Consider the following 57,671-nt stretch of genomic DNA (forward strand, 5'->3'; position numbering starts at 1 on the left):
TTCCGCGCGCGAGCTGGTCGGACCAATGGCAGGTGAGGCAAAGGTCCGCACCGGACGCGGTAAGCGGTTCGTCAAGCATCGTCCTGGATGCGCCTCACCCGGCGCAACCGTTTCGACCGGATGCGGTCGGTCCCGGGCGTCCCCAGGACCGACCACCCCATCGGTGTGACCGGGCTGCTGTCCCCTGCTGACCGGCCACGGCACCGGAACGAGGTCCCACGACGCGGACCGCTGCCAGCGGCCGGCGTCTCATCGCTCCGGCTTTCCGCCCGTGGGGCGGCGTCTACGCGTAGTCCTGCAGGCCGCGCCTGGCTGGCGTGGCACCGGGAACAACGACCCCTCTCGGCGGCCGGTCACGCGCCGTACGGGTGAGTCGGCAACCGAACTCAGATGCGGCGGCTGCGCCCGGCGCACTCCCGTCCGGCACGCGCCGCGACCCGCCTCCCGGACGCCGTCCGCGCCCCCGCACACCGCTCGAATCCGGCCACGCCCCACGGGCGCGGCCGGTTCAGACCCGGCCGCGGGAGAGCTCCAGCAAGGTCATCGCCAGCGCGGTGCCCGGCTTGCCGAGCTGATCGCGGTAGTGGGCCAGGATCTCCATCTCGCGGGAGAGGTTCACCCGGCGCCCGCCGGAGGCGATCCGCTCGCGCTGGATGACCGCCGAGACGGCCATCCGTTCCTGTACGAGCCCGATGATCCGTCCGTCGAGATCGTCGATCCGGCTCCGCGCGTCGCTGATCACGCCGGCCGCCTCCGGGGTGTGCGCACCGGTGCCGGGAGCGGCCGGCGCGGTGGCGTTCGTGGTCTCGCTGCTCATTTTCCGTGTCTCCTGAGGTCGGGGGTGGAGAGCCCCGGGAGCTCCGGGCGGTGGGCGGTCCCGGACACGGACAGGCGCCCCGGACCGTTGCGGCCCGGGGCGCCTGGGGAAGTCGCTTGTCAGTCGATCAAGCAGCACGACCATGGCAGCCGGACGGGCCGGTGCCATAGGTAAAGACGAAGGTCAGCTGCTGGGACATGGCGCTCAGTATGAGCCCGTTAGAATCGAAAGTCCAACCCCTGCTCCACACCGCCGGAAGGCCGCCGAAGTGCCATCAGCGCCCCCTGCCGCTGCCCCGGACGTCGTCCTCGTGGTCGACTTCGGCGCACAGTACGCCCAGCTCATCGCCCGTCGGGTCCGCGAGGCCCGGGTCTACAGCGAGATCGTGCCGTCCACCATGCCGGTGGCCGAAATGCTCGCCAAGAACCCGAAGGCGATCATCCTCTCCGGCGGTCCCTCGTCGGTGTACGCCGAAGACGCTCCCAGCCTGGACCGCTCGCTCTTCGAGGCCGGCGTCCCGGTCTTCGGGATGTGCTACGGCTTCCAGCTCATGGCCACCACCCTCGGCGGCACGGTCGACAACACCGGCGCCCGTGAGTACGGCCGCACCCCGCTGACCGTCACCAAGCCCTCCTCGACCCTCTTCGAGGGCACCCCGGCCGAGCAGTCCGTCTGGATGTCGCACGGCGACGCCTGCTCCGCCGCCCCCGAGGGCTTCACGGTCACCGCGTCCACCGACGTCGTCCCGGTCGCCGCCTTCGAGAACGACGAGAAGAAGCTCTACGGCGTCCAGTACCACCCAGAGGTGCTGCACTCCACGCACGGCCAGCAGGTCCTGGAGCACTTCCTCTACCGCGGCGCGGGCATCGAGCCGAGCTGGACCACCCACAGCGTGGTCGAGGAGCAGGTCGCCGCGATCCGCGCCCAGGTCGGCACCAAGCGCGCGATCTGCGGGCTGTCCGGCGGCGTGGACTCCGCGGTGGCCGCGGCCCTCGTCCAGCGGGCCATCGGCGACCAGCTGACCTGCGTCTACGTCGACCACGGCCTGATGCGCAAGGGCGAGTCCGAGCAGGTCGAGAAGGACTTCGTGGCCGCCACCGGCGTCCAGCTGAAGGTCGTCGACGCCCAGGAGCGCTTCCTGAACGCGCTGGCCGGGGTCAGCGACCCCGAGCAGAAGCGGAAGATCATCGGCCGGGAGTTCATCCGCGTCTTCGAGCAGGCGCAGGCCGAGCTGGTCGCCGAGGCGGGCGCCGAGGGCGAGGAAGTGGCCTTCCTGGTCCAGGGCACGCTCTACCCGGACATCGTCGAGTCCGGCGGCGGCACCGGCACCGCGAACATCAAGTCGCACCACAACGTCGGCGGACTGCCCGAGGACATCGAGTTCGAGCTCGTCGAGCCGCTGCGCCAGCTGTTCAAGGACGAGGTCCGGATGGTCGGCACCGAGCTGGGCCTCCCGGACGAGATCGTCCAGCGCCAGCCGTTCCCCGGCCCGGGCCTCGGTATCCGCATCGTCGGCGAGGTCACCAAGGACCGCCTCGACCTGCTGCGCGAGGCCGACGCGATCGCCCGCGAGGAGCTGACCGCGGCCGGCCTGGACCGCGAGATCTGGCAGTGCCCGGTGGTCCTGCTCGCCGACGTCCGCTCGGTCGGCGTCCAGGGCGACGGCCGCACGTACGGCCACCCGGTCGTGCTCCGCCCGGTCTCCTCCGAGGACGCCATGACCGCGGACTGGACCCGGATGCCCTACGACGTCCTGGCCCGGATCTCGACCCGGATCACCAACGAGGTCGCGGACGTCAACCGCGTCGTCCTGGACGTCACCAGCAAGCCCCCGGGCACCATCGAGTGGGAGTGACCGTTCAAGGCTCTCCCCCGAGATGAACGAAACGCCGTCGCTCACTCGTTGAGTGGCGGCGTTGTCGTTTCCCCGTCGGTGCCGCCGTGGACCGGCTGATCGCCTCCGCGGTGGCCCGCGGCGACGCGGCCTGGACCACTCGGCGCGGCTGCGGGGCGGGCAGCTGCTGAGCGGGTACGGCCAGGGAGAGAGCGCCCGTCCCACGAGGTTCTGCCCGGCCCTGGCCTCCGCGGGAACCGGAGGGTAGCTTCCGCCCGAGCGCTGTGAGCCGTACGCGCCCAGGAGGAGAACCGCGATGCCCGAGCCGACGCCGATACCCACCGAGCAGCTGCAGTTCGCCATGCCGCCGACGCACCAGAGCGTCGAGGAGGAGCGGAGATACCGCAGGGAACGCCTGGTGGCGGCGGTGCGCCTCTTCGGGCGCCTGGGCTTCGAAGAGGGCGTCACGGGCCATATCACCGCGCGTGACCCGGAGTTCACCGACTGCTTCTGGGTCAACCCCTTCGGGATGCCGTTCTCCCTCCTGACGCTGAGCGATCTGATCCTGGTCAACCTCGACGGGCAGGTCGTCGAGGGCCGCCACCACGTCAACCAGGCGGCGTTCTCGATCCACGCGCAGATCCACCGGGCCCGCCCGGACGTCGTGGCCGCCGCGCACAGCCACTCCACGTACGGCCGGGCGCTCGCCGCCCTCGGTGAGCTGCTGGACCCGATCACCCAGGACGTCTGCGCGTTCTACGAGGCGCACGCCCTCTACGACGCGTACAGCGGCGTCGTCGTGGACGAGGAGGAGAGCCGCCGGATCGCCGCCGCGCTCGGCCCGCACAAGGCCGTGATCCTGCGCAACCGCGGGCTGTTGACGGTGGGCGACTCGGTCGACGCGGCGGCCTGGTGGTTCCTCACGATGGAGCGGTCCTGCCAGGTGCAGCTGACGGCGAAGGCGGCCGGAAAGCCGGTACTGATCGGCCATCACGACGCCGTCCGCACGCGGGAGCAGCTGGGCAGCGACCTGGTCGCCTGGATCAACTACCAGCCGCTGTACCGGCAGATGGCGCGCAGCGAGCCGGACATGTTCGCCTAGGAGCCGGAGGGCGGCGCCCCGGTGAGGCGCCGCCCCGCGCCTCACACGTGCGGGAACAGCGCGAAGAAGGGGTCGGCGGCGGTGGCGAGACCGCGGCTGAACGGCGCGTCGAAGTCCCACACCAGGAACAGCAGGAAGGCGATCAGCGCACTGAAGACGCCGGCCATCAGCAACTCCCGTGCCGAGCGCCGGATCTGGAGCGTGAACATCACGCCGATGGAGATCACGCCCCCGGCGATCAGTCCGAACCACACCACACCCGGGAGCGTCGGATCGGCCGCGTCGGCGCGGGCACTGCGCGCCCCGTCCGCCACCCCGACCTGGTCGACGACGGGCTGGTAGGACTCCCGCTCGTAGTCGTCGCGCGGGTGGTAGCCGATGACGTCGGCCCGCACCTTGTCCAGCAGGTCCGCGCCGTGCTGCGTCAGCTCGCCGCGGTCGGCCATCACCCGCCATTCCTTGTGGACGACGTGGCCGACATAGGAGTTGACGTCGGCGCGGATCCGGTCCCGTACGGGCGCCGGCCAGGCCTGCACCCGCTCGCTGACCTCGTGCAGCGCCTGGGCCTCGGTCCGCACGGTGTCCTCGGCCGAGCTCTTGGCCTCCCAGACACCGGCGATGGCGAGGCCCAGCACGATCGCGTAGACCACCCCCACCATCATCGTCATGTACTCGATGACATCGGGCGTTTCGGTCGGGTCGTCGTCCTCGCCGACCCGGCGCTCCTTGAGGACGGTGATGGCCAGGACGACGCCGCAGACCGCGGCCATGGCGATGGTCAGCACCAGCCATTGCGACATGGAGACCTCCTACGAGGAACCGCGCCCGGCGGAACGGGACGCGGCGCGCGAACGGGGACGGAGGGCGGCGGCGGCCAGCAGCGCCGGCGTGGTGACCAGCAGCGTCCTGGTCACCACGGAGTGCCCGTGGTGCGGTTGGTGGTGTACCGGCGTGTAACGGGGCGGCCGGGCGGGGGTGGAGGCCGTCAGGTGCCGGGCCGGGGTCGGCGTGGCCGGCGGCGGTTCCGTGGGGGCGGGGCGGTGGTACGGAGGTGGCGGCGCCGGCCGCGGCGTGGCCGGGGGCGCCGGAGTGCGCAGCGGGCGGGGAGCCGCGGCGCGGCTGGGCGTCGGGGACGGGGCGGGTGTGAACGTCGGGGTGGGCCGGGGCCCGGGCGTCGACTTGGTGCAGGGGATGTGCCAGCCGGGCGGCACGGGGAAATCGGTCGGAAACCGGATCGGCGGCGCGGTCCCGGCGAACGCGCAGTTGTCCCCCGGTGGTTGACGGACCGGTCCCGGACGGGCCGCGGCAGCGGGCGCCGTCCCGAGGGCCAGCACCGCGGTGAGCCCGCCGACCGTGGCAAGGCCGGTGAGCAGCACCCCGGCCCACAGGAGCAGCCGCTTCGACCCCGCCCTTCCGCCACGACGACCGGTACAGCCCCCCGTACCCGCTTCGTTCACTGTGTCGGTTTCGTGAGATTCGTATATCTCGCGCACGGCGGGAAGTTTGCGCAGCACCAGGGCCTACCAGCCGTCGACCGACGCCGATTCGCCCGAATGAGGGAAGCGCAGGGAATGCGCGTCCGGGCGGGCCCCGGACCCCGTGTGCCGCTGAACTTGCCGTTGTACGTCAACCCGCCGCCGCCCTCCGTACCGTCCGTCACCTGGACGATGAGGGGCCGGACCCGGTAACTGAGGCACAATTCGCCATCGAGGAAGAGAAGTTGGGACGAGCGGCGGCGGGGCGGTACGGACGTGTCGGTGGATTCGGCGAGCAGGGTGGCCGGAAGGGGCGAGCCGCGAGGTGACGGCGGTGTGTGCCGGTGCGGACGGTGCCCGCACGGCGCCCGTGAGGGGCACCGGCAGGCGGTCACCGCCTTTGCCGCGCTCCGCGAGGACTTCGCCGCCGGGCGCGGGGTACCGGCCGGACTGGCGCACTCCGCCGGCGCCGCCCGGCAGTGGGTATCGGACGAACTGACCCTGTCGGCCCGCGCGTTGGCCGAGCGCGCCGCGGCCGAGGGAGCCGCCTGGCCGGCGGCCGTCCAGGCGCGCACCCTGATGGCCGTGTGGGTCGCCGTGGTGGCCCTGCTGCTCGGACAGGCACTGACCGCCATCGGGACGGGCTGGACGGTGACCCGGACGGCCGGACTGACCGCGGCAGTGGTACTCGCGCTCGGGGCGACCGTCGCGGCCTGGCGGCACCGCGCGCACGGCGGCGCGCTGGCACCGGTGATCGGCGAGGACCGCCGGTTCTCCACCTCTCGTGCGGTCGCCGCCGGGTGGGTACTGGTGGTGCTGTACGCCGTACTGATGCTCGCCGTCCAGCTCGCCGCGGCATCCGGTCCGCACCATCGGCACCGCCTCCTCTCCGGCCTCGAACTCGGCTCGTCCGGCGGACTGTTGGCCCTGCTCGCCGTCGGGTGCGGGGTGGCGGTGCTGGCGTACGGCATGACCGCCGGGCGGATCCGCTCCGGACGCGTACAGAAGGTGCCGGCCGAGCGCCCGCGGGCCGTGGACCTGCTGGCGGACGACGCCGGGCGCGGCAGCCTCACCGACGCGCAGTACGCGCTGGTGAACGCGTCCCTGCTGGTCCTCACCCTGGTACGCCTGGCCGGAAACCCCCGCCAACTCCCCTCCGTCCCCTGGGGCTTGGTCATCCTGGCCGTCCTCTCCGGCATGACCTACCTGGCCGGTAAGAGCGTCGCCGGCGGCCGGCCGGTCATCCTCTCGGTCGTGCGCTCCCGGGAGGTCGGCGATCTCGCCGCGCCGATCCGGACCGGCGACGACATCGAGATCCGCGGCACCGGCTTCGTCCCGCCCGGCGCCGGCACCCCCGACCGGCTGGCCCGCACCGTCGTACGGATCGGCGCGGTCCACGTACCGGTCCCGCTGGTCCCCGTGGCCGGCGGCTTCGCCAACCCCACGGACGGGGTGCTGACCGTGCCGGTGCCGGTGGATGTGGAGCCGGGCACCGTGGAGGTCCGCGTCATCACCGCCGCCGGCGTGGAAACGGCCGGATACCGGATCGACGTCCAGGACTGATCGACGCTCAGGACTGATTGACGTCCAGGGCCGTGAAGCCGTAATCGCGGCGAAGGCCGGGGCGCGCAACCGGTGCTGCGGACGACGCGGCCACGGACAGGCACCACAGGACGAGCACTGCCCCCGAGCCACGACGCGGCGTACGGCAACCGTCCGAACCCGCTCCGGGGACCATCTCAACGCGCGCATGTGCGTACGTATCTCGCCATGAGGTGCAGGCGACGGCAGAATCACCTCCCGGTGGCAACGGAGAGGCGGACGTCATGGTGCACGCGAATCGCACACGCGGTGCCGACTTGGGAGGCACGGACCTCGGAGGCGTCGGACTACGCGGGCTATGGGCGCGCCATGCGCTGTTCCCGCTGCGGATCTTCCTGGGCGTGACCTTTCTCTACGCGGGGCTCGGCAAGCTGATGCATCCGGCGTTCCTGGCCGCGCGCGGCACCGGATCGCTCGGCGAACTGCTGCGGCAGGTCCACTCCACGGCCGCCCTGCCGCAGCTCGTGGAACTGGCCCAGAAGAGTCCGGTGGCCGCCGGCTACGCCATCGCCGGCGGTGAAGTGCTGGTCGGCGTCGGTATTCTCGTGGGGCTGCTGGGACGGCTGGCCGCGCTCGGTGGCGCGTTGATCTCGCTGACCCTGTGGCTCACCGTGAGCTGGCAGACCCACCCGTACTACTACGGCAACGACCTCGCCTACCTGCTGGCCTGGACCCCGCTCATCCTGGCCGGCACCCCGCGACTCTCCCTGGACGGGGCCCTCACCAACCGCCGCAATCGGCACGGGGCACAGCTTTACGGCTAGGTGTGCGCACATGTCACCGCGGCTGCGCTGGCGGTGACGCAACGCCGGTCGACGACGCACGGCCCGGACGCCGGGCTCGGGCCCCGGACCGGTGGCACCGTCGTTCGGAGCCACCGTCCGACGGCCGGCGACGGCGCAGGGCCGGAGGGATGTACCGGAGTGCGCCCGCAGGACCTGGAGCGAACGCCGGGGTATTCGTCATCCACGTACCAGATGCGCCCGCGCCGAGGACGTACTCCGGTGCAGCCCTCCGGCCCCCACCCACCGGGCAGAACCGAGGCCACGCCAGCCCCCACTCACCGGAGAGAACCCGCGAAGCGGCCCCCACCAGCCGGAGCCCACAAGACGCTCGCCCCACCACCGGACAGAACCCGCGAAGCGGCCCGCCCCCACCAGGCGGAACCCACAAGGCACTCGCCCCCACCCACCGGACAGAACCCGGAAACCAGGCCCGCCCCCACCCACCGGGCGACCCCGAGACCACGCCAGCCCCCACCCACTGGAAGGCAACCGGAAGCCGCCCGAGCGCCATCCACCCCTCCGGGCGGGCCAAGCCGCGCCCCGCCGACGGCAAGAGCCGCCGAGCCGGCTCACGACGGCCCGCCCGGTGGCGAGTGCGGCCGGTGGCGGCGGACCGTGGCCCAGATGGCGGAGGTGATGCCGGAGAGCACCAGCCCTGCCGGGACGGCGAGGAACAGCCAGGGGCCCGGGGCATGCCAGACACCGAGGGCGTCGAGCCCGTAGCCGGTGCCGACGGCGACGGCCGCCGCACCGGAGACCAGCCGGCCCGGCTCGAAGGGATGGCGCTTCACTGGGGGACTCCCTGGGGGATAGGGGCCGACGAGGCGGCCGGCGGAGGGCCGGGGACGGCGCGCTCGACGGCGACCTGACCGGCCCCGACCTTGAGCGTCAACTCCAGCGCCCCGTGCGGCTTCTCGCCCTTCTTGAGGCCGTCCGCAGGCAACGTGACCGTCCGCTGCCGGCCACCCGCGGAGAAGTGCACATCCTGGGGACCGTCGCCCGGCAGATGGGTGTCGCCGACGCCCAGCCGGATGTGGAGCGTGGTGGTGACGCCTCGCGGGAGCGTCACCTGGAGGCGGCCGGCGCCCACTTCCGCGCTGCTGCGGACCGTGGCGCCGTTCCCGACGGGCAGTCGGCTGAGGTCGAGACGGCCGTCCCCGGAGCCGAGGGCGTAGTGCGGCTGGACGGAGGCGATATCGGCCGGGGCCCAGACGCGATCGCGCCAGTCCGCGGTGACGTTGGCGGGCAGCACCGTCGCGCCCGCCAGCAGCACGGCCGTCAGCACCATCATGAAGATCGTGCCGCCGCCCGCACGGCCCAGCCAGGCGCTGAGTATCAGCCCGAGGCCGAACACGACCAGCGCGCAGGCCAGACCGGCCTGGAGGGACGGGGCGAGCGCGGCGTGTTGGTGAACGGCGAGGGCGGCGCCGGTGCCGGCCAGCGCCGCCAGCAGGAACGTCCGGCCGCCGATGGGCCGCCCGGTGCGCGCGGGCGTGCGCGGAGCGGCGGTGTCCGGGGCGGCGGTGTCCGGGGCGGGCCGCCCGGTGCCGGTCCAACTCCCGTACGACCAGGAGCCGGTGGCCGCGCCGTGCGCCGACTCGTAGCGGATGTCGAGCCGGGTGTCCTCCGGCCCCCAGAGATAGCCCCCGCCGCCCGTCACGTCCCGGCTGCGGGGATCGCGCCACCAGGACGGGGTGTTCGGCGTCGGTGGCGCCTGGGTTTCCGGCGGGGCGTCGGCGACGGCCTGGGCCGTGGCGGCGTCCATGGTCTCCAAGCCCTCGGCCTCCGCGCGCCGGCGCTGTCGCGACCAGTAGGCGGAACCGGCCACGGCCAGCGTCAGCATGATGGCGAAGGACATCATGCTGCCCTTGCCGAGGGTGGTCAGGAACAACCCGCAGCCGATCAGCGCGAACAGCAGTGCCGTCAGCGCGGAGCCCTCGACGCGGCCGGAGAGCAGCCTGCGGCCCTCGTTCTCCTCCTCGCCGTCGAAGGGGATGATCAGCCAGGCGAAGCCGTAGAAGATCAGGCCGAGTCCGCCGACGGACAGCACGGCGAGCACGATGCGGAAGATGACCGGATCGAGGTCCCACTGCCTGCCGAGCCCGGCGCACACGCCCGCGACGACCTTGTGCCGCCTGCTGCGGCGCAGCGTGCCGGCCGGCCCGGCAGGCGGCGGGGTGGGACCGGCGGAGTCGGCGGCCGCCGACTCCGCGACAGGGGGTGCATCGTTCATGGAGCCATGGGGACAAGGCCCGCCGCCCCACGGGATCGGTGAAAACCCTGGCTCATCCCTGAGATCCCCTGAGAGGTCCCCGACAACCCCCTGCGGGACGCACAGAGGCCACCCGCCGCCCGCCGGATGCCGCAGAGCCCGGCGACGCGTATCCCCGTGCAGTGCCCCCGTGCAGCACCCAGGCCCAGAGTCTCCCCCCAGAACCCCCGCTCAGAATCTCCGTGCTACGAGACACGAGGTCTGTGCCCATGTGCGATGCGCCACGAACCGCACGCTGCGTCCCCAACGGGAACCACCCTGTGCCCACAATGGAAACCACGCTGCGTCGTCAGTCCGAAACACACCGCGTCCACGGCGGGAAACCCGCCGCGCCTCCGCGGGAAAAACGGCCGGGTCCCGCGGTGGCCGGAGGGCTGTTCGCCGACGTCGGAGACTATCGTTGCGCCCTGGATACGTACGGGTTTCCGGAGGGGCGTGCGGTGGCGGAGACGGCGTCGGTGGACGAGGGGCGACTGGTCGCCGGGCGATATCGCCTGGTCGAGCGGATAGGCCAGGGCGGTATGGGAACCGTCTGGCGAGCCCGGGACGAAGTCCTCGGGCGCCAGGTGGCGGTCAAACGCCTGCACGTGTCGCCGCAACTCGACGCGGACGAACTAGCCACCCGCCACGAGCGCACCACCAGAGAGGCGCAGGCCGCGGCGCGCATCAACCATCCCAATGTGGTGAGCGTGCACGACGTCGTCGACGACGCCGGGCTGCCGTGCATCGTCATGGAGTACGTCCCGTCGACGACCCTGGGCGACGCGATCAAGGAAGCCGCCCAGTCCGACACCTTCCTTTCGCCACGAGAGACCGCCCGGATCGGCCGCGGCATGATCGCCGCGCTGCGTGCCGCGCACTCCGCCGGTGTGCTGCACCGCGACGTCAAGCCGGGCAACGTCCTGCTCGGTGAGGACGGCCGGGTCGTCCTCACCGACTTCGGGATCGCCGTCGCCACCGGCACCTCCACGCTCACCAAGACCGGTGAACTGGTCGGCTCCATCGACTACCTGGCGCCCGAGCGCGTCAAGGGCGGCACCCCCGGCCCCGCGTCCGACCTGTGGGCCCTGGGGGCGACGCTGTATCAGGCCGTTGAAGGTCGGCCCCCCTTCCGGAAGAACACCGCGGTCGAGACGGCGTACGCGATCGCCGTCGACCCGTTGGATCCGCCGCGCAACGCCGGGCAGTTGGCGCCGCTGATCGAGGCGCTGCTGGCCAAGGAGCCGGCGGAGCGGCCGACCGTCGAGGTCGTCGAGCGGGCCCTGCGGACGGCCGAGGCCGAGGCGGAGACCGCGCTGATCGGCTGGCCGACGCTGGCGCTGGGGACGGTCGGCCGGGGGCGTACCGACACGGGCGAGCAGCCCGAGGCGCCCACGCGGCCGGTGGACCGTGCGGGCGGGGCGGGCGCCACCCAGGACACGGGGCGCGTCACCGGGACCGGGGCGCTCACGGACGCCGGCACGGGCGCGGGCTCCGCGACCGGCGGCCATCCGAAGCCGGCCGCCGGCGCGGGCGCCGTGGCTCCGCCGGCCGCCGGTGCCGGCACGGCCGCCACGGGGAGCGGGACCGGCGGCGGGACGGCCGCGGGCGACGACGCGACCGGCCGGGTGGCGCTGCCCGGCGACGCGGCCGGCGGAGCGCCCGCCGATGCCCGCACGGACGCGCACGGTTCGGGACCTGCGCCCCGCAAGCGGCGCGGCCGGGCCGTGGCCTGGAGTGCCGTCGGGGTGCTGGTCGTCGGGGGCGGCGCGGGCGCGGCCTGGTACGTGACGCACCGTGGCGACCCCGGCGCGGCCGGTGCATCCGGTATGTCCAGTACGTCGGCCGGTCCCCGCACCCCCGTACTGCCGAGCGCGCCGAAGAGCAGCGTCGGGCCGCCCCCGCCTCTCCCCAAGGGCTACCGCCGGGCCGACGAGAAGGCGCTCGGCGTGTCCTTCCCCGTACCGTCCGGCTGGAAGCGGGAGGCCCGGGACGGCGGCCGACAGATCGTCTACTACAGCAACGACAGCGAGCTGGCACGGCTGACCGTCAACGTCATGGACTTCTCCTCCGGGGATCAGGTGCAGCACTTCAAGGACGTCGAGGCCGACTTCAAGACCCAGTACCCCGTCTACAAGCGGCTGCGGCTCCAGGACACCGTCTTCCAGGGCGACCCGGCCGCCATCTGGGAGTTCTCCTTCCAGGGCCGGGCCCGCGAGTTCCGGGGGATCGACCTCGGCTTCGGCCGCGAGGGCAAGAAGGAGTACGCGATCTACGTGTCCGGGCCGTCCGTGAACTGGTCGAAGTACGAAGCGATCTTCTCGAACGTGAAGGACGGATTCCGGAAGAACGCGACGGTGGGCTGAGCCGGAGAAGGCGGGGTTCCCCGACCTTGCTCAGGGGGTTCCCTGAGCAAGGTCAGGGACGGGTTCAGGGTCGACCCTGATGTCTTCGGCCCGCCGGCGTGTGACGATCTGGGACATGACCACAGCGCCACCCCGCGCCGAGACGATCTACGCCGCGGCACCGGACCCCGACGACCCGCCCGTGCGCAAGCTCTACCGCAGCGCCGACGGGCGGCTCCTCGGCGGTGTCGCGCGCGGCCTCGCGGGGCACCTCGGCCTCCCGGTCTCCTGGGTGCGGGTCGTCTTCCTCGCGCTCTTCATGGCCGACGGCATGGGGGCCCTGCTCTATGCCGCGTTCTGGTTCTTCGTGCCGCTGGGCGTCGGCGGTGTCGAGACCCGGCAGCCCGCGCCCGGTGAGGGGAAGCGGCGGATCCTGGGCCGCCGGCCGGACAAGGGCCAGGTCTTCGCGCTGATCGCGCTGCTGGTGGGCGCCTCGATCGTGGCGTCCAGGTTCCAGCTGGGCCGGGCCAACGGCTATCTCTGGCCGGTGCTGCTGATCGGCGCCGGCGTCGCCCTCGTCTGGCGCCAGGCGGACAACTCCCGCCGCGCCCAGTGGCTGGAACTCGGCCGCCGCAAGGCCCTGTTCCCGGTGCTGCGCGGCGCGGCCGGCGTGCTGCTCGTCGGTGTGGGCGTGACCGGCATCGTCGTGCTCCAGGGTTCCGTGCGGAACCTGGGCTCGGTGTTGCAGGCCGCGCTCGCCGTCGTCGTCGGCATCGCCCTGCTGGCGGGCCCGTATCTGGTACGGATCACGCAGGACCTCTCCGAGGAGCGGCTGATGCGCATCCGCGCCCAGGAGCGCGCCGAGGTGGCGGCGCACGTCCATGACTCCGTGCTGCACACCCTCACCCTCATCCAGCGCAACGCCGACGACCCCAGGGAGGTGGCACGGCTGGCCCGTGCCCAGGAGCGCGAGTTGCGCGCCTGGCTCTACAAGCCGGAGGGCCGCGGGAAGGACGAGGACGAGGAGCCGGCGACGCTGGCGGAGGCGGTGCGCGCGTCCGCCGCCGAGGTCGAGGACCACCACGGCGTCCCCATCGAGGTGGTGATCGTCGGCGACTGCCCGCTGGACGAGGCGCTCGGCGCCCAGATGCAGGCCGCGCGCGAAGCGATGGTCAATGCCGCCAAGTACGGTGGCGAGGGCGGTGCGGTGCAGGTGTTCGCCGAGGTGGAGGGCCGGACGGTCTTCGTCTCGGTGCGCGACCGCGGCCCCGGCTTCGATCTGGACGCTGTGCCCGGGGACCGCATGGGCGTACGGGAATCCATCATCGGCCGGATGGAGCGCAACGGCGGCACGGCCCGACTGCGCTCCGCCCCCGATGGCGGCACGGTCGTCGAGCTGGAGATGGAGCGCGCCGAAGAGCGCGCCGAGCATCGCACGGGCGCGGAGAGACGCACCGAGTGAGCGGGGCGGCGGCCGTGGGCCCGTGGCGACAGGGCGGGCCGGGGCAGGGGATCATGACGGGGCAGACAGCGAAGGGCGGACGGACGAGATGAGCAGCGACGAGGCACAGCAGGGCGAGACCGGGAGCGGCGCGGGCGAGGACCGCACCGTGCGGGTCGTGCTGGTCGACGACCACCGGATGTTCCGTACGGGCGTCCAGGCCGAGATCGGCCAGACCGAGCGGACCCGGGTCGAGGTGGTCGGCGAGGCCGCCGACGTCGACCAGGCGTTCACGGTCATCACCGCCACCCGGCCCGAAGTCGTCCTGCTGGACGTGCACCTCCCCGGTGGCGGCGGTGTCGAAGTGCTGCGCCGCAGCGCCGCGATGATGGCGGACGCCGAGCGGCCGGTCCGGTTCCTGGCGCTCTCGGTCTCCGACGCGGCCGAGGACGTCATCGGGGTCATCCGCGGCGGCGCCCGCGGCTATGTCACCAAGACCATCACGGGCACGGACCTGGTCAACGCCATCTTCCGGGTCGCCGACGGGGACGCGGTCTTCTCGCCGCGGCTGGCCGGCTTCGTCCTGGACGCGTTCGCCTCGACGGACGCCCCGCCGGTCGACGAGGACATGGACCGCCTCACGCAGCGTGAGCGCGAGGTGCTGCGGCTGATAGCGCGCGGGTATGCGTACAAGGAGATCGCCAAGCAGCTGTTCATCTCCGTCAAGACGGTTGAGTCACATGTCTCGGCCGTGCTGCGCAAGCTCCAGCTCTCCAACCGGCATGAGCTGACGCGCTGGGCGGCGGCGCGACGCCTGGTCTGACCTGCGGTTCGGTGGGGAAGAGGGGGAGTGGTGACAGGCGAACGCCCGGTGCCGGACGGGCGGCTGTGACGGAAGGGACATGTAAAGAAGGGCCAAAGTCGCGCAACCAGGCGCGCGCGGATTTTCATCTAAGGGCGCGGAGAGGCTCGCTGCCCGAAGGCAGGGCCGGAACCCACGCCCACGTCCTTCGTGTTACGTCCTGGAAACGAGATCCCGATGAGCCTGACGGGCACTCCCTTCTTTCTCTTCGCGCTCCTGCTGCTGATCGTCGCCGTCGTGCTGCCGTTCGCCGTATGGGGCCGAGTGGCCGGACCGCCGGTGATGAAAGGGCTCGCGCGACTGCTGATGCTGCTGTTCGCGCAGGTCACCGCCATCACGGTGGTCTTCCTCCTGGTCAACAACGCCAACAACCTCTACGACAACTGGGGCGACCTGCTCGGCACCGGTAACCACATCGACGCGGCCCGTAACCTCGGCCCGGACGGCCTGGGCGGCAAGAACCTCAAGGACCAGCCCAAGGTCCACCAGGAGTTCCGGCCGGCCGACGACCCGGTGGTGGGCCCCAACGTCCAGATGACCGACCTCAAGGGCCAGATCTCCGGCGTCAACGGCGAGGTCTACGTCTGGCTGCCGCCGCAGTACAACGACCCCGCGTACAAGGACAAGAAGTTCCCGGTGGTCGAGCTGCTGCCCGGCTACCCCGGGTCCTCGAAGTCCTGGCTGGGGTCGCTGAAGGTGGCCCAGCAGCTCACACCGCTGATGCAGAGCGGTGCCGTCAAGCCGTTCATCCTGGTGTCGCCGCGGACCAACGTCCTGCCCAACGCCGACAGCGGATGCGTCAACATCCCCGGCAAGGTCAACGCCGACAGCTGGCTGACCGTCGACGTCCGCCAGATGATCATCGACAACTTCCGGGCCGGCGACAAGCCGGACGCCTGGGGCCTGGCGGGCTACTCGGCCGGTGCGCACTGCTCCGCCAAGCTCGCGCTGGCCCACCCGGACCGCTACCGCGCCGCGGTCGCCATGTCCGGCTACAACGACCCGGCCATCGAGCCCGACTCGCTCGCCGGCAAGGACCCGAAGCTGCGCGTCGAGACCAACCCGATCCACCTCCTGAAGGCCGCCAACGACGCCGGGAAGCCGCCCCGTACGGCGCTGTACATCTCCGGTGCGGCGGGCGACGGCTACCAGGCCGGCATGGGCCTCAAGCAGCTCGCGAAGCAGCCGACGACGGTGAACGTCAAGATGATCTCGGCGGGTGCCGGCGGCCACACCGTGCCGGTGTGGAAGCACCAAGTTCCGGATATCTTCCGCTGGTTCGGGCTGTACCTGCGGGCCTGACCGCCTGCGGGGCGACAGCCCGCGGGCCTGGGCAAAGAGTGTGATGCAGGGCCTGTCCGCCGGATCCGGCGGACAGGCCCTTCGCGCGTTTCCGGGGTCCGGCCGGTGAGATCGAGATCCACGGTGGCCGCGGGACAAGGTCAGTCGTTCGGGTGAATCGGCGCTGCGGCTGTGCGAACACGGCACGAATGCGCGCCGCGACGCGTTGTTACGCGTGACCGAGGCAACGGACAGGACCGGGGGAGGACCGATGCGGATCGATATCGGTGGCGGGGAGCGACCGTACCGCGACGTCGGGGGCGAGCAAGGCGAGCAACTCGTCGCGGACGGGCCGGAGATGAGGAAGCGGCCGACGACAGCGGTGCTGCAGGGCGGTCCCGGCGCCGGCCACACCACGCGCAAACCGGAGTTCACGGCGGCGGCGCGGAACACCCGGGTCGTGCGGCGGCTCGACGGGCACAGAGGGGGTGACGGCTGTGGGAGGCGGCGGCCGAGAGGTGGCGGCGCGAGCAGAGCGCCGGGCGAAGGCCGGGCGGTCAGGGGGCGGCGATGACGAACTCCGGTGGCCGCGCGACGCCGTGCGGCGGTGCGGGCGGAAGTGCCGTGGGCGGAGGCATCGTTGACGAAGGGCCGGTGGACGGAGATGCCGTGGACGGCGGCTCCGAGGGACGAGAGGGGCGCAGGGCGGTGCGTCGGGGGCGGGCTCCCGGCAGCGTGCGGGACGCGGTGATCGACTTCTGTCGCCACGTCGGTATGGACACCGTGTTCGGGAACCCCGGCTCCACCGAGCTGCGGCTGCTCCGGGACTGGCCCGAGGACCTGCGGTTCGTGCTCGGGTTGCAGGAGTCGACCGTCGTGGCGATGGCGGCCGGGCACGCGCTGGGCACGGGACGGGCCAGCCTGGCCGTTCTGCATTCGGCAGGTGGGGTGGGGCATGCGCTCGGCGCGGTGGTCAACGCCTATCGGGACCGGGTGCCGTTGGTGGTCCTCGCCGGGCAGCAGTCGCGGGCGTTGCTGCCGTACCGGCCGTTCCTGGGGGCGGACGAGCCCGAGCAGTTCCCGCGGCCGTATGTGAAGTGGAGCCGGCAGCCCGCGCGCGGCCAGGACGTACCGGCCGCGTTCGCGGAGGCGTACCGGGTCGCGATGACGCATCCGCGGGGTCCCGTCTTCCTCTCCGTCCCGGAGGACGACTGGGACTGCCCGGCCGCCCCGGTGCCACCGCGCGCGGTGTACGACGCGTTCAGCGCCGACCCGGCCGCGCTCGCCGAGCTGGCCGCGGCGCTGGACGCCGCCCGGCGCCCCGCACTGGTCGTCGGCCCCGGGGTGGAGAACGAGGGCGCCGGAAGCGATGTGGTGGCACTGGCCGAGCGGGCGCGCGCCGCCGTGTACATCGGCCCGTTGTCCGGGCGCTCCGGATTCCCCGAGACCCACCCCTTGTTCCAGGGCTTCCTCCCGCCCGTCCGGGACCGGCTGGCGGACCGGCTGGCCGGGCACGACCTGATCGTGGCGCTGGGGGCGCCGCTGTTCACGTACCACGTCCAGGTCCCTGACCCGGACTCTGACTCCGACTCCGACCTCGACCCGGCATACGGGGGCGGCGGCCCGTCGGCCAACTCCGGTCTGCTGGGGGACGGTTCGGTGCTGTACCACCTGGACTGCGATCCCGAGCAGGCGGCCTGGCTGCCGGTGGGGACGAGCATCCTGACGACGCTGCGGCCCGCCGTGCGGGCGCTGACGGGGCTTGTCCGGGCGGTCGGACCGGCGGCCGGCGGTACGCATGGGGATGCCGCCGGAGTGCCTGGCGGTACGCACGGGGATGACGCCGGAGCGCAGGGAGGGGGCCGTTCCCTGCCGCCCGTCCGGCCGCGGCCCGCCGCCATACCGCCCGCCGATCCGATACCGGCCGGGCATGTGCTCGATCTGCTGCGCGAGCGGTTGCCGGATGGCGCGGTGCTGGTGGAGGAGGCGCCCAGCCACCGCGATGACCTCCACGCCCGGGTGCCCATCGAGCGGGCCGGCGGATTCCTGACCACCGGGAACGGCACGCTGGGCTGGGGCCTGCCGCTCGCGGTGGGGCGGGCGCTGGCGGCCGGATCCGGTGAGCGGGTGGTGTGCGTACTGGGCGACGGGTCGGCGATGTATTCCGTACAGGCGCTGTGGACCGCCGTACGGCACCGCGCACCGGTCACCTTCGTCCTGCTCGACAACGGCGGTTACGAGGCGGTCGCGGCGCTGGGGCGGCGGATCGGCCTGACGGATGTACCGGGCACGGCGCTGGGCGGGATCGACTTCGCGGGCCTGGCGGCGTCGTTCGGCTGCCCGTCCCACCGCGCCGCCGGTGCCGCCGAGTTGCCCGGCGAACTGGACCGGGCACTGCGGCGGCGCCCGGAGGACGGACCGTTGCTGCTGGAGATACCGGTGCGGAGGGAGGAGTCGACGCTCTATTGAACGGTGCGTGGGGTTGAACGGTGCGTGGGGGTGAACGGTACGGGGGGTGAACGGTGCGCGGGATCGGGCTGTCCCGAGCCGGGTCGTAAGACGCTGCATGGGGGCGCGAGGCGGATGGGACATCCCCGGCGGAGGTGTGCCGGGAAGAGGGGCCCGGCGGCGGTGCCTTGGGGAGGCGGGGTGGGGGTGGGCGGGGAAGGGGGGAGGGGGAGGGGGAAGTGGTCTGAAATCTGAAAAGGTGCTTGCTGCGGGCGCCAGGCCCTAGCCCGGGCGGGTCGCTCCGGCGAACGGCAGGTGGTCGATCGGTGAGATGCGGACCGGTGCTCCCGGGTGCGGGGCGTGGATCATCTTGCCGTCGCCGATGTAGATCCCGACGTGGCTGATGCCGGAGTGGAAGAACACCAGGTCGCCGGGGGCGAGTTGGGAGCTGTCGATGCGGGGGCCCGCGTTGATCTGGGTGTAGGTGGTGCGGGGCAGCGTGACACCGCCGGACTTCCAGGCGGCCTGGACCAGTCCCGAGCAGTCGTACGCGGACGGGCCGGTCGCGCCCCATGCATAGGGCTTGCCGAGCGCGGCGTAGGCGAAGGAGACGGCCCGGGCGGCACGGGGGTCGGGGGCCGCCCGTCGGCGCTGCCCCGGGACCGGGCCCGGGCGGTCGCGTGGATCCTCGGCGTTTCCCAACGTCCGGAAGGTGGCCGTCCGTTGGCCTACGAGGGCGGCCCCGATCCTGGCCTCCGGCAAGTGCCCCCTTGTGGCTCTGGTCTCCGACAGGTGTCCCCTTGTTGTCCCGGTCTCCGGCAGGTGCTCACTTGTTGTCCCGGCCTCCGGCAGGTGACCGCTGGCGGTGGCACCGGTCTCCGGTAGGCGATTACCTGCGGCCCCGGTCTCCGGTAGGTGTGTTGCGGTGGTCTCGGGCTCCTGTAGCTGTGCTGGGTTGGCCCCTGCTCGGCGGCGGTGTAGCCGGTGGATGCTGCCGAGCCGGCGCGCGTAACCGGCCACTGCGGTCGCCTGGGGGCTGCCCGTGCGCTCCAGGACCGTGGCGCCGTCCAGGCAGCGTTGCGGGTCCGTGGACAGTGGCAGGCGTACGGTCAGCGGCCGTACGGCCGGGTCCGCTCCCGTGCGGTACCGGGTGGCGGAACTGGTGCCGGGCTCGGCCCGGCCGGCGCCGTCGGGGGCGGTGACGGCGGCGTCGGGGGCGGTGACGGCGGCGTCCGTGCGGGCCGGCGGGGCGGTGGTGCGGACTCGGGTCGTGCGGTGCGACGCCACGGGGGTCGTCACTTCCTTCCCTGGGGAGCGAACGGACGCGTCAGGATGGACGCGACCGTGACCGCGACCGCTGCCATGACGGCAACCCTGACGGCGACCGCTGCCATGACAGCAACCGCGACGGCGACCGCGACCGTGACGGCGACCGCTGCCATGACAGCGACCGTGACGGTGACAGCAACCCTGACGGTGACTGCGGCCGTCGCCGATAGCCGACGCTGCGCCGGCGGTCGCCTGGAGGAGGACGTTAGGCGCGGGCGTCACGGGTGGGCGCCTGGTTGCCCGGCATTGTTCGTTTCCGACCGCGGAGCGTACGAGGGTGACCGGGGTTCCGGCGCCGGGCGGCCGGGCGCGGACTGCCGTGACCGATGCGGTGATTGCGGGCGCCCTGCCGGAAAGGCCGTGCTATGGGGCGGCTACGATCCACCACTATGGACGTAGTAATCAATATCTTCGTCGCCCTGCACATCATCGGCATCGCCGCCCTGCTCGGCGGTTTTCTGACCCAGATGAAGGCGATGGGCGCGGGCACCGCCCGCTTTGTGCCGGGCATGCTGCACGGTGCGCTGACGATGCTGGTCACCGGCGTCGCGCTGGTCGGCCTGAACCAGGTGCAGGACCACCCGGTCAACAACATCAAGATCGGCATCAAGATCGCTGTCCTGGTGGTGATCCTGGCGCTGGTCTACGTCAAGCGGGACGAGGAGAAGATCGCCAAGCCGCTCTTCGGCACGGTCGGCGGGCTCACGATGCTCAACATCTTCATCGCGGTCCTCTGGACCTGAGCCCCGGCGGACCCAGACGGGACCCCGGCGGACTCCGCCGGACCCCGGCTGCGACGCCCGCCGCGGACCCGCCGCAGACGACTCACCGCGCGGTCATCCCGCTCCGTTCCCGGAGGCGGACGGTGACCGCGCGGTGGCGTGTGGGGGGTGGGGTGTGGGGGGTGTTCGGGGAGCGTGGGAGCTCGTCCGGAGGCCGCCCGCCGAGCCGAACCGAGGAACGGCCCCGGTCTTGCGGAGCTGCCGCGGCCCGCTCTCGCCCCGCTGGAGGTCCTGGCCGGACCTCCAGCGGGGCCCGACCTCCAGACAGGCCGGAACTTCAGACCGGCCGGACCTCCGTCCGGCCCGGATCTCTGTCCGGCCCGGATCTCTGTCCGGGCCGGGCCGGACGCTTCCGCTAGCCGGGCCGGACGCTTCCGTAGATCGGCATGTAGTAGATCGACTCCACGCGGACGCTGGCGCCCGGGTGCGGGGCGTGGATCATCTTGCCGTCGCCGATGTACATCCCGACGTGGCTGATGTCGTTGAAGAAGAACACCAGGTCGCCGGGCTGGAGGTCGCCGGTGGCGATCCGGGTGCCGGTCTTGACCTGGTCCCAGGTCGTCCGCGGCAGGTCGACTCCGGCGGCCCGCCACGCGGCCTGCGTCAGGCCCGAGCAGTCGTAGGAGGCCGGTCCGGTGGCGCCCCAGACGTACGGCTTGCCCATCTGGGCGCGGGCGAAGGCGAGCGCCTTCTCGGCCTTGGTGGAGGGGCTGCTGTCGGACGAGCCGGAGCCGGTGCCCGAGCCGCCGGGGTGCTGGTGCTGCTTCTGGGCCTGCTGGCGCGCCAGTTCCGCGGCCTTGCGCTGGGCCTCCTGCTCCTTCTGGCGCTCCAGTTCGGCCAGCCGCGCCTTCTCCTGGGCGGTCAGCCGGGCCAGCAGCTGCCGGGCCTCGGCCAGTTTGGCCTGCACCGACTGCTTGTTCTCCTTGAGGGACGCCTGGGACTGCTGGAGGCTCTCCAGGCTGCGGGTCGCCTCGGCCCGCTGCCGTGCCGCCGCCGCGGCCTGCTGCTCGTAGCCGGTGATCGCCTGCTTCTGCCGGCCGGTCAGCCGCTCCATGAGGTGGTTGCGGTCGACGAACTGCTGCGGGTCCTTGGCGAGCATCAGCTGCGCCGTCGGATTCATGCCGCCCGTCTGGTACTGGGCCGAGGCGAAGGTGCCCAGCTCGCGCCGGGATTCGTTCATCTTCTCCGCGCGCTTGGCGGCCTCGTCGAGCAGGCGGTTCACGGTCCGCTGCTGGCCGTCCGCCTTCTCCTTGGCGGCGTTGTACTTCTGGGTGGCGACCTCGGCCTGCTGGTAGAGGCCGTCGACCTTCTGCTTGACGTCCTCGATGGACGGCTTCGGTGCCGTGGGGGCCGCGTCGGCGGTCTGCGAGAGCAGGGTCACCGAGGCGAGGGCGGCGGTGGTGAGCCCGGCGGCGGTGCGGCGGCTGCCGGGCGAGGTGAGTATGTGGGTTCGCGGCTTGCGGTGCGACGCCAAGGCCGGCGACTCCTTCCGTGGACCGCCTACCGGGTTAGCTGTCGGGTTCGGGCGGTGGTGCTGACGGAAGGCTTGCCCTACGGTCCGTACGTCCGCCTGGCGACGGCCGTACCGATCGATTCACCCCGGTGGTGCTGGTGGGTCCCCGGCTCCGGGTGCCTGACGGCAGGCCGGACTCGGCGGAGGCGGCCCGTGCGGACGCTGTCGTCCGCGGGGAGAGCGGGCTGCCCGAGCGAGACCGTAGCCAACTCGTGTGGCTCCTGTGAAGGCTGATGTTCGATATGCCCGAAACCTTTTCGTGACCTGAACGCGGCTCCTGCTTCCCTGTGATGGAAGTCGTCCACGGGCGGCCCCTCCTGCGCGCGGGCTGGTACGGTGCCCGGTCGCGCCGCGTACGGAGGGCTCGGGAGCGCGCTCCGCACCGGGCCCGGCGGGTCGCCGCCGGGACGTCCGCGCCCCGATTCCCCGCCGCAATCGGCCACTCCGCAACCGCTTGTCAGTGCGGCGGCCTAGACTCGGTGGGCGATGAGCAGCCTCTTTGACGACAGCTTCCTGGCGGACCTCGGGCCCTCGGACGAGGAGCCCCCGCCGCCCCCCGAGGACGAGCACGGCCCGGCCCCGGAGGAGATGCCCGCTGACCTCTTCGGCGGCAGATTCGACGCGCCCGTGCCCAGGGAGGCGTACTACCGCGACGGCGCCGCCCGCCCGGCCATCGACCCGGCGGCGCTCCTGGAGGGGCTCAACGACCAGCAGCGGGCGGCCGTGGTGCACACCGGCAGCCCGCTGCTGATCGTCGCCGGCGCGGGTTCCGGCAAGACCCGGGTGCTGACCCACCGCATCGCGCATCTGCTGGCCGAGCGGCATGTCCATCCCGGCCAGATCCTCGCGATCACCTTCACCAACAAGGCCGCCGGCGAGATGAAGGAGCGCGTGGCCGAGCTGGTCGGTCCTCGCGCGGGTGCCATGTGGGTCTCCACCTTCCACAGCGCCTGCGTCCGCATCCTGCGCCGCGAGTCCAAGAAGCTCGGCTTCACGTCGTCCTTCTCGATCTACGACGCGGCCGACTCCAAGCGCCTGATGGCCCTGGTCTGCCGTGATCTGGATCTGGACCCCAAGCGCTTCCCGCCCAAGTCGTTCAGCGCGAAGATCTCCAACCTCAAGAACGAGCTCATCGACGAGGAGAGCTTCGCCGGGACGGCGGCCGACGGTTTCGAGAAGACGCTGGCCGAGGCGTACGCGATGTACCAGGCGCGGCTCCGCGAGGCCAACGCCCTGGACTTCGACGACATCATCATGACGACGGTCAATCTGCTCCAGGCGTTCCCGGACGTCGCCGAGCACTACCGCCGCCGCTTCCGCCACGTCCTCGTCGACGAGTACCAGGACACCAACCACGCCCAGTACACCCTCGTCCGCGAGCTGGTCGGCCCCTCCCCCACGCTCGGCTCCGCTCGCGCGGGGGGACCCCCATCGGCCGAGACGCCCGCCGCCGAGCTGTGCGTGGTCGGTGACGCGGACCAGTCGATCTACGCCTTCCGCGGCGCCACGATCCGCAACATCCTCCAGTTCGAGGAGGACTATCCCGACGCGACCACGATCCTGCTGGAGCAGAACTACCGCTCCTCCCAGACGATCCTCTCGGCCGCCAACGCCGTCATCGAGCGCAACGAGAACCGCCGCCCCAAGAACCTCTGGACGGACGCCGGCGCCGGCGCCAAGATCACCGGCTATGTCGCCGACACCGAGCACGACGAGGCCCAGTTCGTCGCCGACGAGATCGACCGGCTCACCGACGCCGGCGACGCCAAGGCCGGCGACGTCGCGGTGTTCTACCGCACCAACGCCCAGTCCCGTGTCTTCGAGGAGATCTTCATCCGGGTCGGGCTGCCCTACAAGGTCGTCGGCGGTGTGCGCTTCTACGAGCGCAAAGAGGTCCGCGACATCCTCGCCTACCTCCGGGTGCTCGCCAACCCCGAGGACACCGTCCCGCTGCGCCGGATCCTCAACGTCCCCAAGCGCGGCATCGGCGAGCGCGCCGAGGCCATGATCGACGCCCTGTCGGCGCGCGAGAAGATCACCTTCCCGCAGGCGCTGCGCCGCGTCGACGAGGCGTACGGGATGGCCGCCCGCTCCGCCAACGCCGTCAAGCGGTTCAACGTCCTGATGGAGGAGCTGCGCACGATCGTGGAGTCCGGGGCCGGCCCCGCCACGATCCTGGAGGCGGTCCTGGAGCGTACCGGCTATCTGGCCGAGCTCCAGGCGTCCACCGACCCCCAGGACGAGACCCGGATCGAGAACCTCCAGGAACTCGCCTCCGTGGCCCTGGAGTTCGAGCAGGACCGCGGTGCGGAGGCGGAGACTCCGGGCGCCGCCGCCCCGGGCGGTACGCTCTCCGACTTCCTGGAGCAGGTCGCGCTGGTCGCCGACTCCGACCAGATCCCGGACGAGGACGAGGAGGGCACCGGCGTCATCACCCTCATGACGCTGCACACCGCCAAGGGCCTGGAGTTCCCCGTCGTCTTCCTGACCGGCATGGAGGACGGGGTCTTCCCGCACATGCGCTCGCTGGGCCAGACCAAGGAGCTGGAGGAGGAGCGCCGGCTGGCCTATGTCGGCATCACCCGCGCCCGCGAGCGGCTCTACGTCACCCGCTCGACGATGCGCAGCGCCTGGGGCCAGCCCTCGTACAACCCGGCCTCGCGCTTCCTGGAGGAGATCCCGGACGACTATGTCGAGTGGCGGCGGCTGTCCCCACTGGGCAGCGGCCCCGCGACGCCGTCCGCCTCGATGGGCGGCCTCTCGTCCGGCGGCGGCCTCGGTGGGGGCGTGGGCTCCTCGCTGTCGTCCGCGCGCTCCAAGGGGCCGAGCGGTTTCGCCACCCGGCGCGCGAAGGACCGCCAGGTGGTCTCGCTGGCCGTCGGCGACCGCGTCACCCACGACAGCTTCGGACTCGGCACGGTCGTCGGCGTCAAGGGCAGCGGCGACAACGCCGAGGCGACGATCGACTTCGGCGGCGAGAAGCCGAAGCGGCTGCTGCTGCGGTATGCGCCGGTGGAGAAGTTGTAGCGGGAGAAGTGGTAGCGCCCGCGGGCGACTTCACCGACCGCGGCCTCAGTACGGGTTGAGATCGTGGCCGCGCAGCCACGGGAGCGGGTCGACGGCCGATCCGCCACCGGGGCGCACCTCGAAGTGCAGATGCGGGCCGGTGGAATTGCCGGAGTTGCCGGAATAGGCAATCTGGTCGCCGGCCTTGACCGATCCGGAACGGATCTTGGCGCTGCTCAGATGGCAGTACCACGTCTCGGTCCCGTCGGGCGCGGTCACGATCACCATGTTCCCGTAGGCGGAGTTCCACTGGGTGCGCACGGAGCCGTCGGTGGCGGCCATGACCGGGGTGCCGTAGCTGACCGGGAAGTCGATGCCGGTGTGCACCGACATCCAGTTGACACCGGCCTGTCCGAAGAGCGCGCTCAGTCCGTGCTGGGTGACCGGCAGGACGAACTTGGGGCGGGCCGCCTCCTTGGCGGCGGCCTCCTCCGCCTTGCGCTTGCGCTCCTGCGCCTGCCGCTCCTTGAGGTCGAGACGCTCCTGCGTGCGGCTGGCCCGTTCGCGGAAGTCCTGGGCGCTGGCGCTGAGTCCGGCGAGCTGGCTGTCCAGCTTCTTGTTGGCCGGGGCGGCCTTCTTGACGGATCCGCTGTCCGCCGTGGCCTGCGTGGTCGAGTTGTCCTTGCCGAACTGGCCGACGGAGGCGGCGGCAGCCGCACAGACACCCATCGCGGCGACCGACGGTACCGCGACGGTCAGCAGCGCCGAACGCTTCGCCGGGCGCCGCCGCCCCCGGCCGCCGCCGCGGACCGCCTTGCCCGCCTCGGGGCTCTTGACGCGCCGGGAGGCGGCGGCCGGGGCCGGGGCGGCGACGGGCATGGCCTGGGTCTTCGCATCGGCGATGGACGCCGGATCACCGGTGGTTCTCGGCTCGGCGGCGGGGTCGGCATCCGGGGCGGCCTGCGGGGGCGCCGCCTCCTCTGGGCTGTCGTACTCGTAGGCGACGGAGTCGTGTTGGGCGCTCTCGGCGGTGCCGTAGGTGCCGGTGTCGCTCCAGGCCGTGGCGTCCCACTGGACCGTGTCGGCCGCCGGCGGGCCGGCCTGCGCGGGGATGCCGGGGGCGTAGTCCGCGGTGGACCAGATGGCCGTGGCCTCGTGGCCGCCGGGTTCCCGGAGGGCGGTGGCGGTCTCGTAGCCGGTGGTGGCGTAGGTACCGGTCTCGTACGCGGCGGAGGGGTAACTGCCGTTGTGGTACGTGCCGGTGGGGTGATTCCCGGTGTCGTACCCGGACCCGCCGGGGTAGCCGGCGTAGGCCGCGCTGTCGTAACTGCCGGTGTGCTCGTAGGCGGTGGCGTCGTAGGCGCCGGTGTCGTAGCCGGGGGAGTCGTAGGCGGTGTGGGCGTACGGGTCGTAGCCGGCGGTGCCGTAGCCACCGGCGTCGTAGGTGGTGGGGTAACTGCCCGTGCCGTACCCGGCGGTGGCCTGAACGTCGGCCGGGTGGCCGCCGGTGCCGTAGGGCCCCTGGTCGTACGAGCCGGGGAGCGGGCCGTAGAGGGCGTCACCGTCGCCGTATGCCGGGGGCTGTGCACAGGAGGCATCCGGAGCAGGGGCGGGGTGAAGCTGAGCCCCTGATGGGTGACGGTCGTCCACCAACTTCTCTTTCGCCTCGGCTGCAGGAGAATTAGCGGCGACTGTACCCGGCAGTACGCGACGGCGACAATCTTCCGGGACTTTCGGGCTCGGCGGGATGGGGCGGCCGGCCGCCTTCCGGCAGCGCGCTCGCGCGCTCTTGGCGCGTCGTTCGAAGAACGTTCGACAAAGCGGCGACAAGGTGCCGACAAGGTGCCGACGAGAACCGCCGGACGCCGGCCGGACTTTCACCGAACGGCGCCGGCCGTCAGGCCACCGAAATGGCCGTGCCGGCCGATTGTGCCGTCTCCGCCGAGGTCAGGGAATTCCTTATACCGGCCGCCACGGTGCCGTTGACCGGCAGTGCGAGATGCCCGACCCCGGCGACCCGGATGTTGTCCGCGCGCAAATCGGGGTGATCGATTCTGGCGGTCTCCGCCGGCACCATCACCTGATCCGCTTCGCTCCAGAACGCGACGAACCGCGTTCGGCAATGCGCCGCCGGGCGCGCCAACTCCGCGATCACATCGGAATCCGGGCGCATTTGCCGGACGATGGGATGCGCCGACATCAGGGGCGCGATACGGGTGCCGGAGTGCGGTGTGCCGAGCGTGATCAGCGTACGGACACGGGCGTCGCCGCCGAGGCGCTGCACGTAATAGCGGGCTATCAGGCCGCCGAGGCTGTGGCCCACGATGTCCACCCGCCGGTGGCCGGTACGTGCGCACACCTCGTCCACGTGGCGGCTCAGCAACTCGGCGGCGTTGCGCAGATCGCAGGTCAGGGGGGAGTAGTTGAGCGCCTCGACATGGCGCCAGCCGTGGCGGTGGAGGGAGCGGCGCAGCAGCACGAAGACCGAGCGGTTGTCGATGAAACCGTGGAGCAGCAGGACCGGCGGATGGGCGCGGCCCTCGGTGGGGAGGAGGGCGGGCGCGCCCGGAGCGGTGGCGCCGTCCGGCGCGGACCGTCCCCGCGCCGGGGGGAGGGGTGCTTCCTGGGCGATGCCGGTCGGGTAGAGGAGGAGATGGCCGGCCAGGATCGCCAGCTCCACGAGCGTGCTGCGGAGGAGAAGCGGTGCGGTGAGAACAGGCAGAGCCCCCATGGCCGACCTCCCGAACGGCATGCGGAAGGCGGCTGTGACCCCCGTATGCCCTCGCGGGAAGCCATGCGCAGCGGCGGCGGAAGTGCGGCGGTGCGCGCGACGGCCCGGCTGCGGCTCCCCGGACGCCCGGACCGCGTGACCGTCGCCGGCCGTCCCTGGCGGCGACGCGACACGCGGAACACGGTGCGTAGCGAACATGTCCCATGTGTGATTTCCCCCTCGCCGCATGTCACGAAACGGCTGGGTACGGGATGCTGGAGATAACGTTCGTTCACGCTCGTGGCCGCCGGTTCGCGGTCGCGCGATCGATTGTCGGCTCGGCGGCACCGCCCCGCGGATGCCGTGCATGGCTTGGAGGCAGTGATGAGTGTGGCGCGGCAGGACGGGGCGCAGACGGGGAGCCAGGGCGCGGCGGGCCGGTCCGGGCCGATCCGGGTCGTGGTCGCCAAGCCGGGGCTCGACGGGCACGACCGGGGTGCCAAGGTGATCGCGCGGGCGCTGCGCGACGCCGGTATGGAGGTGATCTACACCGGGCTGCACCAGACCCCGGAGCAGATCGTCGACACCGCCATCCAGGAGGACGCCGACGCGATCGGGCTGTCCATCCTCTCCGGCGCGCACAACACCCTCTTCGCGAAGGTGCTGTCTCTCCTCCAGGAGCGCGACGCGGCGGACATCAAGGTCTTCGGCGGCGGCATCATTCCCGAGGGGGACATCGCCCCGCTCAAGGCGCAGGGCGTCGCGGAGATCTTCACGCCGGGGGCGACGACCGCCTCGATCGTGGACTGGGTCAACGCGAACGTGCGCCCGCTGGCCGTGTGAACCCGCTCCCGGGGCGGTCATGAGCCGGCCCCGGCCAGTTCGGCGTGCATGGTGGCGCGCAGCCGGAGGGTGCCGACCAGGCGCTGGAACGCCTCGGACCAGTAGCCGCCGGAGCCGGGCGAGGCGCCCTCGGGCTCGTCCGTGAGCGCCGTCAGCATGTCGAGCCGGTCCGCCGCGGCCGGGTCCAGACAGCGCTCGGCCAGCCCCATCACCCCGCTGAAGCTCCACGGATAGCTGCCCGCGTCGCGGGCGATGTCCAGCGCGTCGACCACCGCGCGGCCCAGGGGTTCGGACCAGGGGACCGCGCAGACGCCGAGCATCCGGAAGGCGTCCGCGAGGCCGTGCACGGCGATGAACTCGGCCACCCACAGGGCCCGTTCCTCCCCGGGTAGGACGGCCAGCAGCCTCGTCACATCCCGCGACGAGCCGCCCGGCGCCACCTCCGCGGCGGCCTGCGCGGCGCTGCCGGGCGCGCCCAGCAGCGCCCGCGCCCAGCCGGCGTTCCGCTGGCGCACCGCGGCGCGGCACCATGCGTCGAGCAGCTCGGTCCGCCGGTCGCCGGCCACCGGGAGCGCGACGATCTCCGCCGGGCCGCCGCCCCCGAGGTGCCCCGGCCAGCGGTCCAGGGGCGTCGCCTCCACCAACTGGGCCAGCCACCAGGCGCGTTCGCCCCGCCCGGAAGGGGGCCGGACAAGGACGCCGTCCCGCTGCATCCCGGCGTCGTACACGCGGGGCGGATCGATCGTGATCACGGGCTCGCCGGCGGCCCGGTCGTCCAGGGCGACGCAGCGCAGCGCGCGCTCCGCCATCCGGGCCGCGAGCGCGGAGTTGGGCAGCGCGGAGAGCAACTCGGCGGCGGTGCCGCGGACATTGCGGCTGCGGTCGGACAGCGCCTGTTCCAGGAAGGGCTCGTCGCCCGCCGACAGGACCTCGCCCAGGGAGTCCAGGAACATCAGGCGGTCCTCGGCGCGCTCGGTGGCCCAGGTGGTGGCGAGCAGCTCCAGGCCCGCCCGCGGGTCGCGGCGGCGCAACGCCGTGAGCAGGGCGACGCGTTCGGCGAACAGGCCCTCCTCCCAGAGGCGCCGTACGGCCTCCGGGTCGCCGGCACCCGGCAGCGCGGCCGGGCCGCCGAGACCGCGCAGCGCGAACCTCCACGCGTCGTTCAGCCGCGCCAGCCACAGGGCGCGCGGGCCCGCCAGGGCGAGCGCGGCGGGCCGCAGGTCCGTACGGGCCCTGGCCGCATCGAGGAGCGCGGGGAGCAACGCCTCGGGGGCGCGGTAGCCCCGCTCGACGGCGGAGGCCAGCCACTGGGGCAGGAGTTCGGTGAGATCGGGGGCCGTACCGCGGCGGCTTCCGGCGCCGGTGCCGCTGCGGTCGGCGAGCAGCAGGGCGAGCCTGCGCCGCGCCGCGGGCGGCAGCGGGGGCCGCGGGTCGGCCGGGGCCGGGGCGGGCCGCTCACCGGCCGGCGCGGGGCGCAGCGCGGCGCGCCGGCGCACCGTGCCGACCGCCGCCGCGTCCAGCAGGGCCGCCGCGGCGCTCTGCCCGGGGCGGACGGGCACCGGCGGCGTCCGCCGCTCGGCCCCGAGCAGGGCGGCGCCGACCAGATCGGACCAGGGGGCCGGGGAGGCGGAGGGGAGCCGGGGGACAGGGGGTGTGGCGGCGGCGGTGGGCGCGGGTGTGGGTGTGGGTGTGGGAGGGGTCGTCATGCCCTTCCTCCAGGTGGGAGTGGTGCACGGATGTGGGGCGTCGCTGGTGGACGCGGTCGGCCGGGGGCCGGGGCGCGCGGGCGCCGGGCCGGGGTCAGACGGCCAGCGGCACCGGCGCGGGGTCCCACACCGTCAGGGGCAGGAAGCCGCGGTGGCCGCATTCGCCGAAGACCGTGAGCGGGGCGCCGCCCGATATCGCCGCCAGCTGCCAGACGGCCGCAGCGCGCAGGCAGCGCGGGTCGAGCGGCAGCGCCGACTCGCCGTCCGCGTCGGCCAGTTGCCACCCCTCGCCGTCCCGGGCCGGTATGGGCGTGACATCGGTGAGCACCACCGGCCAGGCGTCCAGCCAGGGGTCGTCGCGCAGCGCGTCACCGTATGCGGCCAGGGCGGCGTCGATACCGCGGCCGGGCGGGACCGGGCCGGGCACCGCGGGGGCGTGCCGTTCGCCCAGGGCGGCGCGCAGCGGGCGGGCGGCCGGGTAGTACGCCAGGTCCGCGTCCAGCAGCAGGCCGGGGGGCAGGGCCGGGTCCAGGGGGCGGTGGCCGCCCCCGAAGGAGAGGTGCAGCGCCATCCGGCCGGTCCGCTCACCGCGCAGGAAGATCCGCCGGGTGGTCAACGCGCCGTCCTCGCCGTCCTGTTGGGCGAGGATCAGCCAGCGGTCCCGCACCGTCGCGGCATCCGGGCCGGTCAGCAGGCCGGCGGCCTCCGTGGTCAGCCCGACGCGGGAGCGGACGGTCGCCGCGAGCGGGGCCGGCAGCCGGTCGATGCCGAGGAACCCCTGGTCGAGGAGGTGCAGCAGGGCGCACTCCTCCAGGAGGCGGGACGGCCAGTCGGCGCCGGCACCGCTGATCGCACCCAACTCCCGTACTCGCGCGGCGAGTCCGGGGGCCTGCGCGTCGACCATCCGGGCGGCGGTCTCGTCCCAGGAGCCCCCGCCGGGCCCGGCTCCCGCCGAGGGGGAGGCACCGCCGGCGCGGCCCGCCGCGGCCAGGCCGGCGTGCAGCAGGTCCTCCAGGCGCTGCTCAAGTTCCCTGGCCCCGGCGGCGATCCGCCGCATCCGGCGCTCCGCCCGCCGCTCGGCGGCCTCCGGGGCCGCGGGCGCGCGGGACGGGGCGCCGCCACCGGGCGTCGCCCCGTCCGGCGGCCGTCCGGGGTGCTCGCCGCGCGCGGCCAGCCACTCGGCCGCCCACGAGGGCGGCTCCCCGGCCGCGACCGCCCCCGGCTCCCCGCCATGCCCGCCGGCGCCCGTCCCGGCCCAGAACAGCAGCAGGCCCAGCGCGTGCTGGCACGGGAACTTGCGGCTCGGACAACTGCACCGGAACGCCGGGCCCTTGACATCCACGACCGTCCGGTAGGGCTTCTTGCCGCTGCCCCTGCACTCCCCCCACACCGCGCCGTCGCGCGCGCCCGTCTCCGACCACGAGCCCGGCGCCGCGAGCCTGCCGCCCGCCGTGACTGATGCCTCGTCAGGCGCCAGTGCGAGCACCTGATCCGTCGTCCAGCGTTCCCCCTGCGGATTCATGTCCCCGACGCTACGACGCGGCACTGACAATCGCCCCCGCCCTCGCGGTTTCCGCAGCTCAGTGGCGGTTTCCGGGGGATTGTCAGTGGCGTGGTGCAGGCTGGGAACCGCAAGCGGCCGGCGGTGAGTTCGCGGGGTGCCGGCCGCGCATCGCGACGAGGGGGAAACGATGTCCGAGAACACCGAAGCGACGGCGGCCGGCGAGCGGGGCACCGCCGGCGAGGCCCTCCGGCCGCACGCGGAGGACACCTTCGCGAACGAGCTGACGGCCCTCGCGGCGGCCGACGACCGGCCGCGCCCGGAGCGCTGGCGGCTCTCACCGTGGGCGGTCGCGACCTATCTGCTCGGCGGCACGCTCGCGGACGGCACGGTCATCACGCCGAAGTACGTCGGCCCGCGCCGGATCATCGAGGTCGCGGTGGCGACCCTGGCGACGGACCGCGCGCTGCTGCTGCTCGGGGTGCCGGGGACGGCCAAGACCTGGGTGTCGGAGCATCTGGCGGCGGCCGTCAGCGGCGACTCCACCCTGCTGGTGCAGGGCACCGCCGGCACGCCCGAAGAGGCGATCCGCTACGGCTGGAACTACGCCCGGCTGCTCGCCGACGGCCCCGGCCGGGAGGCACTGGTGCCCAGCCCGGTGATGCGCGCCATGGCACAGGGGATGACCGCGCGCGTCGAGGAGCTGACCCGCATCCCGGCCGACGTCCAGGACACGCTCATCACCATCCTGTCCGAAAAGACCTTGCCGATACCGGAGTTGGGTCAGGAGGTGCAGGCCGTCCGTGGCTTCAACCTGATCGCCACCGCCAACGACCGCGACCGCGGTGTCAGCGAACTCTCCAGCGCCCTGCGCCGCCGCTTCAACACGGTCGTGCTGCCGCTGCCCGCCACACCCGAGGAGGAGGTCGAGATCGTGACGCGGCGGGTCGCCCAGATCGGCCGCTCGCTCCGGCTCCCGTCCGCGCCCGAGGGGCCGGACGAGATCCGCCGGGTCGTCACCGTCTTCCGCGAGCTGCGGGACGGCAGCACCGCCGACGGCCGCACCAAGCTCAAGTCGCCCTCCGGGACGCTCTCCACCGCCGAGGCCATCTCGGTGGTGACCAACGGGCTGGCGCTCGCCGCCCACTTCGGGGACGGCGTGCTGCGCCCCGGGGACGTGGCCGCCGGGATCCTGGGCGCGGTCGTCCGCGACCCGGCCGCGGACCGGGTCGTCTGGCAGGAGTATCTGGAGGCCGTGGTGCGCGAGCGCGACGGCTGGAAGGACTTCTACCGCGCCTGCCGCGAGGTGGGCGCATGACCGGGGGGAGCGCGGCCGAGCCGGTGCTGCTCGGGGTGCGGCACCACGGCCCCGGGTCGGCCCGGGCGGTGCGGGCCGCCCTGGAGCAGTACGCGCCCGGCGCGGTGCTGATCGAGGGCCCACCGGAGGCGGACGAGCTGGTTCCGCTGGCCGCGCGGGACGATATGCGCCCTCCCGTGGCCCTGCTCGCCCACGTGGTCGACGACCCCGGCCGCGCGGCGTTCTGGCCGCTGGCCGAGTTCTCGCCGGAGTGGGTGGCGCTGCGCTGGGCGCTGGCGCACGGCGTTCCGGTGCGCTTCATCGATCTCCCGGCGGCACACTCGCTGGCGATGGCGGCCGAACCACCGGCGGAATCCGCGGCCGGGCCGGGTGCGCAACCGGGGGCCGGGCCGGAGGCGGCGGCAGCGCCCGCGGCGCGGGTCGACCCCCTGCGCGTACTGGCCGAGGCGGCCGGTGACGACGATCCCGAGCGCTGGTGGGAGGACGTCGTCGAGCACCGGGGGGCATGGGGGTCGCCCCGTGCATGGGGATCGCCCCGCGAATGGGGGGCGCCCCGCGAATGGGGGTCCCCCCGCGTGAGCGCAGCCGAGCGTGGGGGAGCAGCCGAGCGTGGGGGAGGATCGGGCGCGGACGCGCTGGCTCCGTTCGCGGCGCTGGCCGAGGCGATGACGGCGCTGCGCGCGGCCCACGGGGACGGCGGGCACCGTCACGACCCGGTGCGCGAGGCCCATATGCGGCTCCGACTGCGGGCCGCGCGCCGGGAGTTCGGGGACCGGATCGCCGTGGTCTGCGGGGCCTGGCACGTGCCCGCGCTGGCCCGGCGCACCACCGTGGCCGCCGACCGGCAGCTGCTCAAGGGCCTGCCCAAGGAGAAGACCGCGGTCACCTGGGTGCCCTGGACGCACCGGCGGCTGGCCCGGCGCAGCGGGTACGGCGCCGGAATCGCCTCCCCCGGCTGGTACGGCCATCTCTTCGGTGCCCCCGACCGCCCCGTGGAGCGCTGGCTGACCAAGGCGGCCCGGCTGCTCCGCGAGGAGGACTACCCGGTCTCGTCGGCGCATGTCATCGAGGCGGTGCGGCTCGCCGAAGCGCTGGCCGCGCTGCGCGGGCGCCCGCTGGCCGGGCTGGCGGAGCTGGACGACGCCGTCCGGGCCGTCATGGGCGGGGGCTCCGACGCCCCGTCCGCGCTGATCCACGACCGGCTGGTGGTCGGCGAGGTGCTGGGCGAAGTGCCCGAGGACGCCCCTGCCGTCCCGTTGCAGCGCGATATCGCCCGCATTCGGCGGACGTTGCGGCTCAAGCCCGAAGCGGCGGAGCGGGAACTGGAGCTGGATCTGCGCACGGAGACCGACGCCGGACGCAGTCGGCTGCTGCACCGGCTGCGGCTGCTCGGCATCCCCTGGGGCGAGCCCGTCCGCTCCCGGGCCGGGAAGGGCACCTTCCGGGAGACCTGGCGGCTGTGCTGGGAGCCGGAGTTGACGGTACGGGTCGCCGAGGCCGGTATCTGGGGAACGACCGTGCTCGCGGCGGCCACCGCCAAGGCCGCTGCGGACGCCTCGGCGGCTACGGCCCTCGCCGAGGTGACCGTGCTCGCCGAGCGCTGTCTGGTCGCCGGGCTCCCCGACGCCCTGCCGGTGGTGATGCGGGTGCTCGCGGACCGCGCCGCGCTGGACGCGGACGTCGGCCACCTCGCCCAGGCGCTGCCCGCGCTCGTCCGGTCGGTGCGCTACGGGGACGTTCGGGGCACCGACGGCGCGGCGCTCCGCGAGGTCGCGCTCGGGCTGGCCGAACGGATCTTCGTCGGGCTGCCGCCGGCCTGCGCCGGGCTGGACGCGGACGGAGCGGCGCAGATGCGGGGCCATCTCGACGCCACCCAGCAGTCCGTCGGCCTGCTCGGCCAGGTGGCCGGGGCGGCCTGCTCGGCCGGGGCGACCGGGGCGGCCGGGGCGGCCGGAGAGCCTGCGGCGTCGCTGCGGCAGCGCTGGGCCGTGGTGCTGCGCACGCTGAGCGAACGGGACGCCGTACCGGGCCTGATCCGCGGCCGGGCCACCCGACTCCTGCTGGACGACGGGCAGTTGGACGACGGGAAGTTGGGCGACGGCGGGGCGGAGCGGCTGATGGCGGCGGCGCTCTCGCCCGGCACCCCGCCCGCCGACGCCGCGGGCTGGATCGAGGGCTTCGTCGGCGGCGCAGACGGCGGGATGCTGCTGGTGCACGACGAACGGCTGCTGGCCCTCGTGGACGGCTGGTTGACGAGCGTGCCGGCCGCCGCGTTCACGGACGTGCTGCCGCTGCTGCGCCGGACGTTCTCGGAGTACGAGGCCGGTGCACGGCGCATCCTCGGCGAGCTGGTCCGCCGTGGCCCGGCCGCCGCCCGGCACCCGGCGGGCGGCCCTTCGGCCGCGGCGGCACCCGGCTTCGGCCCCGGCCTGGACCGTGACCGCGCCGCCGCCGTACTGCCCACGCTGCGGCTCCTCCTGGGGACGGACCGGGACGGGGGCGGGGACGGGAACGGGAGCGGGGGTGGAGGTGGAGACGGGGAACGCAGTGACAACGCCGATGCCGGCAATGCCGCTGATGCCGGCAATGCCGACACCGGCGACATGGACACTGGCAACGCGTACGCCGGCAACGCGTACGCCGGCAACACCAACATCCTCATGGGGGCGGGGAGATGACCACAGAGACTGGAGCGACCACGGCGACCACGGCGACCACGGCGACCACGGCGACCACGGCGACCACGGCGACCACGACAACCACAGCAACCACGCCGACCACCGAGCGGCTGCGGCGCTGGCGGCTGGTGCTCGGGGACGCCGGGGCGGACGGCACGGGATGCGAGCTGCGGGGGCGGGACGCCGCGATGGACGGGGCGCTGGAGTCGCTCTACGGACAGGGCCGGGCGGGCGGCCGGGGCGGCGGTGGCGGCGGGCGGCGCACGGCCGGGCTCGGGGCCTCGGCCCCCGGGGTGGCGCGTTGGCTCGGGGACATCCGGACGTACTTCCCGTCCTCCGTGGTGCGGGTGATGCAGCGGGACGCCATCGACCGGCTGGGACTGTCCGCGCTGCTGCTGGAGCCGGAGATGCTGGAGGCCGTGGAGGCCGACGTCCATCTGGTGGGCACACTGCTGTCATTGAACAAGGTGATGCCGGAGACGACCAGGGAGACCGCGCGGGCCGTCGTCCGCAGGGTCGTCGAGGATCTGGAGAAGCGGCTCGCCACCCGCACCCGGGCCATGCTCACCGGGGCGCTGGACCGCTCCGCGCGGATCAGCCGGCCGCGGCACCGCGATATCGACTGGGACCGGACGATCCGGGCCAACCTGAAGAACTACCTGCCGGAGTACGGGACGGTCGTCCCCGAGCGGCTGATCGGACACGGCCGGGCCGCGCGGTCGGTGAAGAAGGACGTGGTGCTCTGCGTCGACCAGTCCGGGTCGATGGCGGCGTCGGTGGTGTACGCCTCGGTGTTCGGGGCGGTGCTGGCGTCGATGCGGGCCGTCGACACCCGGCTGGTGGTCTTCGACACCTCGGTGGTCGACCTGACGGACCGGCTGGACGATCCGGTGGACGTGCTGTTCGGGACGCAGCTGGGCGGCGGTACGGACATCAACCGGGCGCTGGCCTACTGCCAGTCGAGGATCAGCCGCCCCGCCGAGACCATCGTGGTCCTGATCAGCGACCTCTACGAGGGCGGCATCCGGGACGAGATGCTGAAACGGGTCGCGGCGATGAAGTCCTCCGGGGTGCAGTTCGTGACCTTGCCGGCGCTGTCCGACGAGGGGGCGCCCGCCTACGACCGGGAGCATGCCGCGGCGCTGGCGGCCCTGGGGGCACCGGTGTTCGCGTGTACGCCGGACCTGTTTCCGGATGTGATGGCGGCGGCAATCGAAAAAAGACCGCTGCCCATACCGGACATGACGGAGCAACGGTGACAGGAGTGCCGGAGGGACTTGCACGGCACCTGGTCGGTCGTGCAAGGATCAGCGCATCGCTCGATCACCCGTGACGCGCGCGACACCGAGGCACTGTGCCCGGGTGTCCCCGTCCGTATGGGAAGGTCCCCTCCTTGTCCGCTGTGCTCGCCATGCCTGCCGCCGTGCGCCTGCCGCGCACCGTGGTCGTGCGGCGCGCGCTGCTGTCGGGGCTCTTCCTGGTCGGCTTCCTCGCTCTCGGCTTCGCCTTCGGCACCGGCGCGCACGCCGCCGACCTGGGGCAGGCCGACGGCCGCTCGGGCCCGCAGGCTCTCACCGGAGCTCCGGCTCCGGGCGGGGCCGCGGCCGGAGCCACCACCCCGGACCGGGCCGCCACCCGGGCCGGGGCGACGTACCGCTCCTCCGGACTGCCGTCCTCCGACGCCGCGTTGGCGCGCGAGGGCGCGACGGCCCGGGACCGGGCCACCCGGCGTACCGGCGCCGCGGCCGGTGCGGTCGCCGATGTCGTACGTCCCGCCGCGCGAGCCGCCGCACCGGTCGCCGACCGGGTCGCCCGGCCGGTGGCCGGAGTGGTCGGTGCCGTCAAGGAGATCGGCGGCCTCGGGGACGTGGTCGGCGGTGCGCTGCCGGTCCATCTCCCGTTCGGTGAGCTGCCGGGCCGTCCCGGCGACGGCGTTACGCCCGGTCACGGCGGGGCGTCGAGCGGCGCGCAGCCGGCCGGTGCCGGGACCGTCGCCACCGGCCAGGTCTCCGGCGCGCGGCCGGCGATCCGTCCGGCGCACTGCGCGGGCGGCGCGCAGCACGCTGCCGCCGCGCAGCCCCGTCCGGTCGTGCACCAGCAGCGGGACACCGGCCACCACGGCCTGCCGGGCCAGTTCCCGCAGGGCCCCGTGGCGCCCGCCCCGCACTCCGCGGGCGGCGGCCACGGCCCCCGTGACGGGGGTCAGCACGCCGCCTTCCCGGCGGACTCCCCGCGCTACCGGCTGCTGCCCGGTGGCGTCCGCACGGCTGATGGCGCCCCGACGCGCCGCCGTGCCGAAGAAATCCTCGAATTCCCCGGCTAGGGCAGACCGTTCCGCGTCTGTAACCGGACCTGCCGCGCGGGGGCGGGACAGGTCTGCCCGACACCACTCCTGAACTCGAAGGACTTCTCCACCATGCGCTCGAACATCCGCCGTTCCATCGCCGTTGCCGCCGCCGCTTCCGGTCTGTGGGCCCTGGGCTCCGTCGCCGCCAACGCGGCCGAGCTGCCCGCCACCCCGGACCTGCCCTCCGTCGGCTCGGTCGCCGGCGCCACCCAGCACCTGCCCACCGGCGACGTCACCAAGACCGTGTCCGGCGCGGCCGGCAAGGCGACCGGGGCCCTCGGCGGGGTCTCCGCCGACCGGCTGCCCACCGGTCAGCTGTCGCAGCTCGGCGGCGCCGTGGACGGCGCGCAGAAGCTCGTCGGCGGTGCCGGTCTCTCCGGCGTGCACGCCGACGGCATGAAGAAGGGCGACGACAACCAGGACGACCAGGGCAAGAAGGGCAAGAAGCACGGCAAGAAGTCCGGCAAGGGCCTCGACCTGGGCAAGGCCGGCAAGCTGGCCAAGGGCAAGCTGCCGAAGCTGCCCGCCACCCCGGGCCTGCCCGCCGCCGGTCTGCCCGGCGTCCCGGCGCTGCCCAAGACCCTGGCGCTGCCCGAGACTCCCGCGCTGCCCAAGGCTCCTGAGCTGCCCAAGGCCCCGGGTTCGGTCGACAACCTGCTGGCCGGTCTGGCCGGTGCGGGCATCCGCCCCGAGCAGCTGACGAAGCAGGCGCAGGGCGGGCTGGCCACCGCGCGTCCGGTCGTCGACAAGGTCGTGGCCGACGTGCAGCCGCCGGTCGTCGGCCGCGCCGTCACCAAGGTGCTCCCGGTCGCCCAGAGCGAGGTCGGCAACGCCGGCAAGGTCGCCGGTGACGTGGCCGCCAGGACGACCCCGTTCGCGACCGTCGTCGACGGCCACGCGCAGCTGTTCGTCGAGGGCCTGCGCACCGAGGCCGTCCCGTTCGCCCAGCGGGTCGCGGCCGACGCCACGCCGTTCGCGCAGGCGGTCACCGGCAACACCACCGCTCTCGCGCAGGGCCTGGGCGCCGACTCCGTGCCGTTCGCGAAGAGCCTGACCGTCGTGGTCGTGGCCGACGCGAAGGGCACCGCGACCACCACCGTCGCCGGTGCGAAGAGCCTGACCCCGCGGTCCGTGCCGTCCGTGCCCGCCGTGCCGTCCGTGCCCGCCGTTCCGGCCGTGCCGGCTGTGCCCGCCGTGCCGGCCAACCTGGCCGACCTGACCAACGCCGCCAACATCCCGGCGCTGCCCGCCATCCCGGCGCTGCCCGCCGCCCCGGCCCTCCCGGTCCAGGGCGTCTGAGGCCCGCCGGGCAACAGCCCCGGTACCGGCCGCGGCGGCGGCCGGTACCGGAAGCCGCCGGATTGATGCGGCGTGACGGCACGTCACTCCGGCGCATCCCATAACAGCCGGGCGGCCCTCTGTGGGGGAGGGCCGTCCGGCCTTGGCGTTTTCGTACGCGGATCACGGCGTCCCCAACGGGACTGACAGGGATAACGGGCCTGACGGGCCTGACGGGCCTGACGGGCCTGACGGGACCAAGTGGGCTAACGGGACTGCTGCGCCTGCGAGTTGGGGACGCGGAGGCGGTCCCGGCTGACCCGGCCCGGCACCCCGTCGGCGTCCTTGCCGTGGAAGCCGAGCCTGCGCTGCCAGGAGGCGTACGACTTGCGGTGCGCCTCGTTCCACTCCGGGCCGGGGCCGTGCCGGTAGTGGTCGCAGCCCTCGGCGATCAGCCGCCGGCCCATCGCCTCGATCACCGGTCCGCCCGCCCCCGGCCGGAAGAACTCCCCACCGGGGAACGGCTCGTACGGCGGATGCCCCGGCCTCGGCGGCAGCAGCGAGAATGGGGGAGGGAGAGCGGGTGCGGAAGAGCCCATGGCCGTGACCGGTCGGTGCCGCCGCGGTCGTGCATCCCCCCGGTACCCATCAAGTTTTCCCCCGCCCGCACCGGTGCAGAACGATCTGCCGACCGACCTGCACGGGACCAAGCCCGAAGCGCGCGGCCCCGGCTTGTGACTCCTGATGCGAAAGTGCGCAACGCGGTTTCCACCGTGGGGAGTTGAAGGGGCAAGAGGTCATTCGGGCCCCCGTGCGGAGGTGTTGTGCGGCCCGTGCGCACCTTTTCTCCAAGCGGATTCCCGCCTACCCGGAACCGGAACCGCGCCGGATGGTGCGCCCGGGTGCCGCCGGCCCCGCGTGCGAACGGCGGACGGCATCGGAGTGCACGGCGGATGGCGACACGGCCGCCGCGCCGTGACAGGCGATCCGCGGAATATGTCCCGCACCCCGTCGGCGGCATGCGGAAATGCGACGGAGAGCTAACGTGGCCTAAAGATCTGTGACCGTAATCACCGCCGGAGTGTGATCTGCGATTTAGGGCCGCGCGTCCTGCGGCGATAACCTGCGGGACGGACATGCCGCGTATCCGGACACCGTGTATACGCCTCCCCTGTGACAGCGCCGTCACGTTGCCCTTCGCGGCACGCCCATCGCAGACGAACGAACCGCGATCACTACGGCGATTCTGAGAAGACAAGGGACGGACGCGCGTGGACCTGTTCGAGTACCAGGCGAGGGACCTCTTCGCCAAGCACGGTGTACCGGTGCTGGCCGGTGAAGTCATCGACACGCCTGAGGGGGCCCGCGCGGCGACCGAGCGCCTTGGCGGCAAGTCGGTCGTCAAGGCGCAGGTGAAGGTCGGTGGCCGCGGCAAGGCCGGCGGCGTGAAGCTGGCCGCCACGCCGGACGAGGCCGTCGCCCGCGCGACGGACATCCTCGGCATGGACATCAAGGGCCACACGGTCCACAAGGTGATGATCGCCGAGACCGCGCCGGAGATCGTCGAGGAGTACTACGTCTCGTACCTCCTCGACCGCACCAACCGCACCTTCCTGGCCATGGCCTCGGTGGCCGGCGGCATGGACATCGAGGAGGTCGCCGCGACGACCCCCGAGAAGCTCGCCAAGGTGCCGGTCGACGCCAACGAGGGCGTCTCCATCGAGAAGGCCCGCGAGATCGTCGCCCAGGCGAAGTTCCCGGCCGACGTCGCCGAGAAGGTCGCCGAGGTCCTGGTGACCCTGTGGAGCACCTTCGTCGCCGAGGACGCGCTCCTCGTCGAGGTCAACCCGCTGGCCAAGGTCGCGAGCGGCGAGGTCCTGGCCCTCGACGGCAAGGTCTCCCTCGACGCGAACGCCGAGTTCCGCCAGTCCGGCCACGCGGCCCTGGAGGACAAGGCCGCGGCCAACCCGCTGGAGGCCGCCGCCAAGGCCAAGGGTCTGAACTACGTCAAGCTCGACGGCCAGGTCGGCATCATCGGCAACGGCGCGGGTCTCGTCATGAGCACCCTGGACGTCGTCGCCTACGCCGGCGAGAAGCACGGCGGCGTCAAGCCCGCCAACTTCCTCGACATCGGCGGCGGCGCCTCCGCCGAGGTCATGGCGAACGGCCTGGAGATCATCCTCGGCGACCCGGACGTGAAGTCCGTGTTCGTCAATGTCTTCGGCGGTATCACCGCGTGCGACGAGGTCGCCAACGGCATCGTGCAGGCCCTGGAGCTCCTGAAGTCCAAGGGCGAGAACGTCACCAAGCCGCTGGTCGTACGCCTCGACGGCAACAACGCGGAGCTGGGTCGCAAGATCCTCTCGGACGCCAACCACCCGCTGGTGCAGCGCGTCGACACGATGGACGGTGCGGCCGACAAGGCCGCAGAGCTGGCCGCGGCCAAGTAAGGGACGAGGACTCCAACAACCATGGCTATCTTCCTCACCAAGGACAGCAAGGTCATCGTCCAGGGGATGACCGGTGCCACCGGCATGAAGCACACCAAGCTGATGCTCGGTGACGGCACCAACATCGTCGGCGGTGTCAACCCGCGCAAGGCCGGTACCGAGGTCGACTTCGACGGCAACGCGGTCCCGGTCTTCGGCTCCGTCAAGGAGGCGATGGAGAAGACGGGCGCCAACGTCTCCGTCCTCTTCGTCCCGCCGGCCTTCGCCAAGGCCGCCGTCGTCGAGGCGATCGACGCCGAGATCCCGCTGGCCGTCGTCATCACCGAGGGCATCGCGGTGCACGACTCCGCCGCCTTCTGGGCGTACGCGAAGGCCAAGGGCAACAAGACCCGCATCGTCGGCCCGAACTGCCCCGGCCTGATCACCCCCGGCCAGTCCAACGCCGGCATCATCCCGGGCGACATCACCAAGCCCGGCCGCATCGGTCTGGTGTCGAAGTCCGGCACGCTGACCTACCAGATGATGTACGAGCTGCGTGACATCGGCTTCTCCTCGGCCGTCGGCATCGGTGGCGACCCGGTCATCGGCACCACCCACATCGACGCCCTGGAGGCGTTCCAGGCCGACCCCGACACCGACCTGATCGTGATGATCGGCGAGATCGGCGGCGACGCCGAGGAGCGTGCGGCCGACTACATCAAGGCCAACGTCACCAAGCCGGTCGTCGGCTACGTCGCCGGCTTCACCGCGCCCGAGGGCAAGACGATGGGCCACGCCGGCGCCATCGTGTCCGGCTCGTCCGGCACCGCGCAGGCGAAGAAGGAGGCCCTGGAGGCCGCGGGCGTGAAGGTCGGCAAGACCCCGTCCGAGACCGCGCTGCTGGCCCGCGAGATCCTCGGCGGCTGACGGCTCCCTCTCCGGGGACCGGCCGGCTGCCGCCGGACGGTCCCATGGCGGCACCGCCGTTCGCACGGCCGTGGGCCCGTACCCCCAAGAGGGTGCGGGCCCACGGCCGTTGTGCGGGCGGGCGGTGGCTCACCGCAGGACGTCCGGGGTGAGGCGGGCGCCGCCGTGCCGCGCGCGGGGCGCGGCCCGCCGGTACGGCGCCGCCCGGTGCTCCGGCGGGGACTGCCGGACCTGCGGGGTCGGCGAGGCCGCCACGGAGCGCTCCGGGGGCGGGGCGTGGCCGCCCGGCGTGGTGATGGCCACCGCCACCGCGGTCAGCGCCAGCAGCCCGGTCGCCCCGAAGCCCGCGCGGGTGGTCCGCCGGGTGCGCCGCTCGCTGCGCTCCCGTACGGTCCGCGCGGCCGGCGGCGCCACCGGGCGGGACGCGGTCAGCGCCGCCAGCCGGGCGTGCAGCACCTCGCCCTGGCGCCCCGGCGGCAGCCCCTTGAGCCCCAGCTCCGGCAGCCGCTCGGCGAGGTACTCGCGGGCATGGGTCAGCCGCCCGGTCGCCGCCGGGGTGCTGGCCTCCACCTCCGCCGCGGTCTCGTCCAGGCCGAGCCCGAGCCCGTCGTGCAGCAGCAGCGCGCGGCGGTACGGGGCGGGCAGGGCCAGCACCGTGTCCAGCAGCGCCTGGTCCGCGGGCGGGAGGGGCGGCGGTGCGGGCGTCTCGGGTCCGGGGCGCTCCGCGGCCCGTGGTCGCAACCGCCGCCAGGGGGCGAGCGCGTGGTCGTGGGCGGCGGCCCGCACCCAGCCCACCGGGTCCGCGTCAGCCGCCACTTCCGGCCACCGCTGCCAGGCCGTCTGGAAGGCCCGCTCGACGGCCCGGCGGGCGAGCCGGGCCCGGCCGGTGAGCAGATACACCTGCTGGGTCAGGGGCCCGGCATGCCCGTCGTAGAGCGCGTCGAAGATCGCTGACGGGACATCAGTTCCGAGCTGTCCGCCGGTTTCTGACATGGTGTCGGGGACGGGGGAGAGGTGCCGCCGGTCGCGCTGTGTCATAGGAGCAGTGTGAAAACGGGCGCCGGCGGATCCCGCGCGACACGTCGGGCAAATGCCCAGTACATGGATGAAACGGGTGTTGTTGGCAGCATGACGGTGTGAGTCAGCCGATCGATCGCGGTCCTGCGTTGTCCTCGCACGGCCGCACCGCCGCACAGCGTTCCTCCGCGATCGGCGCCGCGTTCGTCGGCGGGGTGACCGCCGCCGGCCTCGGCCTCGGGGCCGTCGCGGTCGCCGTCCTGCTCCTCTGGGTCGTCTCCCCGTACCCCGACAGCGGCCCGTCCCGGTCGCTGCACCTCGCCGCCGACCTGTGGTTCATGGCGCACGGCGGCGGTCTCCTCCGCGACGCGGTCCCGGTCGGGGTGCCGCCGCTGCTGCTCGCGGTGCTCCCGGTCTGGCTGCTCCACCGGTCCGCCCGGCACACCCTGGCCACCGCGACCGACGAAGGGGCCGACCCGGTGCCCGGCCCCGACCCGGCGGTCCCGCCGTACACCCTGCTCGGCGCACTGCTCGCCGGATACCTGCTGGTCGCCGCCGGTGCGCTGCTCTACAGCTCGACCGGCCGGCTGTCCGCCGACCCGATCGGCGCGCTGCTCTCCGTCCCGGGCACCGCGGTCGCCACCTTCGCCGGCACCGCCTGGCACACCCTCGGCCGGGGCGCCGCCGCCCTGCTGCCGCCCCGGCTCCGGCGCGCGCTGGCCCCACCGCCCGGCGCCGGCGACCCGCCATCCGGCTCCCGGCTCGCCATCGCCGCCCGGACCGCCGCCACCGTCCTGCGGACCACGGTGCTCCCCGCCGTCGTCCCCGCTCCCCGGACCGCCCTCGCCGCCGTCCGGGCGGGCGCGGCCGCCGCCGTCGCCCTGCTCGCCGCCGGACTCCTGCTCACCGTCCTCGGGCTCGCCCTGCACACCGGCCGGCTCTGCCAGGACCTGCTCCAGTTCGCGCCGGACTGGGTCGGGCGCGGCACGGTGCTGCTGCTCTGCCTCACGCTGCTCCCCAACGCGGCCGTCTGGGGCGCCGCGTACGGGCTGGGGCCCGGCTTCACGCTCGGCGCGGGCAGCGCGATCGGGCCGCTGGGCACCTCCGCACACCCGCCGCTGCCGCCCTTCCCGCTGCTCAGCGGCGTGCCGGACCCGGGCCCGGGGAGGCCGCTGACCTGGGCGGTGGCGGTGGCGCCGGTGGCCGCCGGCGTGGTGCTCGCCCGGTACGCGGCCACGGACGGGCACCGGGGGTGCTGGGCGACGGTGAAGGTCGCGGCCCTGGCGGCGGCGCTCTGCGGTGTGGTGCTCGCGGTGCTGGCCGGGCTCTCCGGCGGTGCGATGGGCAACGGCGCGCTGGCCGCGTTCGGCCCGAGCTGGTGGCTCACGGGCCTGGCGGCGACGGGCTGGACGGCACTCCTCGGCGTACCGGGCGCACTGGTGCTGCGCGCCTGGCACCGGTACACCGACCGCCGCGCCGCGGCCGGCCGGATCAGCCTCCGCCGCTACCTGCCCCGCCCTGCCCTGCCTCGCCTTGCCGTGCCTCGCCTCCGACTCCGCCGCCGGAGGACCTCGGAGGCAGATGCCGTAACGGTCTCCGATGCGGTGCCGGTGTCCGATGAGGGGCTGGTCTCGGACGCCGTAACGGTCTCCGATGAGGTGCCGGTCTCTGACGAGGGCCTGGTCTCGGACGCCGTACCGGCCTCCCATGAGGCACTGGCCTCCGACGAGGGGCCGGTCTCCGACGCCGTACCGGTCTCCCATGAGGGGCCGGTCTCCGACGCCGTAACGGTGTCCGACGGCGTATCGGACTCCGATGCGTTGCCGGTCTCCGATGCGGTACCGGTCTCCGATGCCGTACCGGTCTCCGACGGCGGGCGGGAGCGCTGACGGCGGCCGGCCGGCCCGTCCGGGCCCGACCGACCGGACAGCTCCTAGGGCTGCTGCTGGCTGAGCAGCGGGCGCAGCTGCGGCGGGAGGAGGTTCTCGCAGGACTTGCTGGCCGACTGGGTCAGTGCGTCGTTCACGCAGGAGAAGTAGTCGCGGTAGACGATCTGGACGGTGAAGGTCGCGGCCACCATCATCAGCGCCAGTGAGGCGGTGACCAGGCCGGCGATCGCCGCTGTGGTCTGCGGCCGGGTGGCGCCCGGCGAAGGGGGCGGGCCGGCGGGGGCCGGGCGGCCCTCTATGGCCGCGGTGGCCGCCGCGGCCCGCGTCTTCGCCGGGTCGGGCTTGCCGCGCAGCGCGCTGATGCCCCAGTACAGGGACAGCGAGCCCAGCAGCAGCGCGACCTCGGGCAGGCTGAACAGCACGAAGAAGAACGACCACATGCCGGCGAGGAGGGCGTAGCGCGCCCGGCGCTGGACCGGGTCGGTGGGGTCCCAGCGCAGGCCGCCCGGGGTGCCCGGTCCGCCCTGGCCGCCGCCCTGCGGGCCGCCGCGGCCCGGCCGGCTGCCGAACTCGCCGCTCTGCCGGCCCGGTTGGCGGCTGCTCCACTGGCTGCCCCAGGCCGGGGGTCCGTCCTGCCGCTCCTGGCCGCCGTCGCCATCCCCGTTGCCGTTGCCGTCGCCGCCCCGGTCCTGCCCGTGCCCGGCCGGGGTGCGGGGGCGCCACTCCTGGTCGGGGGCGCCGGCGGGCGGCGGGGCGAAGGGGTTGTCCCGGTTGGGGGCGGGGGACCCCTTGGGGGCGGAGGTGCCGGCGGGGTCGGGCCTACCCGAGGAGGGCGAGTCCGGGGTGGGCGAGTCCGGGGAGGACGACGACTTGCGCTCACGCGGCAGCAGGACCGCGCCGGGGGCGGTGGCGGGCTGGAAGCCCCACCCAGCGGTAGCCGGGGTGGGGCGGAGGAGAGCCGCGCGGCGGCGTCGGTCCGGCATCTGGAGTGCGTCTTCCCCTTGTCTCGGGCGTCCGTCCGGCGGGTCGGCCGGGGGCACGGTCACCATGAACTGCGTGCGTTCTCCCGCCCGACGCTACCTCCCGTGCCCGCCCCCGTCCCGCGGGGGCCGCGCGGTGTGCCGGTATCGTTGCTGACGGTCGGCTCGTTCGTAGGGTTCCCCGTATTCACGCGACCCCTCGCTTTGTGCGACCGTACAACCCCCAGATCGCACCCCAAGACCCGCCTCACGACCGCGAGAAAGACCCCCATCGTGGCCCCCTCCTCCCTCCCCGATCGCCCCGCCCCGGCCCGGATCGTGGTCCTCGTCTCCGGATCGGGCACCAATCTCCAGGCGCTGCTCGACGCCATCGCCGCGCAGGGCGCGGCGCAGTACGGCGCCGAGATCGTGGCCGTGGGCGCCGACCGGACCGGGATCGCCGGTCTGGAGCGTGCCGAGCGGGCCGGGCTGCCGACGTTCGTGTGCCGGGTCAAGGACTACGCGGACCGGGCGGCGTGGGATGCGGCGCTCACCGAGGCGACCGCCGCGCACGCCCCGGACCTGGTGGTCTCGGCCGGCTTCATGAAGATCCTCGGCAAGGAGTTCCTGGCCCGGTTCGGCGGCCGGACGGTCAACACCCACCCGGCGCTGCTGCCCAGCTTTCCCGGTGCCCACGGAGTGCGCGACGCGCTCGCGTACGGCGCGAAGGTCACCGGCTGCACCGTCCACTTCGTCGACGACGGCGTCGACACCGGCCCGATCATCGCGCAGGGCGTGGTCGAGGTCCGGGACGAGGACGATGAATCCGCGCTGCATGAGCGCATCAAGGAAGTCGAGCGAACGCTGCTCGTCGATGTCGTGGGGCGTCTGGCCCGTCACGGCTACCGCATAGAGGGACGAAAGGTACGTATCTCGTGACCGCCACCGAAGGTACGCGGCGCCCCATCCGGCGCGCGCTGGTCAGCGTCTACGACAAGTCCGGGCTGGAGGAGCTGGCCCAGGGGCTGCACGCGGCGGGCGTCCAGCTCGTCTCCACCGGGTCGACGGCCGCGAAGATCGCCGCCACCGGGGTGCCGGTCACCAGGGTCGAGGAGCTCACCGGCTTCCCGGAGTGCCTCGACGGCCGGGTCAAGACCCTGCACCCCAAGGTCCACGCCGGCATCCTCGCCGACCTGCGCCTTGAGGATCACCAGCGGCAGCTGGCCGACCTCGGCGTCGAGCCGTTCGACCTGGTGGTCGTCAACCTCTACCCGTTCCGGGAGACCGTCGCCTCCGGCGCCACCCCCGACGAGTGCGTCGAGCAGATCGACATCGGCGGCCCCTCGATGGTCCGCGCCGCCGCCAAGAACCATCCCTCGGTCGCCGTGGTCACCAGCCCCGAGCGGTACGCCGACGTCCTCGCGGCCGCGCAGGGCGGCGGCTTCGACCTGGCCGCCCGCAAGCGGCTGGCCGCCGAGGCGTTCCAGCACACCGCCGCCTACGACGTGGCCGTCGCCTCCTGGATGACCAACGTCTACGCGCCGGAGGCGGACGGGGCCGGGCTGCCCGAGTTCCTCGGCGGGACCTGGGAGCGCCGCAGCACCCTGCGCTACGGCGAGAACCCGCACCAGGGCGCAGCCCTCTACGTGGACGGCCAGCCGGGCGGCATCGCCAACGCCGAGCAGCTGCACGGCAAGGAGATGTCCTTCAACAACTACGTGGACACCGAGGCCGCCCGCCGCGCCGCCTACGACCACGAGCGGCCCTGCGTCGCGATCATCAAGCACGCCAACCCCTGTGGTATCGCGGTCGGTTCGGACGTCGCCGAGGCGCACCGCAAGGCGCACGCCTGCGACCCGGTCTCGGCGTACGGCGGGGTGGTCGCGGTGAACCGGCCGGTGACCGTCGCGCTCGCCGAGCAGGTCGCGGAGATCTTCACCGAGGTCATCGCGGCCCCGGCGTACGAGGACGGCGCGGTCGAGATCCTGGCCCGCAAGAAGAACATCCGCGTCCTGAAGGTCGACGGCACCCCGCACCAGCCCGGTGACCTCAAGCTGCTGTCGGGCGGCGCGGTGCTCCAGCACACCGACGTCTTCCAGGCCGAGGGCGACGACCCGGCCACCTGGACCCTCGCCACCGGAGAGGCGCTGTCCGCCGACGAGTTGGCGGAGCTGGCGTTCGCCTGGAAGGCGTGCCGCGCGGTGAAGTCCAACGCGATCCTGTTGGCGAAGGACGGCGCGTCGGTGGGCGTCGGCATGGGGCAGGTCAACCGCGTCGACTCCTGCAAGCTCGCCGTCGAGCGCGCGGGCGAGGAGCGGGCGCGCGGCGCGTACGCGGCGTCGGACGCGTTCTTCCCGTTCCCCGACGGCCCGGAGATCCTGATCGCCGCCGGCGTCAGGGCCATTGTCCAGCCGGGCGGTTCGATCCGCGACGAACTGGTCGTCGAGGCCGCGAAGAAGGCCGGCGTGACGATGTACCTCACCGGGACCCGGCACTTCTTCCACTGAGCCGGACCGGTACCGGTACGTACCGAGGGCCGCACCCCTGTCCGGGGTGCGGCCCTCGCCGCGTGCCGCCTCTGCGGTCAGTAACGCGGCCTGTTGAACCAGGCGTTGCCCTCGTCCTTGCTGACGAAGACCACCACCAGGATGCCCAGCACGGTGTGCACCAGGCCGAACGGGAAGGTGGCCAGGCTCACCAGGATGGTGCCGACGCCGAAGACGATGGTGCCGATGCGGACGCCCTTGCCGCCGTTGCCGAACTGCGCGGCGAGGGTGATCGCGGCGGCGGTGAACACCACGATGATCACGATCGCCGCGATCAGCAGGCCCTTGCCGACGTTGAACGCCGACATGTCCGCGTAGGGCGAGGACGAGGCGTCGTGCGACGCCTTGCTGACGCCGCCCAGTCCCAGCACCGCGAGGACCAGGCCGATGAGGTTCAGGCCGGCGAGCACGAACAGCATCGCGCGGGCGCCCTTGACGCCGCCCGGCATCGCCGTCGGGTACTGCGGCTGCATACCGGGCATCGGGCCGCCCGGGTACGCGCCGTACGGCGCCACGGGCTGCTGCGGCTGCATGGGCTGCTGCTGGGGATAGCCGTATCCGGGCTGCTGGCCCGGCGGCGGGCCGTAGGGGTTCGGGTTCGGATAGCTCACGAGCGGTGTCCTTCGGGCGACTTGAGCCGATATCGGCGCTCGGGCGAGCGGATATCGGTGCGTTGACGGGACGGTAGGCCACCGGGCCTCCGTCATGCCCCACCGGGCACGGACCCGGCTCCCAACAGCGCCACGAAGGCCCCCGGTCGCTAGTGCGCGGGGGCCTTCGGTGGGCTGTTCAGGGCGCCGGTGCGGCCCGGTACGGCGTTACTGGGCGCGGACGACCACGGTGCCGGCGACCTTGTCCGCGAAGGTCTGCGCCTTCTCGTCCCACAGCGGCCACAGGTAGCCGATGTAGCAGACGATGCCGTCGAGGAAGTGGCAGATCTTGCGCACGAACGCCATACCGAAGCCGATGGGCTGGCCGGTGGCCTCCTTGACCAGACGGATGCCCAGCGCCTTCTTGCCCGGGGTCTGGCCGGTGCTGCCCTCCTTCACGAGGATGAAGATGGCCGCGACCAGCGCGATGATCGCGGCGAGCACGATGCACAGGATCGCGCCGCCCGGGGTGGCGCTGGACGACGCCGAGTTGGCGGCGTTCTGGTAGCAGGACATGTCGCCGGGCTGGCAGGAGGAGTAGTCCGGGTGGATCGACGTGGCCGCGCTCGCCGACATGCCGATGGCGATGGCGTACAGGATGCCCGGGATCAGGCCCACGATCAGGCCGTCGATCAGGTACGCGCCGACGCGCGCGCCCCAGCTCGCGTACCCCTGGGGCATCCCCGGCATGCCCGGCATCCCCGGCTGACCGTACGGGCCCTGCGGCTGCTGCGGGTAGCCGCCGTACTGCGGCGCGCCCTGCTGCGGCGGGACCTGGCCCTGCTGGGGGTAGCCGTACGGCTGCTGGGGCTGCTGCGGGGCGCCCTGCTGCGGGTAGCCGTAACCCGGTGCGCCGCCCTGCGGCGGGACCGGGGGCTGCTGGCCGTACGGGCCCTGGGGGGCCTGCGGCGGCTGCTGGCCGTACGGGTTGTTCGGGTCGCCGAAGCTCATGTGTTGCTTTCCTCCGTTGGGTGTCAGTGGGGGACGACGCGGCGTGACTCGGAGGAAAAACAGGTGGATTCACTGGCCCGCCCCCGACGATGCCTGCGGCACTGCGCGTCAATCCTTCTAGGTGAGGAATCCCTCTGTCCAGTCAGGGCGGCCGACCTTTGTCCAACCGCAATGATCATTTCCGGACAACTGCCGCCCGCGCGGCCTGATTGGAACACGGGTGCCTCCATCCGGGAGGATGGGGGTATGACTGCCCAGATTCTGGATGGCAAGGCCACCGCCGCCGCGATCAAGTCCGAGCTCACCGACCGCGTCGCGGCGCTGAAGGCCAGCGGCGTACAGCCCGGCCTCGGCACCCTGCTGGTCGGCGACGACCCCGGGAGCCGCTGGTACGTCAACGGCAAGCATCGGGACTGCGCGCAGGTCGGCATCGCCTCGATCCAGCGCGAACTGCCGGAGACCGCCACGCAGGAGGAGATCGAGGCCGTCGTCCGGGAGCTCAACGAGGACCCGGCCTGCACCGGCTACATCGTCCAACTCCCGCTCCCCAAGGGCATCGACGCCAACCGCGTGCTGGAGCTGATGGACCCGGCCAAGGACGCCGACGGGCTGCACCCGATGAGCCTGGGCCGGCTGGTGCTCGGCATCGAGGGGCCGCTGCCGTGCACCCCGTACGGCATCGTCCAGCTGCTGCGCCGGCACGGGGTCGAGATCAAGGGCGCGCACGTGGTGGTGGTCGGCCGGGGCATCACCATCGGCCGCCCGATGCCGCTGGTGCTGACCCGCAAGTCGGAGAACGCCACGGTCACCCAGTGCCACACCGGCACCCGCGACCTGTCCGCGCACCTGCGGCAGGCCGACATCATCGTCGCCGCGGCCGGTGTGCCGCACATCATCAAGCCCGAGGACGTCAAGCCCGGCGCGGCCGTGCTGGACGTCGGCGTCAGCCGGGACGAGAACGGCAAGATCGTCGGCGATGTGCACCCCGGCGTCGCCGAGGTGGCCGGCTGGGTCGCGCCCAACCCGGGCGGCGTCGGCCCGATGACCCGGGCCCAGCTGCTGGTCAACGTCGTCGAGGCGGCCGAGCGCGCCGCCGGCGGCACCGCCCGGCGTTAGTCGGGGGAGAGGTCTGAGAGCCTGTCTACGACACGACCCGGACACGGAAGGGGCTGACCGCCACCCATGGCCGCCGAAGCGCACTCCGAGGGCGCATCCGAGCCGCAGCGCACCTCGCGCCGGTTTCCGCAGGTCACCCGGGACACCGCCCGCCCCGAGGGCGGCGGCCGGGCCGCCTCGGGCGGCTCCCCCGCACCGGCCCGGCAGTGGCCGCTGCTCGCCGTCATGGGCGGTGTGGCGGCCGGGCTGCTGCTGGTCGCGGTCGACGCGTTCCGCATCGGCTCGATCGTGATCGGGCTCTCCCTGCTGGCCGGCGCGGTGCTGCGGTGGGCGCTGCCGTCGGTGGGGATGCTGGCCGTACGGTCCCGCTTCACCGACATGGCGACGTACGGCGTGCTCGGCTTCGTGATCGTGATCCTGGCGCTGATGGTGCAGCCCAAGCCGTGGATCCACATCCCGTTCCTCGACGACATCGTGCACTTCACGGTGCGGTAGCGCAGCGCTGCGGGCACCCGGCCCGGGGTGACCGCGGTACGGCGAGCCGCCCGTGCCGTAGCCGCCCGCGCCCGTGTGACGCGGGTAACTTGGCGACGTCCGGGGGGTGTACCGACCGCGAGAGGGATGTTCCGCCTCATGGCCAAGATCAAGGTTGCCCACCCCGTCGTCGAGCTCGACGGCGACGAGATGACCCGCATCATCTGGTCGTCCATCAGGGACCGGCTGATCCTCCCGTACCTCGACATCGAGCTGAAGTACTTCGACCTGGGCATCGAGCACCGGGACGCGACCAGCGACCAGGTGACCGTCGACGCCGCGCACGCCATCAAGGAGCACGGCGTCGGCGTGAAGTGCGCCACGATCACGCCGGACGAGGCGCGGGTCGAGGAGTTCCACCTCAAGGCGATGTACCGCTCGCCGAACGGCACCATCCGCAACATCCTCGGCGGCGTGATCTTCCGCGAGCCCATCATCATGGAGAACGTGCCGCGGCTGGTCCCGGGCTGGACCGCGCCCATCGTCGTCGGCCGCCACGCCTTCGGCGACCAGTACCGCGCCACCGACCTCAAGGTCCCCGGCGCCGGCACCCTCACCCTGGCCTTCGCCCCGAAGGACGGCGGCGAGCCGATCGAGCTGGAGGTCCACGAATTCCCGGGCCCCGGCGTCGCGCTGGCCATGTACAACCACGACGACTCGATCCGCGACTTCGCGCGGGCCTCGTTCCGCTACGGGCTGGACCGCGGCTACCCCGTCTACATGTCGACGAAGAACACGATCCTGAAGAAGTACGACGGCCGGTTCAAGGACCTCTTCCAGGAGGTCTTCGACAGCGAGTTCCGGACCGAGTTCGACGCCAAGGGGCTGACCTACGAGCACCGGCTGATCGACGACATGGTCGCCATGGCGCTCAAGTCGGCCGGCGGTTACGTCTGGGCCTGCAAGAACTACGACGGCGACGTCCAGTCCGACGTCGTCGCCCAGGGCTTCGGGTCGCTGGGGCTGATGACGTCGGTGCTGATGTCCGCGGACGGGCGGACCATCGAGGCGGAGGCGGCGCACGGCACCGTCACCCGCCACTACCGCCGCCACCAGCAGGGCAAGCCCACCTCCACCAACCCGGTCGCCTCGGTCTTCGCCTGGACCCGCGGGCTCGCCCACCGCGGCCGGCTCGACGACACCCCCGAGGTGGTCCGCTTCGCCAAGGTGCTGGAGCGGGTCTGTGTGGAGACCGTCGAGGGCGGCCAGATGACCAAGGACCTGGCCCTCCTGATCGGCCCGGCGCAGCCCTGGCTGACCACCGAGCAGTTCCTGGACGCCCTGGACGCCGGGCTCCAGAAGGCGATGGCGCCCGTCTGAGGCGCGCGGCCGGCGGCCCGCCGGCTGGCCGGGATTCACCGCTCGGGGCGGTCGGCCCTGCGGAGGGGGATTGCCCGTGCGGATACCGGGCATGCGCTCGAATACCCCCCACGGGTGTGGCACAGGCCGGTGGCCGTCCGCGCTCCCCTCCGAGCGGGCGGCCACCGCACCGCCGCGCGGGACCGGCCGGGGCGCACGCCGAGCCGGGGCGCACGCCGGGCCGGGGGCCTGATGGGCCGGGGGCGCCCGGTGGGATGGCCGGTCCGGGTCCGGTGAGGTGGCCGGTGAGGTGTCCCACACCGGGCCGTCGTCGGCGCCGGGCGGGGGTCCGATAGCCTGACGGCCGGGTCTCTCGATACCAAGAGACCTCGATAGATGGGCAGGGACACCCACCGCCACCCAAGGTGGTCCAGGGGCTTGCCCCCGGAAAACACCGCGCAGGAGATCGCCATGACCCGCACTCCCGTCAATGTCACCGTCACCGGCGCCGCCGGCCAGATCGGTTACGCACTCCTCTTCCGCATCGCTTCCGGTCATCTGCTCGGCGCGGACGTGCCGGTCAAGCTGCGCCTGCTGGAGATCCCGCAGGGCCTGAAGGCCGCCGAGGGCACCGCGATGGAACTCGACGACTGCGCCTTCCCGCTGCTCCGCGGCATCGACATCTCGGACGACCCGAACGTGGCCTTCGAGGGTGCCAACGTCGCGCTCCTGGTCGGCGCCCGCCCGCGTACGAAGGGCATGGAGCGCGGTGACCTCCTGGAGGCCAACGGCGGCATCTTCAAGCCGCAGGGCAAGGCCATCAACGACCACGCCGCGGACGACATCAAGGTCCTGGTCGTCGGCAACCCGGCGAACACCAACGCGCTGATCGCCCAGGCCGCCGCCCCGGACGTACCGCGCGAGCGCTTCACCGCGATGACCCGCCTGGACCACAACCGCGCCGTCTCGCAGCTCGCGCAGAAGACCGGCACCCCGGTCTCCGAGATCCGCCGCCTGACCATCTGGGGCAACCACTCGGCCACCCAGTACCCGGACATCTTCCACGCCGAGGTCGCCGGCAAGAACGCCGCCGAGACCGTCAACGACCAGGCGTGGCTGGCCGACACCTTCATCCCGACCGTCGCCAAGCGCGGTGCGGCGATCATCGAGGCGCGCGGCGCGTCCTCCGCCGCGTCGGCCGCCAACGCCGCCATCGACCACGTCCACACCTGGGTCAACGGCACCGCCGACGGCGACTGGACCTCCATGGGCATCCCGTCGGACGGCTCCTACGGCGTCCCGGAGGGCCTGATCTCGTCCTTCCCGGTCACCACCAAGGACGGCGCCTACGAGATCGTCCAGGGCCTGGAGATCAACGAGTTCTCCCGTGAGCGCATCAACGCCTCGGTCAAGGAGCTGGAGGAGGAGCGCGAGGCCGTCCGCGGTCTCGGCCTCATCTGAGCCGCCCCCGCCGCCCGAACGAGCCCGCACGGTCCCAACGGCCGTGCGGGCTCGGGCGTTTGACGCACGAATCGCGGTGCGCCGAGGGGCGCGCTCCTCTATGCTGCGGCTTCGCTACCACGTACGGGTGAAAGCGGTGCGCTGCCGGAACGGCGCCCGCACACCGGCGCGTTGAGGCGGGTAGTCCGGTACGGCGGTGACGGGGGAGGCCGATGAGCGGTACGGATGTGTCTGCGCAGCCGGGGGAGCCGGAGAAGCCGGAGCAGCCCGGTGGTCCGCCGCGGCTGCGCCAGGGCCCGCCCGAGGAGCCTGCGGGTGCCGTGACGTCCGCCGCCGCCCTGCCGCCGCTCCTGGCCGTCCCGCCGGGCGCCAGCGACACCACCCGCCTGCTGTGCGCGGGGACGTATCTGGACGAGGCGTTCCGGGACGCCGTCATCGACGAGCTGTACGTCCACGAGGAGCGGTTCGCCGCGCCGTCCCTGGGCATCGACGCCGCCCGGGTGCTCGCCCACGCCCTGCGCGCCCGCCGCTCCGAACTGGGCTGGGCGGGGTGGATGTTGCTCGCCTGGATCGTGGCGCTCCCGCTGTCGCGGTGGCTGGCGACGGCCTATGTCGTCCCGCTCGTCCTGCTGGGGCTCGGCCGCTACGTCCGCCGGGTGCCGCTCCCGGAGTGGCTGGCCCGCGGCCTGTCCTTCCTCTTCCGCTGGTACGGCCGCCTCACGCTGACCCTGCTCGTGGTGGGGCTGGCGGTGGTGGCGTTCAGCGGGGACGGCTTCGCGACGGACTTCTGGTCCCCGTTCGCCTGGCTGCTGGACAACCTCTTCTCCGGCTCCTCGGGGTCCGGCTCCCTCGGCGGCGGTTCGGCGGCCGGCGGCTACGCCGGCCTCGGCTCCGCCGCGTCCGGATCCGACCCGTCCGGCTTCGCCGCGCAGTTCCCGGTCTGGGTGGCGCTGCTGCTGCCGCTGCTGTCGGCCGCGCTGGTCGCCCTCCGGCGCGGCCGGTTCGCCCGCGTGCTGGCCCGTGAACTGTCCCGGGAGCGTTTCCCGGACGTGCTGTCCGACCCCGCCGAGCAGTCCGAGGGCATCCGCTTCCAGCGGCTGCGGCACCGCGTCCGGACCGAGCAGCACGGCCCGCTCGTGATGTACCGCGCCGCCAACCCGTTCTGCGGCGCCGGCGAGGCGATCAAGCCCTGGTCGCTCTCGGTGGAGCTGGTCCCCCGGACCGACCGCGTGGCCGAACCGCTCGATAACGGCGCGATCCTGGCCCGGGTCGTCCCGCTGGTGGAGGAGCTGCGCATCCCGTCCGGATCACCGCAGACCGCACCGGCGGTGCGCGACCGGCTGCGCGCCCTGGAGATCGACGAGTGCGTCTTCCTCCCCACCGAGGGGTTGCCGACCCGAGCGGCGGCACCGTACGACCCCGCGGCGTTCGAGGCCCACCGGGCCGCCGCGATCGAGGAGGGCGGCGAGACCCGCCGGCACTTCCTGCGGATCAGGGTCGGCGGCTGGAACGAGGGCGTGGTCACCACGGTCTTCGTGCGGGTCCACACCCAGGGCGGCATGCTGATGCTGGAGGTCGCCCCGCATGTGCTGCTGCCGCTGCGCCAGCTCTTCCAGGACGCCGACCGGATCGCCCACCGCTACCGCCACCACGACCGTTTCGGCACGGCGGTCTGGGCGCTGACCCACACCCCGCGCGCCGCCGGTGAGGCCGTGCTGACCCTGCTGCGCGGACTGCGGACCGCCTGGCGGCTGCTCACCGGCGGCAACGGCGGCGCCCTCCCCGAGGGCCCCGCCGTCTCGGTCCGCGAGCTGGGCTCCTTCGGCGAGGCATCGCTGTTCCAGGACATGGACGTGGCCCGCTATCTGAAGGCCATTCAGGACCGGGTGGCGGCCGGGGTCATCACCGCGCTGCGCGACGCCGGTTACCGCACCGAAGAATTCGAGCAGCGGATCGTCAACGTCGCCGAGGGCGGTGTCTACGTCGAGTCCGCACAGGGCGCCGTGGGCATCGGCGACCACAACACCCTTGTCAGCAACGGCGACAACACCATCCAGCGCGATTCCGCGCCCCAGAAGGGCAGGCCCCAGCGTGGCAACGGCTGACACACCCGGCAACGGCGGCAACCCCGGTAATGGCAGTAACGGCAGTAGCGACGGCCAGGACGGCAACGGCGGCGCCGACCGAGGCATCCACGGGATCCACATCGGCAGCGTTCAGGGCGCCTTCGCCATCGGCAACCACAACACCGTCACCCACCACCAGGGCTCCGCCCTCGCCACCGACCCGGTGCAGCAGGAACTCCTCCAGGCCGTCCGTGCGCTACGCGAGGACCTCGGGCGGCTCGTCGGCAGTCCCGAGATCACCGCCCTGACCTCCCAACTGGCCGACACCGAGGGCGAGATCACCGAAAGCGGCGCCGCCGGCCCCGGCCGCCTGGCCCGGCTGCGCGCCGCCCTGGCCGACGCCGGCTCCGTCGTCGGCCTGCTGTCCTCGGGTGCCTCGGTCGCGCAGGCGGTCAGCGCCCTCCTGGGAGGCTGACCGGCCATGCCCGACAGACCCGCACCGCGCTGGAACCCGGACACCCAGTCCTGGGAGACCGGACCCTCGCGCCCCGTCCGCCCGTATACCGGCCCGCT

General features: G+C 73.2%; 45 protein-coding genes, 1 pseudogene and 1 riboswitch (1 of these 47 only partly in view). Of the genes and pseudogenes, 29 read left to right on the forward strand and 17 right to left on the reverse strand.

Going from position 1 to position 57,671, the window contains the following annotated elements:
• Window positions 1-508: 508 nt before the first annotated feature.
• Window positions 509-817, reverse strand: a complete 309-nt coding sequence (locus RZ84_RS21780) for a chorismate mutase (protein WP_043265694.1) — start codon at window positions 815-817, stop codon at window positions 509-511.
• Between the two features lie 268 nt (window positions 818-1,085).
• Here RZ84_RS21780 and guaA point away from each other — a divergent pair, with 268 nt between their 5' ends.
• Both guaA and RZ84_RS21790 read left to right on the forward strand, forming a co-directional pair.
• The gene (guaA, locus tag RZ84_RS21785; protein ID WP_043265695.1) at window positions 1,086-2,672 is read left to right on the forward strand and encodes a glutamine-hydrolyzing GMP synthase; all 1,587 of its coding nucleotides are present in this window, start codon (window positions 1,086-1,088) and stop codon (window positions 2,670-2,672) included.
• A 295-nt stretch (window positions 2,673-2,967) separates the two neighbouring features.
• On the forward strand, window positions 2,968-3,753 hold the full coding sequence (locus RZ84_RS21790) for a class II aldolase/adducin family protein (protein ID WP_043265696.1): 786 nt from the start codon (window positions 2,968-2,970) through the stop codon (window positions 3,751-3,753).
• Window positions 3,754-3,794: 41 nt separating this feature from the next.
• On the opposite strand, the gene RZ84_RS21795 is transcribed toward RZ84_RS21790, so the two are convergent.
• Window positions 3,795-4,553, reverse strand: coding sequence for a bestrophin-like domain (locus tag RZ84_RS21795; protein ID WP_043265697.1), 759 nt, complete (start codon window positions 4,551-4,553; stop codon window positions 3,795-3,797).
• A gap of 9 nt (window positions 4,554-4,562) precedes the next feature.
• Entirely contained in the window at window positions 4,563-5,246 is a 684-nt protein-coding gene (locus tag RZ84_RS41535; RefSeq protein ID WP_241777804.1) for a hypothetical protein, read from the reverse strand.
• 282 nt (window positions 5,247-5,528) lie between these two features.
• Here RZ84_RS41535 and RZ84_RS21805 point away from each other — a divergent pair, with 282 nt between their 5' ends.
• Together RZ84_RS21805 and RZ84_RS21810 are read left to right on the forward strand one after the other, a co-directional pair.
• Window positions 5,529-6,791, forward strand: a complete 1,263-nt coding sequence (locus tag RZ84_RS21805; protein WP_043265698.1) for a hypothetical protein — start codon at window positions 5,529-5,531, stop codon at window positions 6,789-6,791.
• Between the two features lie 263 nt (window positions 6,792-7,054).
• Window positions 7,055-7,594, forward strand: coding sequence for a DoxX family protein (locus RZ84_RS21810; RefSeq protein ID WP_043265699.1), 540 nt, complete (start codon window positions 7,055-7,057; stop codon window positions 7,592-7,594).
• Between the two features lie 590 nt (window positions 7,595-8,184).
• Here the strand turns inward: RZ84_RS21810 and RZ84_RS21815 are convergent.
• Together RZ84_RS21815 and RZ84_RS21820 are read right to left on the reverse strand one after the other, a co-directional pair.
• On the reverse strand, window positions 8,185-8,406 hold the full coding sequence (locus tag RZ84_RS21815; RefSeq protein WP_043265700.1) for a hypothetical protein: 222 nt from the start codon (window positions 8,404-8,406) through the stop codon (window positions 8,185-8,187).
• Window positions 8,403-9,848: a PspC domain-containing protein gene (locus tag RZ84_RS21820; protein ID WP_052230080.1), complete on the reverse strand. Its 1,446-nt coding sequence runs from the start codon at window positions 9,846-9,848 to the stop codon at window positions 8,403-8,405. Before RZ84_RS21820 ends, RZ84_RS21815 begins: the two co-directional genes overlap by 4 nt.
• A 560-nt stretch (window positions 9,849-10,408) precedes the next feature.
• Between RZ84_RS21820 and RZ84_RS21825 the strand changes: the two genes are divergently transcribed.
• From RZ84_RS21825 to RZ84_RS21845, 5 genes are all read left to right on the forward strand, one after another.
• Window positions 10,409-12,232: a serine/threonine-protein kinase gene (locus RZ84_RS21825; protein ID WP_241778080.1), complete on the forward strand. Its 1,824-nt coding sequence runs from the start codon at window positions 10,409-10,411 to the stop codon at window positions 12,230-12,232.
• 115 nt (window positions 12,233-12,347) lie between these two features.
• A complete protein-coding gene (locus RZ84_RS21830) occupies window positions 12,348-13,673 on the forward strand; it encodes an ATP-binding protein (RefSeq protein ID WP_043265701.1) in 1,326 nt (441 codons plus the stop codon).
• A gap of 88 nt (window positions 13,674-13,761) precedes the next feature.
• Window positions 13,762-14,475, forward strand: a complete 714-nt coding sequence (locus RZ84_RS21835) for a LuxR C-terminal-related transcriptional regulator (RefSeq protein ID WP_043265702.1) — start codon at window positions 13,762-13,764, stop codon at window positions 14,473-14,475.
• Between the two features lie 216 nt (window positions 14,476-14,691).
• On the forward strand, window positions 14,692-15,816 hold the full coding sequence (locus RZ84_RS21840; RefSeq protein ID WP_043265703.1) for an alpha/beta hydrolase: 1,125 nt from the start codon (window positions 14,692-14,694) through the stop codon (window positions 15,814-15,816).
• Window positions 15,817-16,449: 633 nt separating this feature from the next.
• Window positions 16,450-18,264 carry a thiamine pyrophosphate-dependent enzyme gene (locus RZ84_RS21845; RefSeq protein ID WP_241777805.1) on the forward strand — a complete coding sequence of 605 codons (1,815 nt, stop codon included), beginning with the start codon at window positions 16,450-16,452 and terminating at the stop codon, window positions 18,262-18,264.
• 261 nt (window positions 18,265-18,525) lie between these two features.
• Here the strand turns inward: RZ84_RS21845 and RZ84_RS36895 are convergent, their stop codons facing one another.
• Both RZ84_RS36895 and RZ84_RS39125 read right to left on the reverse strand, forming a co-directional pair.
• Complete coding sequence (locus RZ84_RS36895; protein WP_052230082.1) at window positions 18,526-19,542, reverse strand: C40 family peptidase; 1,017 nt, start codon at window positions 19,540-19,542, stop codon at window positions 18,526-18,528.
• Complete coding sequence (locus tag RZ84_RS39125) at window positions 19,539-19,685, reverse strand: hypothetical protein (protein ID WP_157878877.1); 147 nt, start codon at window positions 19,683-19,685, stop codon at window positions 19,539-19,541. Before RZ84_RS39125 ends, RZ84_RS36895 begins: the two co-directional genes overlap by 4 nt.
• A gap of 276 nt (window positions 19,686-19,961) precedes the next feature.
• Here RZ84_RS39125 and RZ84_RS21860 point away from each other — a divergent pair, with 276 nt between their 5' ends.
• Window positions 19,962-20,315, forward strand: coding sequence for a hypothetical protein (locus RZ84_RS21860; protein ID WP_043265704.1), 354 nt, complete (start codon window positions 19,962-19,964; stop codon window positions 20,313-20,315).
• A 394-nt stretch (window positions 20,316-20,709) separates the two neighbouring features.
• On the opposite strand, the gene RZ84_RS21865 is transcribed toward RZ84_RS21860, so the two are convergent.
• Entirely contained in the window at window positions 20,710-21,828 is a 1,119-nt protein-coding gene (locus RZ84_RS21865; protein ID WP_043265705.1) for a C40 family peptidase, read from the reverse strand.
• Window positions 21,829-21,835: 7 nt separating this feature from the next.
• Window positions 21,836-22,020, reverse strand: a riboswitch (cyclic di-AMP (ydaO/yuaA leader).
• Window positions 22,021-22,353: 333 nt separating this feature from the next.
• Here RZ84_RS21865 and pcrA point away from each other — a divergent pair.
• A complete protein-coding gene (pcrA, locus tag RZ84_RS21870; protein WP_043265706.1) occupies window positions 22,354-24,894 on the forward strand; it encodes a DNA helicase PcrA in 2,541 nt (846 codons plus the stop codon).
• Between the two features lie 45 nt (window positions 24,895-24,939).
• Here pcrA and RZ84_RS21875 read toward each other — a convergent pair whose 3' ends face one another.
• Together RZ84_RS21875 and RZ84_RS21880 are read right to left on the reverse strand one after the other, a co-directional pair.
• Window positions 24,940-26,523, reverse strand: coding sequence for a M23 family metallopeptidase (locus RZ84_RS21875; RefSeq protein ID WP_043265707.1), 1,584 nt, complete (start codon window positions 26,521-26,523; stop codon window positions 24,940-24,942).
• Between the two features lie 247 nt (window positions 26,524-26,770).
• Window positions 26,771-27,604 (reverse strand): alpha/beta fold hydrolase, encoded by an 834-nt coding sequence (locus tag RZ84_RS21880; RefSeq protein ID WP_043265708.1) that lies wholly within the window; start codon window positions 27,602-27,604, stop codon window positions 26,771-26,773.
• Window positions 27,605-27,967: 363 nt separating this feature from the next.
• On the opposite strand from RZ84_RS21880, the gene RZ84_RS21885 reads away from it, so the two are divergent.
• Window positions 27,968-28,426: a cobalamin B12-binding domain-containing protein gene (locus RZ84_RS21885; protein WP_052230083.1), complete on the forward strand. Its 459-nt coding sequence runs from the start codon at window positions 27,968-27,970 to the stop codon at window positions 28,424-28,426.
• 17 nt (window positions 28,427-28,443) lie between these two features.
• Here RZ84_RS21885 and RZ84_RS21890 read toward each other — a convergent pair whose 3' ends face one another.
• Both RZ84_RS21890 and RZ84_RS21895 read right to left on the reverse strand, forming a co-directional pair.
• On the reverse strand, window positions 28,444-30,132 hold the full coding sequence (locus tag RZ84_RS21890) for a DUF5691 domain-containing protein (protein WP_043265709.1): 1,689 nt from the start codon (window positions 30,130-30,132) through the stop codon (window positions 28,444-28,446).
• Between the two features lie 94 nt (window positions 30,133-30,226).
• The gene (locus RZ84_RS21895; RefSeq protein ID WP_043265710.1) at window positions 30,227-31,654 is read right to left on the reverse strand and encodes an SWIM zinc finger family protein; all 1,428 of its coding nucleotides are present in this window, start codon (window positions 31,652-31,654) and stop codon (window positions 30,227-30,229) included.
• 169 nt (window positions 31,655-31,823) lie between these two features.
• Here RZ84_RS21895 and RZ84_RS21900 point away from each other — a divergent pair, with 169 nt between their 5' ends.
• The 5 genes from RZ84_RS21900 to RZ84_RS21920 all read left to right on the forward strand — a co-directional run bounded on the left by RZ84_RS21900 (window position 31,824) and on the right by RZ84_RS21920 (window position 39,275).
• A complete protein-coding gene (locus tag RZ84_RS21900; RefSeq protein WP_043265711.1) occupies window positions 31,824-32,951 on the forward strand; it encodes an ATP-binding protein in 1,128 nt (375 codons plus the stop codon).
• The gene (locus RZ84_RS21905) at window positions 32,948-35,629 is read left to right on the forward strand and encodes a DUF5682 family protein (RefSeq protein ID WP_241777806.1); all 2,682 of its coding nucleotides are present in this window, start codon (window positions 32,948-32,950) and stop codon (window positions 35,627-35,629) included. The genes RZ84_RS21900 and RZ84_RS21905 overlap by 4 nt, the downstream gene beginning before the upstream one ends.
• Window positions 35,626-36,888 carry a VWA domain-containing protein gene (locus RZ84_RS21910; protein ID WP_078894069.1) on the forward strand — a complete coding sequence of 421 codons (1,263 nt, stop codon included), beginning with the start codon at window positions 35,626-35,628 and terminating at the stop codon, window positions 36,886-36,888. The genes RZ84_RS21905 and RZ84_RS21910 overlap by 4 nt, the downstream gene beginning before the upstream one ends.
• A 134-nt stretch (window positions 36,889-37,022) precedes the next feature.
• A complete protein-coding gene (locus tag RZ84_RS21915) occupies window positions 37,023-37,952 on the forward strand; it encodes a hypothetical protein (protein WP_157878878.1) in 930 nt (309 codons plus the stop codon).
• A gap of 93 nt (window positions 37,953-38,045) precedes the next feature.
• Entirely contained in the window at window positions 38,046-39,275 is a 1,230-nt protein-coding gene (locus RZ84_RS21920; RefSeq protein WP_043265713.1) for a hypothetical protein, read from the forward strand.
• 245 nt (window positions 39,276-39,520) lie between these two features.
• Here RZ84_RS21920 and RZ84_RS35150 read toward each other — a convergent pair.
• A pseudogene (locus tag RZ84_RS35150) lies at window positions 39,521-39,808 on the reverse strand (peptidoglycan-binding protein); the annotation flags it as partial.
• A gap of 717 nt (window positions 39,809-40,525) precedes the next feature.
• Between RZ84_RS35150 and sucC the strand changes: the two are divergent.
• On the forward strand, window positions 40,526-41,704 hold the full coding sequence (sucC, locus tag RZ84_RS21930) for an ADP-forming succinate--CoA ligase subunit beta (RefSeq protein ID WP_043265714.1): 1,179 nt from the start codon (window positions 40,526-40,528) through the stop codon (window positions 41,702-41,704).
• Between the two features lie 21 nt (window positions 41,705-41,725).
• Window positions 41,726-42,610: a succinate--CoA ligase subunit alpha gene (sucD, locus tag RZ84_RS21935; RefSeq protein WP_043265715.1), complete on the forward strand. Its 885-nt coding sequence runs from the start codon at window positions 41,726-41,728 to the stop codon at window positions 42,608-42,610.
• 129 nt (window positions 42,611-42,739) lie between these two features.
• Here sucD and RZ84_RS21940 read toward each other — a convergent pair whose 3' ends face one another.
• Complete coding sequence (locus RZ84_RS21940; RefSeq protein WP_043265716.1) at window positions 42,740-43,648, reverse strand: hypothetical protein; 909 nt, start codon at window positions 43,646-43,648, stop codon at window positions 42,740-42,742.
• Window positions 43,649-43,746: 98 nt separating this feature from the next.
• Here RZ84_RS21940 and RZ84_RS21945 point away from each other — a divergent pair, with 98 nt between their 5' ends.
• Window positions 43,747-45,516, forward strand: coding sequence for a cell division protein PerM (locus RZ84_RS21945; protein WP_157878879.1), 1,770 nt, complete (start codon window positions 43,747-43,749; stop codon window positions 45,514-45,516).
• Window positions 45,517-45,560: 44 nt separating this feature from the next.
• On the opposite strand, the gene RZ84_RS21950 is transcribed toward RZ84_RS21945, so the two are convergent.
• Window positions 45,561-46,499: a hypothetical protein gene (locus RZ84_RS21950; RefSeq protein WP_043265717.1), complete on the reverse strand. Its 939-nt coding sequence runs from the start codon at window positions 46,497-46,499 to the stop codon at window positions 45,561-45,563.
• Window positions 46,500-46,769: 270 nt separating this feature from the next.
• Here RZ84_RS21950 and purN point away from each other — a divergent pair, with 270 nt between their 5' ends.
• Both purN and purH read left to right on the forward strand, forming a co-directional pair.
• The gene (purN, locus tag RZ84_RS21955) at window positions 46,770-47,414 is read left to right on the forward strand and encodes a phosphoribosylglycinamide formyltransferase (protein WP_043265718.1); all 645 of its coding nucleotides are present in this window, start codon (window positions 46,770-46,772) and stop codon (window positions 47,412-47,414) included.
• Window positions 47,411-48,982, forward strand: a complete 1,572-nt coding sequence (gene purH, locus RZ84_RS21960; RefSeq protein ID WP_043265719.1) for a bifunctional phosphoribosylaminoimidazolecarboxamide formyltransferase/IMP cyclohydrolase — start codon at window positions 47,411-47,413, stop codon at window positions 48,980-48,982. Before purN ends, purH begins: the two co-directional genes overlap by 4 nt.
• Before the next feature lie 77 nt (window positions 48,983-49,059).
• Here the strand turns inward: purH and RZ84_RS21965 are convergent, their stop codons facing one another.
• Window positions 49,060-49,632 carry an integral membrane protein gene (locus tag RZ84_RS21965; protein ID WP_043265720.1) on the reverse strand — a complete coding sequence of 191 codons (573 nt, stop codon included), beginning with the start codon at window positions 49,630-49,632 and terminating at the stop codon, window positions 49,060-49,062.
• A 207-nt stretch (window positions 49,633-49,839) separates the two neighbouring features.
• Window positions 49,840-50,622, reverse strand: a complete 783-nt coding sequence (locus tag RZ84_RS21970; protein WP_043265721.1) for an RDD family protein — start codon at window positions 50,620-50,622, stop codon at window positions 49,840-49,842.
• Between the two features lie 246 nt (window positions 50,623-50,868).
• On the opposite strand from RZ84_RS21970, the gene RZ84_RS21975 reads away from it, so the two are divergent.
• The 7 genes from RZ84_RS21975 to RZ84_RS41540 all read left to right on the forward strand — a co-directional run.
• Window positions 50,869-51,738: a bifunctional methylenetetrahydrofolate dehydrogenase/methenyltetrahydrofolate cyclohydrolase gene (locus RZ84_RS21975; protein WP_043265722.1), complete on the forward strand. Its 870-nt coding sequence runs from the start codon at window positions 50,869-50,871 to the stop codon at window positions 51,736-51,738.
• A 66-nt stretch (window positions 51,739-51,804) separates the two neighbouring features.
• Window positions 51,805-52,233, forward strand: coding sequence for a DUF3017 domain-containing protein (locus tag RZ84_RS21980; protein ID WP_043265723.1), 429 nt, complete (start codon window positions 51,805-51,807; stop codon window positions 52,231-52,233).
• A 138-nt stretch (window positions 52,234-52,371) separates the two neighbouring features.
• Entirely contained in the window at window positions 52,372-53,592 is a 1,221-nt protein-coding gene (locus RZ84_RS21985) for an NADP-dependent isocitrate dehydrogenase (protein ID WP_043265724.1), read from the forward strand.
• Between the two features lie 450 nt (window positions 53,593-54,042).
• Window positions 54,043-55,032 carry a malate dehydrogenase gene (locus RZ84_RS21990; RefSeq protein WP_043270517.1) on the forward strand — a complete coding sequence of 330 codons (990 nt, stop codon included), beginning with the start codon at window positions 54,043-54,045 and terminating at the stop codon, window positions 55,030-55,032.
• A gap of 212 nt (window positions 55,033-55,244) precedes the next feature.
• A complete protein-coding gene (locus RZ84_RS21995; RefSeq protein ID WP_241777807.1) occupies window positions 55,245-57,137 on the forward strand; it encodes a hypothetical protein in 1,893 nt (630 codons plus the stop codon).
• The gene (locus RZ84_RS22000; protein ID WP_347232775.1) at window positions 57,124-57,573 is read left to right on the forward strand and encodes a hypothetical protein; all 450 of its coding nucleotides are present in this window, start codon (window positions 57,124-57,126) and stop codon (window positions 57,571-57,573) included. Before RZ84_RS21995 ends, RZ84_RS22000 begins: the two co-directional genes overlap by 14 nt.
• 6 nt (window positions 57,574-57,579) lie before the next feature.
• On the forward strand, window positions 57,580-57,671 hold the 5' end (the start) of the coding sequence (locus RZ84_RS41540; protein WP_043265725.1) for a hypothetical protein. It continues 928 nt past the right edge of the window; the window shows 92 of its 1,020 coding nt (coding positions 1-92); it begins with the start codon at window positions 57,580-57,582; its stop codon lies off the right edge, out of view.

Source organism: Streptomyces sp. CT34, assembly GCF_000805335.1.
Taxonomy (GTDB): domain Bacteria; phylum Actinomycetota; class Actinomycetes; order Streptomycetales; family Streptomycetaceae; genus Streptomyces.

Coding starts and splice junctions, on each gene's coding strand:
- RZ84_RS21920 (WP_043265713.1), top strand. CDS start 38,046: ATGCGCTCGAACATCCGCCGTTCCATCGCCGTTGCCGCCGCCGCTTCC.
- RZ84_RS21790 (WP_043265696.1), top strand. CDS start 2,968: ATGCCCGAGCCGACGCCGATACCCACCGAGCAGCTGCAGTTCGCCATG.
- RZ84_RS21975 (WP_043265722.1), top strand. CDS start 50,869: ATGACTGCCCAGATTCTGGATGGCAAGGCCACCGCCGCCGCGATCAAG.
- RZ84_RS21995 (WP_241777807.1), top strand. CDS start 55,245: ATGAGCGGTACGGATGTGTCTGCGCAGCCGGGGGAGCCGGAGAAGCCG.
- RZ84_RS21950 (WP_043265717.1), bottom strand. CDS start 46,499: ATGCCGGACCGACGCCGCCGCGCGGCTCTCCTCCGCCCCACCCCGGCT.
- RZ84_RS39125 (WP_157878877.1), bottom strand. CDS start 19,685: ATGGCAGCGGTCGCCGTCACGGTCGCGGTCGCCGTCGCGGTTGCTGTC.
- RZ84_RS21780 (WP_043265694.1), bottom strand. CDS start 817: ATGAGCAGCGAGACCACGAACGCCACCGCGCCGGCCGCTCCCGGCACC.
- RZ84_RS21985 (WP_043265724.1), top strand. CDS start 52,372: ATGGCCAAGATCAAGGTTGCCCACCCCGTCGTCGAGCTCGACGGCGAC.
- RZ84_RS21840 (WP_043265703.1), top strand. CDS start 14,692: ATGAGCCTGACGGGCACTCCCTTCTTTCTCTTCGCGCTCCTGCTGCTG.
- RZ84_RS21900 (WP_043265711.1), top strand. CDS start 31,824: ATGTCCGAGAACACCGAAGCGACGGCGGCCGGCGAGCGGGGCACCGCC.
- RZ84_RS21890 (WP_043265709.1), bottom strand. CDS start 30,132: ATGACGACCCCTCCCACACCCACACCCACACCCGCGCCCACCGCCGCC.
- RZ84_RS21940 (WP_043265716.1), bottom strand. CDS start 43,648: ATGACACAGCGCGACCGGCGGCACCTCTCCCCCGTCCCCGACACCATG.
- RZ84_RS21795 (WP_043265697.1), bottom strand. CDS start 4,553: ATGTCGCAATGGCTGGTGCTGACCATCGCCATGGCCGCGGTCTGCGGC.
- RZ84_RS21830 (WP_043265701.1), top strand. CDS start 12,348: ATGACCACAGCGCCACCCCGCGCCGAGACGATCTACGCCGCGGCACCG.
- RZ84_RS21905 (WP_241777806.1), top strand. CDS start 32,948: ATGACCGGGGGGAGCGCGGCCGAGCCGGTGCTGCTCGGGGTGCGGCAC.
- pcrA (WP_043265706.1), top strand. CDS start 22,354: ATGAGCAGCCTCTTTGACGACAGCTTCCTGGCGGACCTCGGGCCCTCG.
- RZ84_RS21970 (WP_043265721.1), bottom strand. CDS start 50,622: ATGAGCTTCGGCGACCCGAACAACCCGTACGGCCAGCAGCCGCCGCAG.
- RZ84_RS21835 (WP_043265702.1), top strand. CDS start 13,762: ATGAGCAGCGACGAGGCACAGCAGGGCGAGACCGGGAGCGGCGCGGGC.
- RZ84_RS21980 (WP_043265723.1), top strand. CDS start 51,805: ATGGCCGCCGAAGCGCACTCCGAGGGCGCATCCGAGCCGCAGCGCACC.
- sucD (WP_043265715.1), top strand. CDS start 41,726: ATGGCTATCTTCCTCACCAAGGACAGCAAGGTCATCGTCCAGGGGATG.
- RZ84_RS21895 (WP_043265710.1), bottom strand. CDS start 31,654: ATGAATCCGCAGGGGGAACGCTGGACGACGGATCAGGTGCTCGCACTG.
- RZ84_RS21880 (WP_043265708.1), bottom strand. CDS start 27,604: ATGGGGGCTCTGCCTGTTCTCACCGCACCGCTTCTCCTCCGCAGCACG.
- RZ84_RS21910 (WP_078894069.1), top strand. CDS start 35,626: ATGACCACAGAGACTGGAGCGACCACGGCGACCACGGCGACCACGGCG.
- RZ84_RS21860 (WP_043265704.1), top strand. CDS start 19,962: ATGGACGTAGTAATCAATATCTTCGTCGCCCTGCACATCATCGGCATC.
- RZ84_RS21990 (WP_043270517.1), top strand. CDS start 54,043: ATGACCCGCACTCCCGTCAATGTCACCGTCACCGGCGCCGCCGGCCAG.
- RZ84_RS21825 (WP_241778080.1), top strand. CDS start 10,409: ATGGGAACCGTCTGGCGAGCCCGGGACGAAGTCCTCGGGCGCCAGGTG.
- RZ84_RS21820 (WP_052230080.1), bottom strand. CDS start 9,848: ATGAACGATGCACCCCCTGTCGCGGAGTCGGCGGCCGCCGACTCCGCC.
- RZ84_RS21810 (WP_043265699.1), top strand. CDS start 7,055: ATGGTGCACGCGAATCGCACACGCGGTGCCGACTTGGGAGGCACGGAC.
- RZ84_RS21885 (WP_052230083.1), top strand. CDS start 27,968: ATGAGTGTGGCGCGGCAGGACGGGGCGCAGACGGGGAGCCAGGGCGCG.